At 71.3% G+C, this 57,671-nt stretch carries 45 protein-coding genes (2 of these 45 running past the window's edge); 28 read left to right on the top strand and 17 right to left on the bottom strand.

The genetic code is table 11. The features are described 5' to 3' along the window. On the top strand, positions 1 to 1,059 hold the end of the coding sequence (locus ACIPTO_RS16370; protein WP_401193622.1) for a glycosyl hydrolase family 95 catalytic domain-containing protein. The gene continues 1,281 nt to the left of window position 1, outside the view; 1,059 of the gene's 2,340 nt are visible here — the last part of the coding sequence; its start codon lies off the left edge, out of view; its stop codon occupies positions 1,057 to 1,059. A gap of 133 nt (positions 1,060 to 1,192) precedes the next feature. Here the strand turns inward: ACIPTO_RS16370 and ACIPTO_RS16365 are convergent, their stop codons facing one another. The 6 genes from ACIPTO_RS16365 to hisC all read right to left on the bottom strand — a co-directional run bounded on the left by ACIPTO_RS16365 (position 1,193) and on the right by hisC (position 8,910). Further along, complete coding sequence (locus tag ACIPTO_RS16365; RefSeq protein ID WP_401192424.1) at positions 1,193 to 2,161, bottom strand: ornithine cyclodeaminase family protein; 969 nt, start codon at positions 2,159 to 2,161, stop codon at positions 1,193 to 1,195. 5 nt (positions 2,162 to 2,166) lie between these two features. Continuing rightward, a complete protein-coding gene (locus ACIPTO_RS16360; RefSeq protein ID WP_401192421.1) occupies positions 2,167 to 3,324 on the bottom strand; it encodes an alanine racemase in 1,158 nt (385 codons plus the stop codon). Next, positions 3,321 to 4,721 carry a M20/M25/M40 family metallo-hydrolase gene (locus tag ACIPTO_RS16355; RefSeq protein WP_401192418.1) on the bottom strand — a complete coding sequence of 467 codons (1,401 nt, stop codon included), beginning with the start codon at positions 4,719 to 4,721 and terminating at the stop codon, positions 3,321 to 3,323. Before ACIPTO_RS16355 ends, ACIPTO_RS16360 begins: the two co-directional genes overlap by 4 nt. Next, complete coding sequence (locus ACIPTO_RS16350) at positions 4,709 to 5,758, bottom strand: M42 family metallopeptidase (protein WP_401192416.1); 1,050 nt, start codon at positions 5,756 to 5,758, stop codon at positions 4,709 to 4,711. The genes ACIPTO_RS16355 and ACIPTO_RS16350 overlap by 13 nt, the downstream gene beginning before the upstream one ends. After that, positions 5,751 to 7,550, bottom strand: a complete 1,800-nt coding sequence (locus ACIPTO_RS16345; protein WP_401192414.1) for a M1 family metallopeptidase — start codon at positions 7,548 to 7,550, stop codon at positions 5,751 to 5,753. The genes ACIPTO_RS16350 and ACIPTO_RS16345 overlap by 8 nt, the downstream gene beginning before the upstream one ends. Before the next feature lie 274 nt (positions 7,551 to 7,824). Continuing rightward, entirely contained in the window at positions 7,825 to 8,910 is a 1,086-nt protein-coding gene (gene hisC, locus ACIPTO_RS16340; protein WP_401192412.1) for a histidinol-phosphate transaminase, read from the bottom strand. A 106-nt stretch (positions 8,911 to 9,016) separates the two neighbouring features. Between hisC and ACIPTO_RS16335 the strand changes: the two genes are divergently transcribed. The 3 genes from ACIPTO_RS16335 to ACIPTO_RS16325 are packed head-to-tail and all read left to right on the top strand — an operon-like array spanning position 9,017 to position 11,739. Next, positions 9,017 to 9,973 carry a PDR/VanB family oxidoreductase gene (locus tag ACIPTO_RS16335; RefSeq protein WP_401192410.1) on the top strand — a complete coding sequence of 319 codons (957 nt, stop codon included), beginning with the start codon at positions 9,017 to 9,019 and terminating at the stop codon, positions 9,971 to 9,973. Positions 9,974 to 10,021: 48 nt separating this feature from the next. Beyond that, positions 10,022 to 11,215 carry a Rieske 2Fe-2S domain-containing protein gene (locus ACIPTO_RS16330; RefSeq protein WP_401192408.1) on the top strand — a complete coding sequence of 398 codons (1,194 nt, stop codon included), beginning with the start codon at positions 10,022 to 10,024 and terminating at the stop codon, positions 11,213 to 11,215. Beyond that, positions 11,212 to 11,739: a hypothetical protein gene (locus ACIPTO_RS16325; protein ID WP_401192405.1), complete on the top strand. Its 528-nt coding sequence runs from the start codon at positions 11,212 to 11,214 to the stop codon at positions 11,737 to 11,739. The genes ACIPTO_RS16330 and ACIPTO_RS16325 overlap by 4 nt, the downstream gene beginning before the upstream one ends. Here ACIPTO_RS16325 and ACIPTO_RS16320 read toward each other — a convergent pair. Further along, the gene (locus tag ACIPTO_RS16320; RefSeq protein WP_366318257.1) at positions 11,699 to 12,400 is read right to left on the bottom strand and encodes an FCD domain-containing protein; all 702 of its coding nucleotides are present in this window, start codon (positions 12,398 to 12,400) and stop codon (positions 11,699 to 11,701) included. The genes ACIPTO_RS16325 and ACIPTO_RS16320 overlap by 41 nt on opposite strands. A 191-nt stretch (positions 12,401 to 12,591) precedes the next feature. Here ACIPTO_RS16320 and ACIPTO_RS16315 point away from each other — a divergent pair, with 191 nt between their 5' ends. The 10 genes from ACIPTO_RS16315 (at position 12,592) to hpaD (ending at position 26,236) form a co-directional block, all read left to right on the top strand. Further along, positions 12,592 to 14,265, top strand: coding sequence for a thiamine pyrophosphate-dependent enzyme (locus ACIPTO_RS16315; RefSeq protein WP_401192402.1), 1,674 nt, complete (start codon positions 12,592 to 12,594; stop codon positions 14,263 to 14,265). After that, complete coding sequence (locus ACIPTO_RS16310) at positions 14,265 to 15,704, top strand: aldehyde dehydrogenase family protein (protein WP_401192400.1); 1,440 nt, start codon at positions 14,265 to 14,267, stop codon at positions 15,702 to 15,704. Before ACIPTO_RS16315 ends, ACIPTO_RS16310 begins: the two co-directional genes overlap by 1 nt. 178 nt (positions 15,705 to 15,882) lie before the next feature. After that, positions 15,883 to 17,466 (top strand): ABC transporter substrate-binding protein, encoded by a 1,584-nt coding sequence (locus ACIPTO_RS16305; protein ID WP_401192397.1) that lies wholly within the window; start codon positions 15,883 to 15,885, stop codon positions 17,464 to 17,466. A gap of 38 nt (positions 17,467 to 17,504) precedes the next feature. Beyond that, positions 17,505 to 18,554, top strand: a complete 1,050-nt coding sequence (locus tag ACIPTO_RS16300) for an ABC transporter permease (RefSeq protein WP_401192394.1) — start codon at positions 17,505 to 17,507, stop codon at positions 18,552 to 18,554. 2 nt (positions 18,555 to 18,556) lie between these two features. Then, positions 18,557 to 20,458, top strand: coding sequence for a dipeptide/oligopeptide/nickel ABC transporter permease/ATP-binding protein (locus tag ACIPTO_RS16295; RefSeq protein ID WP_401192392.1), 1,902 nt, complete (start codon positions 18,557 to 18,559; stop codon positions 20,456 to 20,458). Further along, positions 20,455 to 21,225 (top strand): ABC transporter ATP-binding protein, encoded by a 771-nt coding sequence (locus ACIPTO_RS16290; RefSeq protein ID WP_401192390.1) that lies wholly within the window; start codon positions 20,455 to 20,457, stop codon positions 21,223 to 21,225. The genes ACIPTO_RS16295 and ACIPTO_RS16290 overlap by 4 nt, the downstream gene beginning before the upstream one ends. Positions 21,226 to 21,326: 101 nt before the next feature. Further along, positions 21,327 to 22,790 carry a fumarylacetoacetate hydrolase family protein gene (locus tag ACIPTO_RS16285; protein WP_401192388.1) on the top strand — a complete coding sequence of 488 codons (1,464 nt, stop codon included), beginning with the start codon at positions 21,327 to 21,329 and terminating at the stop codon, positions 22,788 to 22,790. Continuing rightward, on the top strand, positions 22,787 to 23,707 hold the full coding sequence (dapA, locus tag ACIPTO_RS16280; RefSeq protein WP_401192385.1) for a 4-hydroxy-tetrahydrodipicolinate synthase: 921 nt from the start codon (positions 22,787 to 22,789) through the stop codon (positions 23,705 to 23,707). Before ACIPTO_RS16285 ends, dapA begins: the two co-directional genes overlap by 4 nt. A 25-nt stretch (positions 23,708 to 23,732) precedes the next feature. Further along, positions 23,733 to 25,226 (top strand): 5-carboxymethyl-2-hydroxymuconate semialdehyde dehydrogenase, encoded by a 1,494-nt coding sequence (hpaE, locus tag ACIPTO_RS16275; protein ID WP_401192383.1) that lies wholly within the window; start codon positions 23,733 to 23,735, stop codon positions 25,224 to 25,226. Further along, the gene (gene hpaD, locus ACIPTO_RS16270; RefSeq protein WP_401192381.1) at positions 25,223 to 26,236 is read left to right on the top strand and encodes a 3,4-dihydroxyphenylacetate 2,3-dioxygenase; all 1,014 of its coding nucleotides are present in this window, start codon (positions 25,223 to 25,225) and stop codon (positions 26,234 to 26,236) included. The genes hpaE and hpaD overlap by 4 nt, the downstream gene beginning before the upstream one ends. A gap of 55 nt (positions 26,237 to 26,291) precedes the next feature. On the opposite strand, the gene ACIPTO_RS16265 is transcribed toward hpaD, so the two are convergent. Beyond that, the gene (locus ACIPTO_RS16265; protein WP_401192378.1) at positions 26,292 to 27,179 is read right to left on the bottom strand and encodes a helix-turn-helix transcriptional regulator; all 888 of its coding nucleotides are present in this window, start codon (positions 27,177 to 27,179) and stop codon (positions 26,292 to 26,294) included. A gap of 225 nt (positions 27,180 to 27,404) precedes the next feature. On the opposite strand from ACIPTO_RS16265, the gene ACIPTO_RS16260 reads away from it, so the two are divergent. The 3 genes from ACIPTO_RS16260 to ACIPTO_RS16250 all read left to right on the top strand — a co-directional run bounded on the left by ACIPTO_RS16260 (position 27,405) and on the right by ACIPTO_RS16250 (position 29,094). After that, the gene (locus tag ACIPTO_RS16260; protein ID WP_401192375.1) at positions 27,405 to 27,725 is read left to right on the top strand and encodes a carboxymuconolactone decarboxylase family protein; all 321 of its coding nucleotides are present in this window, start codon (positions 27,405 to 27,407) and stop codon (positions 27,723 to 27,725) included. 80 nt (positions 27,726 to 27,805) lie between these two features. Beyond that, on the top strand, positions 27,806 to 28,240 hold the full coding sequence (locus ACIPTO_RS16255) for a cupin domain-containing protein (protein ID WP_401192372.1): 435 nt from the start codon (positions 27,806 to 27,808) through the stop codon (positions 28,238 to 28,240). After that, positions 28,237 to 29,094 carry an aldo/keto reductase gene (locus tag ACIPTO_RS16250; RefSeq protein WP_401192369.1) on the top strand — a complete coding sequence of 286 codons (858 nt, stop codon included), beginning with the start codon at positions 28,237 to 28,239 and terminating at the stop codon, positions 29,092 to 29,094. The genes ACIPTO_RS16255 and ACIPTO_RS16250 overlap by 4 nt, the downstream gene beginning before the upstream one ends. A gap of 45 nt (positions 29,095 to 29,139) precedes the next feature. Here ACIPTO_RS16250 and ACIPTO_RS16245 read toward each other — a convergent pair whose 3' ends face one another. Then, positions 29,140 to 29,529, bottom strand: coding sequence for an ArsR/SmtB family transcription factor (locus ACIPTO_RS16245; RefSeq protein WP_401192367.1), 390 nt, complete (start codon positions 29,527 to 29,529; stop codon positions 29,140 to 29,142). A gap of 94 nt (positions 29,530 to 29,623) precedes the next feature. Between ACIPTO_RS16245 and ACIPTO_RS16240 the strand changes: the two genes are divergently transcribed. Both ACIPTO_RS16240 and ACIPTO_RS16235 read left to right on the top strand, forming a co-directional pair. Beyond that, a complete protein-coding gene (locus ACIPTO_RS16240; RefSeq protein WP_401192365.1) occupies positions 29,624 to 31,600 on the top strand; it encodes a heavy metal translocating P-type ATPase in 1,977 nt (658 codons plus the stop codon). A gap of 348 nt (positions 31,601 to 31,948) precedes the next feature. Beyond that, the gene (locus tag ACIPTO_RS16235) at positions 31,949 to 33,217 is read left to right on the top strand and encodes an FAD-dependent oxidoreductase (protein WP_401192362.1); all 1,269 of its coding nucleotides are present in this window, start codon (positions 31,949 to 31,951) and stop codon (positions 33,215 to 33,217) included. A 137-nt stretch (positions 33,218 to 33,354) separates the two neighbouring features. On the opposite strand, the gene ACIPTO_RS16230 is transcribed toward ACIPTO_RS16235, so the two are convergent. After that, positions 33,355 to 33,969 carry a PASTA domain-containing protein gene (locus tag ACIPTO_RS16230; RefSeq protein ID WP_401192359.1) on the bottom strand — a complete coding sequence of 205 codons (615 nt, stop codon included), beginning with the start codon at positions 33,967 to 33,969 and terminating at the stop codon, positions 33,355 to 33,357. 814 nt (positions 33,970 to 34,783) lie between these two features. Between ACIPTO_RS16230 and ACIPTO_RS16225 the strand changes: the two genes are divergently transcribed. From ACIPTO_RS16225 to ACIPTO_RS16210, 4 genes are all read left to right on the top strand, one after another. Continuing rightward, positions 34,784 to 37,171 carry an RICIN domain-containing protein gene (locus tag ACIPTO_RS16225; protein ID WP_401192356.1) on the top strand — a complete coding sequence of 796 codons (2,388 nt, stop codon included), beginning with the start codon at positions 34,784 to 34,786 and terminating at the stop codon, positions 37,169 to 37,171. Between the two features lie 159 nt (positions 37,172 to 37,330). Next, positions 37,331 to 39,208: an arabinofuranosidase catalytic domain-containing protein gene (locus ACIPTO_RS16220; RefSeq protein ID WP_401192353.1), complete on the top strand. Its 1,878-nt coding sequence runs from the start codon at positions 37,331 to 37,333 to the stop codon at positions 39,206 to 39,208. Positions 39,209 to 39,445: 237 nt separating this feature from the next. Further along, a complete protein-coding gene (locus ACIPTO_RS16215; protein WP_401192351.1) occupies positions 39,446 to 41,314 on the top strand; it encodes a hypothetical protein in 1,869 nt (622 codons plus the stop codon). Positions 41,315 to 41,557: 243 nt separating this feature from the next. Then, positions 41,558 to 43,204, top strand: coding sequence for a beta-1,3-glucanase family protein (locus ACIPTO_RS16210; protein WP_366326886.1), 1,647 nt, complete (start codon positions 41,558 to 41,560; stop codon positions 43,202 to 43,204). 39 nt (positions 43,205 to 43,243) lie between these two features. Here the strand turns inward: ACIPTO_RS16210 and secD are convergent, their stop codons facing one another. The 4 genes from secD to ACIPTO_RS16190 all read right to left on the bottom strand — a co-directional run bounded on the left by secD (position 43,244) and on the right by ACIPTO_RS16190 (position 47,651). Next, positions 43,244 to 45,457, bottom strand: a complete 2,214-nt coding sequence (gene secD, locus ACIPTO_RS16205) for a protein translocase subunit SecD (RefSeq protein ID WP_401192347.1) — start codon at positions 45,455 to 45,457, stop codon at positions 43,244 to 43,246. A gap of 45 nt (positions 45,458 to 45,502) precedes the next feature. Beyond that, positions 45,503 to 45,931: a hypothetical protein gene (locus ACIPTO_RS16200; protein ID WP_401192345.1), complete on the bottom strand. Its 429-nt coding sequence runs from the start codon at positions 45,929 to 45,931 to the stop codon at positions 45,503 to 45,505. A gap of 104 nt (positions 45,932 to 46,035) precedes the next feature. Further along, the gene (locus ACIPTO_RS16195; protein ID WP_401192342.1) at positions 46,036 to 46,701 is read right to left on the bottom strand and encodes a response regulator; all 666 of its coding nucleotides are present in this window, start codon (positions 46,699 to 46,701) and stop codon (positions 46,036 to 46,038) included. Continuing rightward, on the bottom strand, positions 46,698 to 47,651 hold the full coding sequence (locus ACIPTO_RS16190) for a HAMP domain-containing sensor histidine kinase (protein WP_401192340.1): 954 nt from the start codon (positions 47,649 to 47,651) through the stop codon (positions 46,698 to 46,700). Before ACIPTO_RS16190 ends, ACIPTO_RS16195 begins: the two co-directional genes overlap by 4 nt. Positions 47,652 to 47,983: 332 nt before the next feature. Here ACIPTO_RS16190 and ACIPTO_RS16185 point away from each other — a divergent pair, with 332 nt between their 5' ends. The 5 genes from ACIPTO_RS16185 (at position 47,984) to ACIPTO_RS16165 (ending at position 53,591) form a co-directional block, all read left to right on the top strand. Next, entirely contained in the window at positions 47,984 to 48,310 is a 327-nt protein-coding gene (locus ACIPTO_RS16185) for a TraR/DksA C4-type zinc finger protein (RefSeq protein WP_401192337.1), read from the top strand. A gap of 46 nt (positions 48,311 to 48,356) precedes the next feature. Next, complete coding sequence (locus tag ACIPTO_RS16180) at positions 48,357 to 48,731, top strand: TraR/DksA family transcriptional regulator (protein ID WP_401192335.1); 375 nt, start codon at positions 48,357 to 48,359, stop codon at positions 48,729 to 48,731. After that, complete coding sequence (locus ACIPTO_RS16175) at positions 48,728 to 49,561, top strand: rod shape-determining protein (RefSeq protein ID WP_401192333.1); 834 nt, start codon at positions 48,728 to 48,730, stop codon at positions 49,559 to 49,561. Before ACIPTO_RS16180 ends, ACIPTO_RS16175 begins: the two co-directional genes overlap by 4 nt. 198 nt (positions 49,562 to 49,759) lie before the next feature. Continuing rightward, positions 49,760 to 50,383, top strand: coding sequence for a hypothetical protein (locus ACIPTO_RS16170; RefSeq protein WP_401192330.1), 624 nt, complete (start codon positions 49,760 to 49,762; stop codon positions 50,381 to 50,383). A gap of 484 nt (positions 50,384 to 50,867) precedes the next feature. Continuing rightward, complete coding sequence (locus ACIPTO_RS16165; RefSeq protein ID WP_401192327.1) at positions 50,868 to 53,591, top strand: LuxR C-terminal-related transcriptional regulator; 2,724 nt, start codon at positions 50,868 to 50,870, stop codon at positions 53,589 to 53,591. A 12-nt stretch (positions 53,592 to 53,603) separates the two neighbouring features. On the opposite strand, the gene lanKC is transcribed toward ACIPTO_RS16165, so the two are convergent. The 3 genes from lanKC to ACIPTO_RS16150 form a co-directional block, all read right to left on the bottom strand. Further along, the gene (gene lanKC / locus ACIPTO_RS16160) at positions 53,604 to 56,171 is read right to left on the bottom strand and encodes a class III lanthionine synthetase LanKC (RefSeq protein WP_401192325.1); all 2,568 of its coding nucleotides are present in this window, start codon (positions 56,169 to 56,171) and stop codon (positions 53,604 to 53,606) included. Between the two features lie 64 nt (positions 56,172 to 56,235). Further along, complete coding sequence (locus tag ACIPTO_RS16155) at positions 56,236 to 56,391, bottom strand: hypothetical protein (protein WP_366326908.1); 156 nt, start codon at positions 56,389 to 56,391, stop codon at positions 56,236 to 56,238. A 114-nt stretch (positions 56,392 to 56,505) separates the two neighbouring features. Then, positions 56,506 to 57,671, bottom strand: partial view of an ATP-binding protein gene (locus ACIPTO_RS16150; protein WP_401192322.1) — the 3' end only. The gene runs 1,774 nt beyond the window's last position; the window shows 1,166 of its 2,940 coding nt (coding positions 1,775–2,940); the start codon falls outside the window, past its right edge; its stop codon occupies positions 56,506 to 56,508.

Here is a 57,671-nt window from a genome sequence, read left to right as displayed (position 1 = left end):
ACCTGGGCGCTGCACAACGTGTGGCTGTCCTACCGGCACAGCATGGACAAGGCGCTGCTGCGCGACACGATCTTCCCGGTGCTGCGCCGGGCCATCAACTACTACCTGCACTTCCTCACCCCGGGCAGCGACGGCAGGCTGCACCTGCCGAGCACGCTCTCGCCCGAATACCCCGTCGTGCCGCCACAGGACACCAACTACGACCTGGCCCTCATTCGCTGGGGCTGCCAGACCCTCATCGAGTCCGCCCAACTGCTCGATATCGACGACGAGTTGATCCCGCGCTGGCAGGAGGTGCTGGCCAGGCTCGCGCCCTACCCGGTCGACGACGACGGCTTCATGATCGGTGCCGACACCCCGTACGCGCAGTCCCACCGGCACTACTCGCACCTGCTGATGGTGTACCCGCTGTACCTCGTCAACTGGGACCAGCCCGGCAGCCGGGACCTGATCGCGAAGTCGGTGGCCCACTGGCACTCGCTGACCGGTGCCCACCGCGGCTACAGCTACACCGGCGCCGCCTCCATGTACGCGATGACCGGCGACGGCGACACCGCGATCACGTACCTGAGGAAGTTCTTCGACCCCACGACCCGCTACCCGTGCCGGGCCAACACGCACTACACCGAGGCCGGTCCGGTCATCGAGACGCCCCTGTCCGCCTCGCAGTCGCTGCACGACATGTTCTGCCAGAGCTGGGGCGGTGTGATCCGCGTCTTCCCGGCCGTCCCGTCCTCCTGGGCGGACGTCACCCTGCACGACTTCCGCACCCAGGGGGCCTTCCTGGTCAGCGCCGTCCGCACGGCGGGGACGACCCGGTTCATCCGGATCAGGAGCCTGGCGGGTGAGCCGCTCAGGCTCCGGCACGGTCTCACCGGGACCCTCACCGTGCTGCTGGACGACGGCACTCCGGCCCGCACCCACGACCTGGGCGACGGCACCCTCGCCGTCGAACTGCCCCGGGGCCGCGAGGTGCTCGTCCACTCCGGCCCGCGGCCCGACCTCGTCATCGCGCCCGTCGCCGTCACCGAGCCGGGGGCGGCCTGGGGTCTGCCGTAGCGGATTCGAGGGAGCGAGCCTGTCGTCGGCTTCGCTCGCCGAGCATCGGGCTGCCGCCCCTGCTGCGCCCGGGCGCGACGAACGGGTCTCTCCCGTACGGCTTCTCCGATCCGGTCACTCCCACTTGGCCGGGTTACTTGCCGACGGGGGCCGCCGGTGTCGAGTCGTCCGGGTCCGTGACCCGTGCCCGGGCCAGTAGCGCCTCGGCCACGTACAGGTCCTGGAGGGCGATGCCGGAGCTGTCGAACACGGTGATCCGGTCCGCGGCCGTGCGCCCCGGGGCTCTTCGGGCCAGGACGGAGCCGATCGCCGTCACCTGCTCGGGCTCTCCGCCGAAGTGCTGGAACTCGCCGATCCGCAGTGACTGGGACGGCAGGTCGCAGAACAGGGCGGCCCGGTCGCACAACGCGGGGGGAAGTTCCTGTTTGCCGGGGGAGTCGCAGCCCATCGCGGAGACGTGGGTTCCCGGGCCGACCCAGTCGGCCTCGAAGAGCGGGGCGCGGGCGGTCGTGACGGTCACGATGACGTCGGCCGACGCACAGCCTGTCTCGGGGTCGGTCGCTCGTGTCTCCACACCGTCGAGGTGTTCGTCCAGTCGCCTCCGGAGGGCGTCCGCCCGGGTCTTGTCGCGTCCGACGACGTTGATGCGGGTGATCGGACGGATCCGGGCGACGGCCAGGCATTCGTACAGGGCCTGATGGCCGGTGCCGAAGACGGTCAGGACCGACGACTCGGCACGTGCCAGCGCGTGCGTGGCGACGGCGTCGGCGGCGGCCGTGCGGTAGGCGTTGACCTGTGACGCCTCGACGGCGGCACCGATCCGGCCGCTCTCCTGGTCGAACAGGAGGATGGTCGTGCCGTGCCGCGGCAGTCCTCTCGCGTCGTTCGACGGGAAGTAGGTGCCGATCTTCACGCCGGCGAACCGGCCGCTCGCCCCGGACTTCAGGGTGAACTGATCGTCCGGGTCGGATCCGTGGCCGATCACGACCGGGAACAGCGCGGCCCCGGGGGTGGCCGCCGCCACGAAGGCCTCGGTCACGGCGCGGAAGGCCAGCTCGTGGTCGATCAGCGCCGACGACCGGTCTTCCGTCACGACGTACATGGGGGTCACCACCCGCCGACGCGATGCAGCACGGTGGGGCGGCCGTCGGGCCGCCCCTCGTCCAGGAGGAGCCGGCTGTACTGCCCGGCCGTGGCGCAGGCGTGATTCGGCAGCACCCGGACCCTGGTACCGATCGGCAGCGCGGGCAGGGTCTCCGCGCTCCCCTCACGCAGGGAGAGGATGCCGTGCTCCTGGTTCGCGCTCGTCATGATCAGGTCCGGGTAGGGGCGGCCCCGCGCGTCGAGCACGATGCCGTAGCCCTGGTCGGTGTCCTGTTCGGCGGTGCCGCGGTCCTGCGACATGGCTGTCCAGCCGCCGTCGGTGATCAGCCGGCCGCGTTCGGACTGGTGGCCGATGACCGTCACGACCACGGAGAGCGCGATGTCGGTGAGGGCGCAGACGCCGATCCCCGCCATGACGAGGTCGAAGAAGAGGTAGTTCCCGGCGCGGATCTCGGTGACACCTTCGGTGTCGCGGATGAAGTGCGCCGTCGGCGTCGAACCGATGCTGACCACGTCCACGCGGTGTCCGGCGGCGCGCAGCGTCTGCGCGGCCCGGACGGTGACGGCCCGTTCGTTCTCGGCCGCGGCGACCAGCTCGGCCTCGGTGCGGCAGTAGTACGACTCGCCGGCGTGGGCCAGGACGCCGCGCAGTTCCGCGCCGCGCAGCGCGTCGGCGACCCGCAGCAGTTCGGGGTCCTCGGGGCGCAGGCCGCCGCGGTGTCCGTCGCAGTCGATCTCGATGAGGGCGGGGACACGGTGGCCGAAGGCGGCGGACGCTTCTGACACGGCCTCGGCCTGCCGCACGCTGTCCAGGAGTACGACCAGGTCGACGCCTCCCGAGCGGATCTCGTGCACACGCCGGAGCTTGTCGGGCGTGATGCCGACGGCGTACACGATGTCGTCGAAGCCGTCGGCGGCGAACGCCTCGGCCTCCGCGAGCGTCGACACCGTGACGGGGCCGGTGCCGCCCGCCCAGATCTCCCGTGTGAGCGCGGGCGACTTGGCGGTCTTGACGTGCGGGCGGAGCCGTACGGCGAAGGGTTCGAGGCGTGTGTTGAGCCGCTGGATGTTGCGGGTGACCCGAGCCGCGTCCACGAGCGCGTACGGCGTCGAAGCGCCGTCGGCGGGCGTGTCCGCGAGGGTGTGAGGCGAACGGTTCATATGAGCTGTGACCTCTGAGGCGGAATGGTCGAGTTCGGCGGTACGGTCGGCAGGTCACGCAGGAACATGGCCTCCGCGGTGATCGCGGCCCGGAGATCGCTCAACAGGACGCTCTCGTCGGCCGCGTGGATGTTGCTGCCGGGCTCGGAGATCCCGAGCAGCAGGATCTCGGCGTCGGGGACTGCGGCCCGGAGCGTGCCGCAGAGCGGGATGGATCCTCCGCTTCCGACATTGACCGCGGCCCGGCCGTACGCGTCGGACAGGGTCCGGGCGAGGACCTGGTGGGCTGCGCCGTCGGTGGTGGAGACGAACGGATCGCTGACGACGAGGTGCTCGATCTCGATGTCCGCCTGCCAGGGGTTGTGGCGCAGCACGTGCGCCGCGAGCAGCTCGGCCGCGGCCTGTGCCGGGACGCCCGGCGGCACCCGGAGGTTCACCAGCGCGCGGGCCACCGGCTGCACGGCCGGCACGGCCTGGCTCAGCGCCGGGATGTCCGTCGCCATCACCGTGAGCGCGGGGCGCGCCCACAGCTGCGTCGCGACGTCCGCCGTCCCCAGGACCCGGCCGCTCTCGGGCAGGCCCGTGTGCGCCCGGAAGTCGCTCTCGGGGTAGCCGCCGGTGTGTACGGGAGAGGTGTTCGGCAGGCCGTCGACGACGGTGTCGCCGTTGTCGTCGCGGAGCCCGGCGAGCAGGCGCATCAGTGCCATGACGGCGTCCGGTGCCGCCCCGCCGAAGGTGCCCGAGTGCAGTACCCGGGAACCCGTGCGCACCGACACCCGCGAAACGACCACGCCACGCAGGGACGTGACGATGGCGGGTCGTCCGGGTCCGGGGTTGGACGCGTCGAGGATGAGCGCCGCGTCGATGTCGTCGAACTCCTCGGGGTGGGCGCGGATGTAGTCGTCGAGGCCCCGGCCGCCCTGCTCCTCGGAGCCCTCGCAGACGAAGCGGACGCCGGCCGCGCAGTGGTCGCCCAGCGCTCGCAGAGCCGCCAGGTGTGCGACGACGCTGCCCTTGCAGTCGGCCGTGCCGCGCCCGTAGAGGCGCTCGCCGACCCGGGTGACGTCGAAGGGCGGGTACCTCCAGTCGGCCGGGTCGCCCTCGGGCTGCACGTCGTAGTGGCTGTACAGCATGACGGTCGGCGCGCCGGGGCGTCCGGGCCGGTGGGCCAGTACCGTGACGGACCCGTCGGACGTCTCCTGCAGCCGGGGCTCGGGGAATCCGAGGAATTTCAGCTGTGCCGCGATGGCGTGGGCCGTGTCGGCGCAGGCGGCGAGCCGCTCGGGGGTCGCGCCGAACACGGAGGGCAGCCGGACGAGTTCGCCCAGCAGTTCCACGGCGTCCGGCAGCAGCGCGGACACGGTGTCGCGCAGTTCCTGGTCGGTCAGCGGGTGCATGCGGCCACCAGCAGGTCGAGGGCGGCCGACACGTCGTCCAGATGCACGGTCTCGTAGGGACTGTGGGTGTAGCGGGTGGGCACCGTCAGCAGGGCCGTCGGGATGCCCTGCATGGTCAGCTGGGCGCCGTCCGTGCCGAAGGACGCGAACGTGGCGTGCTGGACCGGGATACCTTCCCGGCCGGCCAGTTCGAGGAGCGCCCGGGTGAGGCCGGGGTCGTAGTGGGTGGCGGTGTCGGAGTGGACGACGACCGGGCCGTGGCCGAGGGCGATCTCGCGGGCGTCCGCCGGCATGCCGGGGAAGTCCCCGGCCGGGCCCACCTCCAGGGCGATGGCCTCCTGGAACGAACCGAGGTCGTGCCGCAGCGAGGCGGCGCCGACCGCCCCGTTCTCCTCCTGGACGGTGGCGACGAGCACGATCTCGCGGGTCGGGCTCGTCCCGGCCAGTCGCTCGGCCAGCGCGGTCATCAGGGCGAGCCCGAGGCGGTCGTCGAAGGCCTTGCCGATGAGGTGGTCGCCCATGAGGCGGGTCTCGGCCCGGTAGATGACCGGGCTGCCTATGTGCACACCCTTGTCGAGAACGGATCTGCGATCCGGCAGCGCGAGGTCGACGAAGACCTCGTCGAAGGAGGTGATGCCGCCGTCGAGGCGGCCCCCGGCAGCGCTGCGCAGATGCCCGGTCGCCCGTGCGAAGACGCCTTCGACCGGTCCGTCCGCGGTGAGGATGTGGGCGGTGCGGTTGACGGCCTCGGGCAGGATGCCGACACCCGGCCCGCGCACGCCGGGGCCCAGATGCACGAAGCCGTCCTCCGTGATGGTGCGGACGGTCAGGCTCATCTCGTCCATGTGCGCCTGGACCATCAGCCGCGGCCCGTCGCCGGGGATCCTGCCCACCACGTTCCCGATCGGTGTGGTGCTCACCTCGGCCCCCGCCTCCGCCCAGCGTGCGCGGAGGAAGGCGGCGACCGCCTGCTCGTGACCGCAGGGGCCGGGCAGCTCCGTGAGCCGCTTGATCAGTACGTGCATCGGCTCACGCATCGGCGGCCTCCGCTTCGCCCAGGTAGTCCCGCGCCGGGATGCCGAGGTGGTCGAAGCGCGATTCGACGACGTTGCGTGCGATGGGGTGGTAGGAGCCGCGGTTGGCGCGGTAGGTGCGCAGCGCGAGCGGCAGCGTCCCGGGGTTCTCGGCCAGGCCGTCGTACAGCGGCTTCAGGTACTTCATCCGGCCGACCTCGCCCAGGAGCCGGACCGCCGCGTCGACGGCCGGCCGGTACCCGGAGCGGATTCCCAGGATCAGCCAGGTGACCCGGAGCTCCAGGTTGGCGTGCCCGGTCAGTCCGTGGGCGCGGTCCAGGGCTTCGAGGAAGTCCTCGCTCTTCGGTGCGGTGAGCCGGCCCAGATAGGCCTTCCAGTGCTCGACGTTCCAGTGCTCCTGCGCGGCGCCGGGCAGGCCCTGGCCGACGGCGGCGGTCTCGGCGAGGAAGCGGGAGGTGATCTCGGGTGTCCCGGCCGGCAGCCAGTCGCCGTAGAGCCATTCCTTGTAGTCGACGGCTTCCGGGAAGAAGCCGTCGACGTAGGTGAGGAACTCCTCGGTCGTCAGGCTCTTGAACGCGAAGTCGGCGAAGAACCGCTTGAAGAACGGGTCGAAGCGGTCGCGGCCGACGGCTTCCTCCAGCGCCCGCAGGAAGAGTCCGCCCTTCTCGTGCGCGACCCAGGAGGACGTGGTGTCGGGGTCCTGGCCCGTCAGGTCCTTGCGCAGCCGGGTGAGTTCCGGGGTCTCGGCGAGATACGCGAAGTCCGCGCGCAGTTCGTCGACGGCGAGGGCGGTGTGCAGGTCGGCGACGTCGACGCCGGCGGTGGCCTCGGTGATCCTGCGCTCGGCGTACGTGGTGAAGCCCTCGTTGACCCAGAAGTGGTTCATGGAGTGGCCGGTCACCAGGTCGCCGCTCCAGTGGTGGGCGATCTCGTGGCTGAGCACGCCGACCTCGGACCTGTCGCCGGAGACCAGGGTGGGGCTGAGGAAGGTGAGGCCCGGGTTCTCCAGTCCGCCGTAGGGGTAGCTCGGCGGCATGACGATGAGGTCGAGGTCGCCCCAGGGGTAGGGCCCGTAGAGGTCCTCGGCGGCGGTGAGGAGCGATTCGACCTCGGAGAACTCCTCCGCGGCGGCGGTCAGGTCGCCGGGTTCCGCCCAGATCAGGCTGCGGGGGCCGATGCGCCGTGCGGACACGTGACCGACGACGAGGACGATCAGGTACGGCGGCCGGGGCTGGGGGGCGTCGAACGTGAACACCCGGGTTCCGTCCTCGGCCGTGCCGGCGTCGCTGAGCGACTTCGCGGACATCAGCGCGGTGTAGCCGTCCGGCACGGTGATCCTCGCCCGGAAGCCCACCTTCGCCGACATGCTGTCGTGCAGGGGGATCATGGAGCGGGCGTGGATGGTCTGGCACTGGCTGAAGAGGAAGTTGTGCGTGCCGGCCGATGTCTGCTCGGGGTTCAGCCACTGGAGAGCGGTCGATCCCTCGGTCGTCTCGTAGTCCACGCGTACCGTGTCCTCGCCCGTCGGCAGGACGAACTCCAACGGTTCACCAAGGACCGGGTCGCTCTCCCCGAGGGTGTGGGGGAGGGGTTCGCCGTTCGGCAGGGTCATGCCGAGGATGTCGAGTCGCCGGGTGTCCAGGACCACCCTGCCGCCGGTGGCCCGGTCGAAGGTGAGGGTCACCGAGCAGCGCAGTCGCTCCCGCTCGAAGTCGACGGTGGCGTCCCAGTCGATGTGCCGCGTCCGCGGCATGTCGGGGCGCAGCCAGGAATGCGGGTCGAACTCGGCTTGCATGCACTGCTCCTTGTCGCTGTCCTGCCGGCTTCCGTCTCGCTCCGGTACGGGTGCCGCGAGTCGCCGCCCGCGGGCCGGAGCCGGACGGCGGGTGAACCGGCGCCTGTGCGCGAGCCGTATGCGGCATCGTCGCTGCCGGCCTGATCGGCGGGCTGCCGTGACGTGAGCGGCCGAGGTTTCCGAGGCTCGGCCGCCACTCGAAGAGTCGATTGACTATAATCATTTCTGCTGGAATGGGTCAACCGGTGCGGGTCCCGCCCCGGAGCCGGGCCCGTCAGCCGTGGAGACCGGCCTCGCGGATGCTCCGCGCGGCCTCGACGACGGCGTCGTTCGCCTCCGGCTCCGCGATCGTGACGCGGAAGCCCTCGCGGTCGAAGGGCCTGACCAGCAGGCCGTGGGCCTCGAACACGGCCGCCGCCGCCATCGTGTGCTCGCCCAGCGGGAACCACAGGAAGTTCGCCTCGGACCGGGGAAGGGTCCACCCCTCCTCGGCGAGGGCTCGCGTCACCCTCATACGCTCGCCGACGAGGTGGTCGACGCGTTCCGCGAGTTCGTCCTCCGCCCGCAGGGAGGCGACGGCGGCTGCCTGGGCGAGGGCGGTCACACCGAAGGGGAGCGCGACCTTGCGCATGGCGGCGGCCAGTTGGGCCGGGGCGAGCGCGTAGCCGACACGCAGCCCGGCCAGTCCGTAGGCCTTGGAGAAGGTGTGGGCCACGGCCACGTTCGGGTGGCGGCGGAAGTGGTCGATGCCTCGCGGGCTGTCGGGATCGCGGTTGAACTCGACGTACGCCTCGTCGATCACGACGGTGACGTCCTCCGGCACCTCGGCCAGGAACCGGTCCAGGTCCCGGCGGGCGACGGTCGTGCCGGTCGGGTTGTTGGGGTTGCAGACCAGGATCAGGCGGGTCCGGTCGGTGACGGCGGCGAGCATCGCGTCCAGGTCGTGGCGGTGGTCCGCGGTGAGCGGCACCGGCACGGGCGTGGCGCCCGCGGCCAGCGTGAGCATGGGGTAGGCCTCGAAGGACCGCCAGGCGAAGACCACCTCGTCGCCCTCGCCGGCGGTCGCCCTGATCAGCTGGGAGACGACCTCCACCGAGCCGCTGCCCAGGACCAGGCGGTCGGGGCCCACGTCGTGCCGTGCGCACAGCTCCCGGGTGAGCTCGCGCGCGGCGGTCTCCGGATAGCGGTTGACGAGCGCGGACGTGCCGTGGAGCGCCTCGGCCACGGACGGCAGCGGCGGGTACGGGTTCTCGTTGGACGACAGCTTGAAGGGGGCCGGTCCGTCCGGGGACGGCGGAGCCGCCTTCCCCGGCCTGTAGTCCGGTATGCCGGAGAGATCGCGCAGACGGAGGGTCGACACCGGGGTTCCTCCCTGAGGACGGCTGAAGGATTGACAAGGACTCTATTGACTATAACCATTTATGTCGTTGTAGTGAATGTCGACGCCGAACGGATCGGAGGCCCCCATGGGCGCTGAGGCAGGGGAGACACATCGTGTGCGGGTCACCGCGCTGCGCTGGGAGGCCGAAGGCGTCTGTTCCCTTGAGCTGCGCCCGGTCGGCCAGAAGGAACTGCCTGCCTGGCGGGCCGGCGCCCATGTCACCTTCCGCCTGGGGAACGGGACCGAGCGGTCCTACTCGCTGTGCTCCGATCCCGCCGAAGCGGCGGTGTGGCGGGTGGCCGTACTGCGGCAGCCGGCCGGGCGCGGAGGATCCCGCTGGATCCACGAACGTCTCCGCCCCGGTGACGTCCTGACCGCCACGGTCCCGCGCAACAACTTCCCGTTCGTTCCCGGCCGGAGGCGGGCGCTGTTCATCGCGGGAGGCATCGGCATCACACCCCTGCTGCCCATGATCCGGGCGGCCCGCGTCGCGGGCCTGCCCTGGCGCCTGCTCTACCTCGGCCGCTCGCTCGACCACATGGCCTTCCGCGACGACCCGCTGCTGGACGGTCCGGTCGACATCGTGCCGGAGGACCGTGACGGGCGGGCCGATCTCGGCGCCTGGCTGGGACCGGTCACCGCATCGACGGCGGTGTACGCCTGCGGCCCCGCCGAACTGCTCGACGCCCTGGACGCGATGAGCGCCCGATGGCCCGCCGGCACGCTCCACGTGGAACGGTTCCAGCCCCGCGCACCGGACGGGCCGGTGTCCACGGACGCCTTCGAGGTCGCGTGCGAACGCTCGGGCGTCACGGTCTCCGTCGCCCCGGACACCACCATCCTCGCCGCACTGGAAGAAGCCGGTGTGCGGGTGCCCCGCTCCTGTCTCGAGGGAATCTGCGGCACCTGCGAGACGCCGGTCCTCTCGGGCGAGCCCGAACACCGTGACTCCGTGCTGAGCCCCGAGGAGCGGGCCGCGGGCGACACCGTCCTCGTCTGCGTCTCCCGCGCGCGTACACCGCGTCTCGTGCTCGACGTCTGAGCCGCCACACGTCCCCGAACGCCGACACACAACGAACGGAGCTGTCCGATGGACACCGGAACGGCCTACGGCCTGACCCTGCGCGAACCCAACCTCGACCTCGCCCAGGTCGGCCCGGGAACGCCGTACGGCGAAGTGCTGCGCTGCTACTGGCAGCCGGTCGCGCGGTCGGACGAGGCGACCACCACGCCCAGAGCCCTGCGGATCCTGGGCGAGGACCTCGTCCTGTTCCGCACCCGCCGCGGAGACGTGGGACTGCTGCATCCCCGGTGCGCCCACCGGGGAGCCTCGCTCTACTACGGCGGAGTCGAGGAGGACGGCATCCGCTGCTGCTACCACGGCTGGGTGTTCGACACGCGGGGCCACTGCCTGGAGCAGCCCTGTGAGCCCGAACTCGGCCTGCACCGCGAGCGCATCCGCCAGCCGTGGTATCCCGTCCAGGAGCGCTACGGCCTGGTGTGGGCCTACCTGGGCGAACCGGCCCGGAAGCCGCTGCTGCCCCGCTACGACACCCTGGAGAACCTCGGACCCGGGGAACACCTCATCGTCGACGACACCGGCGTCGGGGGAGGGGGACCCGCGCTGCTCGACTTCAACTGGCTCCAGCACTGGGAGAACGTGCTGGACCCGTTCCACGTGCCGATCCTGCACGCCCGCTTCAGCGGCTTCCAGTTCACACCCGAGATGGCCCTGATGCCCGAGGTCGCCTTCGAGTACACCGACCGCGGGGTGCGCTCGGTGCAGCTGCGCGAGCTGAGCGACGGCCGACGGCTGCGCCGGGTCACGGAAGTCATGTTCCCGAACCTGCGGGTGGTGGCCAGCCCCCGGCTGTCGGCCGGCCAGACCAACATCATCGGCTGGGTCGTGCCCCTGGACGACACCCACTTCAAGATCTTCACCCTGGCCCGCGACACGGACCCGGACTTCCTGCGCAAGCTGCGCTCCACGCACGACGGCCGACCGTGGGCCGAACTCGACGAGGCCGAACACCAGTCGATGCCCGGCGACTACGAGGCGCAGCGCAGCCAGGGCCCCGTCTCCCTGCACCACGAGGACCATCTGACGATCACGGACCAGGGCGTGGCCATGCTCCGCCGGATGATGGCCCGGCAGATCCGCGCCGTCGCCCAGGGGGAGAGCCCCGCGGGAGCCGTCTTCGACGAGGCCCGCGCGGTGATCCGGGTCGAGGGCGGAAACTACTTCGAGGGCGAGTCGGACACGGCTCCGGTGCCGGGCCCGTGAGCGGGTACACGGCGCGACTCCCGCCGGGGGAGAAGCCGTTGCTGATGCTCGGCGTCAGTGGCGTGATCGCGCTGGAGGATCCGGTGGTGCCGGTCAGGACCGTACGGCTGACGGCCTGGGGGAGATGGGCGCGTGAGGTGGCGGTGCCCGAGGTCGCGCCGGACCGGCTGGCCGCGCTGGCCGAGCTGTTCCAGGTCGTGTGGGTGTCGGAGTGGGGCCATGTGGCGCACGAGGCGTTCCGCGAGGTGCTGCGGCTGCCGCGGACGCCGTGGCCCTTCCTGCCCGCGCAGTTCGACAAACTCCCCGTGATCCGCGTCTACGCGGGCGGGCGGCCGTGGGCCTGGGTCGACGAGCCCGTCACGGACCTGGCGGGCGCCACTCCGTCCCCCGCCCCCGGAGTGGTCGTACGGGTCGACCCGGGAGCGGGGATCAGCGAGGTCGATCCGTCCGGACTGGTCCGCGAGGTCCTGGGACCTCCAGGGGTCAGCGGCCGAGGGTCCGGTGCCGCAGGACGGCGTTCCTGACGTCGTCCTGATCGCCGGAACGGATCGCCTCGACGATGGCCCGGTGCATGTCGAGGCGGTCCTCCGACTCGGCCTTGAAACCGGGCACCTCCATGGAGGCGGCCTCGACGGCGGACAGTTCGCTCTCGATGTAGTCCACCAGGTTCAGGTAGAAGGCCCGGAGCACCGGGTTCGGGGAGATCTCGGCGATACGCCGGTGCAGCCGCCAGTTGGCGTGCAGACCTTCCGCCGGCAGGTGCCAGACGGCGGTCACCTCGGTCATGAGGGCGTCCAGGTCCCTGAGGTCGTCCTCGCTCCGGTACCGGGCCGCGTCACTGATCACGGCCTCGTCCAGCGCGTCGAGCACGGCGACGACCTCGTTGACGGTGGCCCCGTGCTCGCGCAGCTGCATCACGCTGTGCGCCAGCCGCAGGAGAGGGGAGCGTTCGGTGACGAACAGACCGCCACCCGGGCCGGGCCGCGCCTCGATGACGCCCTTGCCGCGCAGCACGCGCAGGGCCTCGCCCAGGGTCGCGGGGGCGATGCCGAACTGCTCGCAGAGGTCCTGCTTGGTGCCGAAGCGGTAGCCGGCCGGCAGTTTCCGCTCGGTGATGATCCGCTCGACCTGCTCGACGACCGAGTCGACGACGGAGCCCGTGCTGCGCGCACGGTCGAAGGTCACCGAGCCGCCTTGCCGCGTCGGTCGGACTGCCTTCTCTGGCGCTGCCATGTCACTCCTCACCCCTGCCCGGGGCCGCCTCGGCATCGGGCTTGTCCGTCCGATCCTACGGAGCGCGAGGGCCTTGACGTGAATCGACGTTTCGATAATATCAACTATAACGAATCTATTCGTTTGAATGTGAGGACGTTCCGTTGAACCCTTCCAACCCGCCGACCGGCGGCGACCTGCTGGCCGAATCCCTCGCGGCCCAAGGGGTGTCGAGGGTCTTCGGCATCCCGGGCGTACAACTCGACCCGGCGGCCGACGCCCTCTACCGGCGAGCCGACCGGATCGCCTTCACCTGCGCCCGCAACGAGCAGGCCACGACGTACATGGCCGACGGCTACGCCCGCAGCACCGGTGACGTCGGCGTGGCCATGGTCGTACCGGGCCCGGGTGTCCTCAACGCGCTGTCCGGGCTGGCCACGGCCTACTCCGCCAACTCGCCCGTCCTCCTCCTGGCGGGCCAGATCGACTCCCAGGCCATCGGCAAGGGCCTCGGGGCCCTGCACGAGATACCCGACCAGACGGGCATCCTGGAACGCCTCACCAAGTGGACGGGCACGGCCCGCTCGGCCGAGCAGATCCCCGCACTGGTCCAGGAGGCGTTCCGCCAGCTGCGCGGCGGGCGGCCGAGGCCCGTCGCCCTGGAGGTGCCGCCCGACGTCCTGGCGGCATCGGCCCGGGCCGCGATCCCGGAACGCGTCGAGGGCGCCCTCGTGCAGCCCGACCCGCGTCTCCTGGCGCGGGCCGCCGAACTGCTGCGCAAGGCCCGCAGGCCCTTGATCTACGTGGGCGGCGGCGCGATCGCCTCCGGAGCGTCCGAGGCCCTGGTCGCCCTGGCCGAAGCGCTCGAAGCGCCGGTCCTCGTCAGTGAGAACGGCCGCGGCGCGATCGACGCCCGCCACCGCCTCGCCTTCGACGCCCTCGCCCTGCGCGCCTTCCGCCCCGAGGCCGACGTCGTCCTGGCGGTCGGAACCCGCTTCGTGTCCACCTTCGGCACACAGATCGACACCGCCGGCGCCACGGTGATCCTCCTCAACGCGGAGGAGGACGATCTGCACGGACCGCGCCAGGCCGAGGTGCGGCTGCACGCGGACGCCCGTCTCGGCCTGCTCGGCCTCGCCGACGAGGTCGGCACCACCCCGCGCACGAAGCGCGACAGCGAGTTCACCGCGGTGCGGGAGTGGCTCGACGGGCAGTTCGCCGACATCGCGCCCCAGCGCGAGTACCTCGCGGCCATCAGGCAGGCGCTTCCCGACGACGGTGTCCTCGTCAGCGAGTTCACCCAGGTCGGATACGCGGCGAGCGCCTGCTTCCCGGCCTACGGGCCGCGCACGTACATCGGCCCCGGATACCAGGGCACCCTCGGCTACGGCTTCGCCACCGCGCTCGGCGCCAAGACCGCCGACCCCGACCGCGCGGTCGTGTCCATCAACGGAGACGGCGGCTTCGCCTGGACGCTCCAGGAACTGTCCACCGCCCGCAAGTACGGGATCGGTCTGGTCACCGTCGTCTTCCACGACGGCTTCTACGGCAATGTCCGCCGCATCCAGAAGAACCGTTACGGCGCCCGGTACTTCGCGACCGACCTGGCCAACCCCGACTACCCGCAGCTCGCGGCGGCCTTCGGCATCGGCTCCGCAAGGGCCCGCACCCCCAAGGAACTCCAGGGCGTGCTGGCCGAGGCGGTGGCCGCCGACGAACCCGTCCTCATCGACGTGCCGGTCGGGGAGTTCCCCTCCCCCTGGCACCTCATCCACGAAGGGATCCCGCGGCCCGCCCCGCTCGCTCCCGACGCCCACCTGGTGACGGAGGAATCCTGATGCGCCAACCCGTACCGCACTACATCGACGGGGCCTGGACCCGGCCAGGACCCGACCCCGCCGTGATCGACGTGATCGATCCCGCCACCCTCGACACCGTCGCCGGCACCCTCGCCGGTACGGCCGCCGACGTGGACCGGGCCGTGCTCGCCGCCCGCCGGGCGTTCCCCGTGTGGTCGGAGGTGCCGATGGGGGAGCGCGTCGACGCCGTGAAGGCACTCGCCACGGCGCTCGACACCCACCGCGACCGCCTCGCCGAGACACTCTCCCGCGAGATGGGGGCACCCCTGTCGTTCGCCCGGCAGGCCCAGGTGGGTGTGGCCGTCGCCGATCTGCACGCGCTGATCGGCGCGGCGGAGAACCTGTCCGGGCCGACACCGGTCTCCCAGTCGCTGGTCGTCACCGAGCCCGTCGGCGTCGTCGCCGCCATCACGCCCTGGAACTTCCCGCTGCACCAGATCGTGCTCAAGGCCGGTGCCGCGCTGCTGGCCGGCTGCACCGTGGTGCTCAAGCCCAGCGAGGTGGCTCCCCTCAACGCGGCACTGCTCGCCGAATTCGTCGACGAACTCGGGCTGCCCGACGGCGTGTTCAACGTCGTCTTCGGCGACGGCGCCCAGGTCGGGGAGGCGCTCTGCGCTCACCCGGACGTCGACATGGTCACCTTCACCGGATCGCGCGCGGTCGGCGAGCGCGTCGCGCGGATCGCGGCCGGCACCATCAAGAAGGTCGCCCTCGAACTCGGCGGCAAGTCCGCGGCCGTCGTCCTGGAGGACGCGGACATCACGAGCGCCGCCGCCCAGGTGGCCCGCTCGTGCTTCGCGAACAGCGGCCAGACCTGTGCGGCGCTGACCCGGCTGCTGGTTCCGCGCGATCTGCTGCCGGCCTGGCGGACGGCCGCGGTGGCGGCGACCGCCGACTGGCAGCCCGGCGAGCCGCGGCTGGAGACCACCTCGATGGGGCCGCTCGCCTCACTCGTCCAACGGGAACGGGTGCGGCGGCACATCGACCGGGCCGTCGCCGAAGGAGCCCACCTGCTCGCGGGCGGCAGCGGCTCCCCGGCCGGGCTGTCCGGCGGCGCGTACATCGCACCGACCGTCCTCGGAGACGTCGAACCCGGCATGAGCGTCTTCCGCGAGGAGGTCTTCGGCCCGGTCCTCACGCTCACCGGCTACGACCACGAGGACCACGCCGTGGAACTCGCCAACGACAGCGTCTACGGCCTCTCCGGCGGCGTCTGGTCGGCTGACCCGCTGCGCGCCCTGGGCGTCGCCCGGCGCCTGCGCACCGGGACCGTGGGCATCAACGGCGCGGGGCTGGACGTAGGAGCGCCCTTCGGCGGCTACAAGCAGTCCGGTGTCGGGCGTGAGTGCGGGGCGGCGGGGCTGGAGGAGTTCCTGGAGACCAAGACCGTGATGGGCGCCCGCGACCTTCTCGACTGACCGGCGCCCGCGTCTCGCTCGGATCGAGATCTGTTCGCAACACACATAGAACGCGTAAATGAATATATTGATTACATTCGCTGCGAAGAGCTAGATACGCGGCACACCTCGCGAAATGGATGCAGGGGGTGGAGCGCTCCGGCGCCCGGACTGCGTCTCGCAAGCAAAGGACACACACATGCGGCACAGAGGTTTCACCACCATGGCGTGCGCAGGTCTGCTGCTCACCGCCTGCACATCACAGGCGGCCTCCGGCGGGAGCGCCACCGGATACGTCACCGACGGCACCGCCACCATCGCGGTCGACGCCGACCCGGGAGCGCTCAACCCGCTGACCAACACCACGACCGCGGGCACCGCGATCAGTTCACTCGCCTACGACCACCTCGTCTCCCGCACCCTCGGGGACAAGAGCTTCCGAGGCGAGCTGGCCAGCGCCTGGACAGTCACCCCCACCCGCGCCACCTTCACCCTCCGCAAGGACGCCACCTGCAGCGACGGATCGGCCATCACGCCCACCGTGGTCGCCAGGACCTTCGACTGGGTCCTGAACACCAAGAACGCCAGCCCGTGGCTCGGCGCCTACATACCGGAAGGCTCCAAGGTCACCGCCGACGACGCGGCCGGCACCCTCACGGTCACCGCGCCCGCCTCCGGCAGCTTCCTGCTGGAGAACCTCAGCTACATGCCGATCCTGTGCGGCGCGGGAGCCGACGACCCGGCGAAACTCACCGAGAAGACCTCCGGATCCGGCATGTACCAGCTGGCCTCGGCCGACCCCGGACAGACCTACACCTTCACCCTGCGCAAGGACTACACGTGGGGTGCCGACGGCGCCAGTGCGAAGGACAAGGGCGTACCGGCCAAGGTCGTCGTGAAGGTCGTCCCGAACGAAGCCACCCGCGCCAACCTGCTGACGGCCGGCACGGTCAACCTGGCCACCGTGGGCGGCGCCGACCGCGACCGGCTGGACCGGGGGAACTTCACCAAGGCCGACGTCAAGGCGGACCCGGCCCTGCTGTTCTACAACCAGGCCGCAGGCCGGGCCACGGCCGACAGCACCGTACGCACCGCACTGGCCCAGGCCCTCGACCTCCGCGCCCTCGGATCAGTCGCCACCGGCGGGCGCGGCACCGCCCTCAAGACCATCGTCACCGGCGAGCCCGCCGTCTGCTCCTACGACGCCGTCACCGGAAACCTGCCCACCGGAGGCCTCAAGGCCGCCGCCGCGGCCCTCGACGCGGCCGGCTGGAAGACCGGCGGAGGCGCGATCCGCACCAAGAACGGCAAGCAGCTCGGCATCAACGTGCTGTACCCCAGCAACCGCGGCTCCGACCTGGTCTCGGCCGTGGAACTGCTCCAGACCCAGTGGTCCAAGCTCGGGGTCAAGGTCAGGCTCACGGGCTCCGACAGCTACGCCACCACGCTCTTCACCGGTGGCGACTGGGACGTGGTCTGGGCGCCGTTCAGCACCGAGGACCCCAGCGTGTGGAAGATCCTCGTGGCCGGCCAGGCACCCCCCAAGGGCCGCAACTTCGCGAGCGTCGACAACACCACCTACCAGGCCGAGACCGCCGAGGCGGAGAAGATCGCCGGCTCCTCCTCGTGCCCCCTGTGGAAGAACGCCGAGGCCGCGCTCGTCAAGGACGCCGACCTCACCCCCATCGAGGCCAACTCGAAGACGATCTACGGCTCCCACGTCACGTTCGAGGTCGGCCAGCTCGGAACCGTCAAGGGCTCCAGCATCCGGCTGACGAAGTAAGCGACCAGGCACCGCCCCGTCCGGAAAGAAGGCAGCGCATGTCCGTCATGCAGCACTGGCACAGGGAGACGGACTCCCCGCAGACCGGTGCCGCGAGCAGCGAGGAGTCCAAGGACACCAGCGCCGCGCGCGAGCATCCGGCCACGGTCTGGTGGGGCTTCGCGCTCCGCCGGGCGGGGCGCACCGTCGGCTCGTTGTTCGTGATCGTGTCCGTGGCCTTCGTGGTCGTCCGGCTCTCCGCGGGCGACCCCGTCCGCCAGGCGCTCGGTCCCACGGCCCCGCCGTCGCTGGTCGCGGAACGCAGGGCCCAGCTCGGTCTCGACCACTCGCTGTGGCGGCAGTACACCGACTATCTCGCCGGACTCGTCCACGGCGATCTCGGAACCTCCGTCCTCACCGGCCAGCCCGTGGCCGACGTCGTCGCGGGCCGCCTGCCCCAGTCCCTGCTGCTGGCCGCGTGCGCCGTCGTGGTCACCCTCCTCGTGGCGATCCCCGTCGGCCTCACCACGGCTGTCCTCACCAGGGAGGGCCGCAACCGAGGCCTCGAACTCGGCTTCAACGGAGCCAGCGGACTGACCACCGCGGTCCCCGAGTTCCTCCTCGCCACCGGCCTGGTCATCGTCTTCGGACTCTGGTGGCCCGTGCTGCCCGTCGCCGGATCCGACACCACCGCGTCCTACGTCCTCCCCGTCATCGCCCTGGCAGCTCCCTCCTCCGCGCTCATCGCCAGAGTCGCCCGCGTCGAAGGCCTCAAGGTCCTGGGCCGCGACTACATGCGCACCGCCCGCTCGAAGCGGCTGCCCACCACCACCCTCTATTTGCGACACGCGCTGCCCAACATGCTGACCGCGGTGCTCACCCTGGCCGGGACCGTGGCCGCTGGCATGGTGGCCGCCACCGCACTGGTCGAGCAGGTCTTCAACTGGCCAGGACTCGGCTACGCGCTCATCCAGGCCATCACCGGCCGCGACTACAACATCGTCGGCGGCATCGCGCTCGTGTACGCCGCCCTGATCATCCTGATCAACCTCTTCGTCGACATCCTGCTCGCGCTCCTCGACCGGCGCACGACCCTCCTGGAGCGATGAACATGTCCAAGACACGGCTCGGGAAACTCGCAGCGACGCCCACCCGCTCGCTGGCCACGGTCCTGGTCCTCGCGCTCGTGGTCCTCGCCGTCGTCGGCCCCTGGTTCTGGGGAGACGCGGCACGCACCGCCGACCCCGCCCACCTCAACGAAGCACCGTCCGCCGCCCACCTGCTGGGCACCGACAACCTCGGGCGGGACGTCCTGGCCCGCGTCCTCGCCGCGACCAGGCCCTCCCTGCTCATGGCCGTCGGCGCCACACTGATCGCCGTCGTCCTCGGCGCCGTCGTCGGAGCCCTCCCCACCATCCTCGGCCGCCGCTTCCAGCGCGTCTTCGCCTCCGTCCTGACGACCTGGATGGCCTTCCCCGTCCTGCTCGTGGCCCTGTTCACCACCATCCTCCTGGGACCGGGGGCCACCACGGCCGTCCTCGCGATGGGGCTCACCATGACCCCCGTCTTCGGCCGGCTGATGCAGACCCTCACCGCTGGCATCGAGAGCAGCGACTACCTCGTCGCCGCCCGCATGCTCGGCATCTCCCGCACCCGCCAGTTCACCCGCTACGTCCTGCCGAACATCGCCGAACCGGTCCTCGTCTACATCACCCTCAACATCGGCGGAGCCCTCCTCGCCCTGTCCAGCCTCAGCTTCCTCGGACTCGGTGTGCAGGCTCCCGACTTCGACTGGGGGCGCATGCTGGGCGACGCCCTGCCCGCCGTCTACACCAGCCCCTGGACCACCATCGCCCCAGGGGCGGCCATCGTCGTCGCCGGTGTCGCGTTCGGGCTGGCCGGGGAAGTCCTCGCCGGTATCGCCCGCAACCAGGACTCTCCCGTCCACACCGCGCGAACACCGGCCCCCGCCGACGACCTCGGACCCGCCGCGCCCGTCCGGCCGGGAGACGCCGACAGCACGCTGCTGGCCGTGGAGAACCTGAGGGTCGAGTTCCCCACCGCCGACGGCTGGACCACGCCGGTGCGGGACGTGTCCCTGCGCCTGTACCCGGGCGAGATCGTCGGCGTGGTGGGGGAGTCCGGCTCGGGCAAGTCCGTCACTGCCATGGCCGTCGCCCGCCTCACGTCCTCCACGGGCAGCGTCCGCGCCCGCCGCCTCGACTTCGACGGCGTCGACCTCACCACCCTCACCGACAAGGACCTGCGCACCCGGATCGGCAGCCGTCTCGCCGTCGTCTTCCAGGACCCCGGCACCTGTCTCAACCCGGCACTGCGCATCGGCACACAGCTGACGGAAGGCCTGGTGCACGAAGGACGCACCACTCCTGAGGCGAGCCGCAGGAAGGCCGTCCACCTGCTGGAGCGCCTGCGCATCACCAGGCCCGCCGCACGGCTCGCGCAGTACCCCGACGAACTCTCCGGCGGCATGCGCCAGCGCGTCCTGATCGCCATGGCCCAGATGGCGGAGGCCGACCTGATCATCGCCGACGAGCCCACCACGGCACTCGACATGACCGTCCAGCACCATGTGCTGCGCACCCTCCACGAGCGCTGCCGACAGGACCGCAGCGCGGCCCTCGTCGTCTCCCACGACATCGGCGTCCTCACCTCGCTGTGCAGCCGCATCGTCGTCATGTACGCCGGCCGCGTCGTCGAGGAACTCTCCGTCGACACCCTCCTCAAAGGCCCGGCCCACCCCTACACGCGAGCCCTGCTCGCCTCGCTGCCCACGCTCGAAACGGACGTGGACCAGCCTTTGGACACGATCCCCGGCCACCCGCCGCACCCCGACGAACAGATCTCCGGCTGCGCCTTCGCCCCCCGGTGCCCGCGTGCCGAGGACCGCTGCCGCAGCGAACTGCCCGTCCTCGCGGCCGACTCCCAGGACGGCGCCGTGGCCTGCTGGATACCCCTGTCGACGCTGACCGTCCCGTCGGGGAGCGCATCGTGAGCGCCTTGGTGGTCGAGTCCGCGACCGTGACGTTCGGCAGGAAGGACACCGCCGTCACCGCGGTCGACGACGTGTCCCTGTCGGTGCCTTCCGGCACCGTCCTCGGGCTGGTCGGCGAGTCGGGTTCGGGCAAGTCGACCCTGGCCCGCGCCGTCGCGGGGCTCCAGCCCTTGACGAGCGGACGCATCCTGGCCGACGGAACGGACATCGGGGACCGTGCCCACCGCCGCGCCCGCGCCGTGCAGATGGTGTTCCAGGACCCCTACACGTCGCTCAACCCTCGTATGACGGTCGGCCGGAGCATCGCGGAGGTCCTGCGGGCCAACGACTCTGCGGGCACCGTCGGAGTCGACAAGCGGGTGGCGGAACTCCTGGACAGCGTCCGGCTGCCCACCGCCGCGAGCGCCAGGTACCCCGGACAACTCTCCGGCGGGATGCGTCAACGCGTGGCCGTGGCCCGAGCCCTGGCGGCCCGCCCCAGGATCCTCATCGCCGACGAGATCACCTCCGCCCTCGACGCGTCGGTGCAGTCCGCCGTCCTGAACCTGGTCCGTGACATCCACCGGGACCTCGGCCTGACGATCCTCTTCATCTCGCACAACCTCGCCGTCGTCCGGTACATCGCGGACGCCACCGCGGTCATGTACCGCGGGAAGATCGTCGAACAGGGACCGAGCCATGACGTGATCAACAGCCCGCGGCACGGCTACACCCGTCAGCTCATCGCGTCCCTGCCCACTCCGCAGGAGTTCAGCGCCCCGAGCTGACACCACGCCGCCGTCCCCATGCCGCCGTTCCCACGCCTCTGTTCCCCTGCCGTCGGTGCCCTCTTCGCCCCCGTCGGCGCCCGTCAAGGAGCCGTTCCACCATGCCCCATCCCCTCGGCACCAAGCCGTCGAAGATCATCGCCGTCCACCTCAACTACCCGAGCCGGGCGGCCGAGCGCGGACGCACGGTCCCGTACGCCTCGTACTTCCTCAAGCCCGCCTCCTCACTCTCGGGCAGCGGCGACCCGCTGATCCGGCCCGAAGGCTGCGACCTCATGGGCTTCGAGGGCGAGATCGCCCTGGTGATGGGTCGTCACGCACGCAACGTCGGCGTCGAACAGGCCTGGGAGTACGTCGACTTCGTCACCGCCGCCAACGACGCCGGCGTCCACGACCTGCGCCACGCCGACCGCGGCTCCAACCTCCGCTCCAAGGGCGCCGACGGATTCACCCCGCTGGGCCCCCGCCTCCTGGACGCCCGCACGGTCGACCCGTCCCGGCTCACCCTGCGCACCTGGGTCAACGGCGAACCGGTCCAGCACGACACCAGTGACACCCTCCTTTTCCCCTTCGCGTATCTGGTCGCCGACCTGTCACGGCTGATGACCCTGGAACCGGGAGACGTCATCCTCACCGGCACCCCGGCCGGCGCCTCCGTCGTCGGCCCCGGCGACACCGTGGAAGTGGAGGTCACCACGGCCGACGCCACCACCGGACGCCTCACCAACACCGTCGTCGCGGGGCCTCCGTTGGCCGCCCCCGGCGCGATGCCCCGCTCCGGCGCGGCGGACGCCGCAGCCGCCTGGGGATCCGCGTACACGCCACCGCCCCTGCTCGACGCGGAACTGGAGAAGGACCTGCTGTCCGTGGCCGTGGCCACCCTCAGCTCCCAACTGCGCAAGCGCGGGCTCCCGCACATGTCGATCGACGGAGTCCGCCCCACGCGCCCCGACCTGAAGATGGTGGGCGTCGCCCACACCCTGCGCTACCTGCCGCTGCGCGAGGACCTCTTCGCCCGCCACGCCAGCGGCATGAACGCCCAGAAACGTGCCGTCGAGGAACTGCGCCCCGGCCACGTCCTGGTCATGGACGCCCGCCGGGACGCCACCGCGGGCACGATCGGCGACATCCTCGCCCTGCGGGCCCTGAAGAAGGGCGCCGCCGGAGTGGTCACCGACGGAGCCCTGCGCGACGCCGCCGCGGTCACGGGACTCGACCTGCCCGTCTACCACGCGGGGGCCCACCCGTCGGTCCTCGGACGCCGGCACGTGCCCTGGGACACCGGGCTGCCGGTGGCGTGCGGCGGAACCCTCGTCCACCCCGGTGACCTGCTGGTCGGCGACACCGACGGTGTGGTCGTCGTCCCCCCGCACCTGGCCCGGGAACTCGTCGCCGACTGCCGCGAACAGGAGCGGCAGGAGCGCTTCATCACCGAACAGGTCCGCCAGGGAGCCGGAATCGACGGGCTCTACCCGCTCACCGGCGCCTGGACCACCCGATACGAGCAGTGGCTCGCCCACCAGCCGGCAACCGCCGCCGGGCCCTGCGAAGGAGACAACGCATGAAGTTCCGCAGCGACCCCGCCGTGATCCGCGGCTCCATCGCCCCCGTGATCACCCCGTTCACCGATTCCGGGGACGTCGACCTCGACGGCCTGCGCGGCCTGATCCGCTTCCAGCTGGAGGCCGGATCGCACGGCGTCTCGCTCGGTGGCTCCACGGGTGAGCCCAGCGCCCAGACCACCCAGGAGCGCATCGACGCCATCAGCGCCGCCGCCGACGAGATAGCCGACCGCGTGCCCTTCCTGCCCGGCACCGGCTCGCACAAGCTGGCCGAGACCCTGGAGATCACCGCCGCGGCCCAGGACGCCGGAGCCGACGCCGCCCTCGTCATCACCCCGTACTACGCGCGCCCCACCCAGGAGGCGCTGTACACCTGGTACGCCACGGTCTGCCGGGAGTTCCCCGACCTGCCGATCGTGGCCTACAACGTGCCCTCCCGCACCGCCGTCGACATCGCGCCCCCCACCGTGGGCCGGCTCTTCCGCGACTTCGACAACTTCGTCGGCATCAAGGAGACCACCAAGGACTTCGAGCACTTCTCCCGCGTCCTCCACGAATGCGGCCGCTCCCTCCTGGTCTGGTCCGGGATCGAGCTGCTGTGCCTGCCCCTGCTCGCGCTCGGCGGTGCCGGTTTCGTCAGCGCCGTCGCCAACATCGCGCCCCAGGCCGTGGCCCGCATGTACGAGGCATGGGAAGCGGGCGACTTCGAGACCGCCCGTGACCTGCACTACCGACTGCACCCGCTGGTCGACCTGCTCTTCGTCGAGACCAACCCGGCACCCGCCAAGTGGGTGCTGCACCAGCAGGGCCGCATCGCCTCCGCCCACGTGCGCGCCCCGCTGATCACGCCGACGGACGCCTCCCTGCCGCGCATCCGCCACCTGCTCCGGCAGGGCGGGGACCTCACCCAGCAGCTCTGACCGCCGACCTTCCTAAGGACCCCGCATGACCACCTCACCCCGCCCCGAAGCGCTGCCCGAGACCATCCACCACTGGATAGGAGGCGAGCGGGTCCCCAGCGCCGACGGACGCACCTTCGACGTGCTGGACCCGGTCTCTAATCAGCCCTACGCGCAGGCCGCCCGCGGCAGCGCGGACGACATCGCCCGCGCGGTCACCGCCGCGAAGAACGCCTTCGGCGTCTGGTCCGCGTACGACAACCGGCGACGTGCCCAGGTCCTCAACAAGATCGCCGACGCGATCGAGGCCCGCCACGACCGCCTCGCGCGGTTCGAGTCCTTCGACTCCGGCCTGCCCATCACCCAGGCCCGCGGCCAGGCCCGGCGCGCCGCCGAGAACTTCCGCTACTTCGCCGACGTGATCGTCGGTCTCGGCGAGGAGGCCTTCCGGCAGGGCACCGAACAGATCAGCTACGTGGTCCGCACCCCTGTCGGCGTGGCCGGCCTGATCACGCCGTGGAACACCCCATTCATGCTGGAGAGCTGGAAGCTCGCGCCCGCGCTGGCCTCCGGCTGCACCCTGGTCCTCAAGCCCGCCGAGTGGACCCCGCTCTCGGCCTCCCTGTGGCCCGAGATCTTCGCCGAGGCCGGCCTGCCCGCGGGCGCGGCCAACATCGTCCACGGCATCGGCGAGGAAGCCGGACAGGCACTCGTCGACCACCCCGACGTCCCCCTCCTCTCCTTCACCGGCTCCACGGACACCGGCCGGCACATCCTGCGCTCCTCGGCCCCCGACCTGAAGACCGTGTCGATGGAACTCGGCGGGAAGTCCCCGGCCGTCGTCTTCGCCGACGCCGACCTCGACGCCGCCCTGGACTCGATCGTCTTCGGCGTCTTCTCCCTCAACGGCGAACGCTGCACCGCGGGCTCGCGCGTCCTCGTCGAGCGCGGCGTCTACGACGACTTCACCACCCGCCTCGCCGAACGCGCCGCCCACGTCCGCGTCGGAGACCCCGCCGACCCGGACACCCAGGTCGGCGCCCTGGTCCATCCGGAGCACTACGACCGGGTCATGAACTACGTGAAGATCGGACGCGAGGAGGGACGCCTGCTGGCCGGCGGTGCCCGCCCCGACCACCTCGACCGGGGCAACTACCTCCAGCCCACGGTCTTCGCGGACGTGTCCCGCGACGCCCGCATCTTCCAGGAGGAGATCTTCGGTCCCGTCGTGGCCGTCGCTCCCTTCGACACCGAGGACGAAGCCGTCGAACTGGCCAACGCCACACCGTTCGGGCTCGCCGCCTACATCTGGACGTCCGACCTCAAGCGCGGCCACCGCCTCGCGCACGCCGTCGAGTCCGGCATGGTGTGGATCAACTCCCACAACGTCCGCGACCTGCGCACCCCGTTCGGAGGCGTCAAGGCGTCCGGCGTCGGACGGGAGGGCGGCGCGCACAGCATCGACTTCTACTCGGACAGCAAGATCGTCCACGTCGCCCTCGGTGACGTCCACGTCCCCCGCTTCGGAGCCGCACGATGACCGCCTCCGCCGCACCCGCCGCTCCGGATGTCATCCGGTCCGCCTACGCCCAGCTCGTCGTCACCGATCTGTCCAAGGCCCGCTGGTTCTGGGCGGACATGCTCGGCTTCCACGTCCAGCACGAGGACAGCGACGCCCTCTACCTGCGCGGCAGCGACGAACTCACCCACCACAGCCTCGTCCTGCGCGAGGGACCCGAGGCCGCGCTGGACCACATCGCCTACCGGGTGCGCACCCCGGAGGACGTGGACAAGGCGGAGGAGTTCTTCACCCGCCTCGGCCGCCCCGTCCGGCGAGTGCCCGCCGGCCGGGGCGCGAAGGGCATCGGCGACGCCGTCCGCGTCGTCGACCCGCTCGGCTTCCCCGTCGAGTTCTTCCACGAGACCGAACGCGTCGAACGCCTCATCCAGCGCTACGACCTGCGCCACGGCGCCGAGGTCGCGCGCCTGGACCACTTCAACATCTGCACCCCGGACATCCCGGCCGCCTACGCCCACTACAAGTCGCTCGGCTTCGGCTGCTCGGAAACCATCGAGGGCGACGAGCACGAGCTCTACGCGGCCTGGATGTACCGCAAGCAGACCGTCCACGACGTCGCCTTCACCGGCGGCGCGGGCCCCCGCCTGCACCACCTCGGCATCGCCACCCACGAATCGCACCAGGTCCTGCGCTGCGCGGATCTGTTCGGCGCGATCCGGAAGGAGCACCACATCGAGCGCGGCCCCGGCCGCCACGGCGTCTCGAACGCCTTCTACCTGTACCTGCGGGACCCCGACGGCCACCGCGTGGAGATCTACACCTCCGACTACTACACGGGAGACCCGGACCACGAGACGTATCGCTGGAACGTCCACGACGACCGGCGCCGCGACTTCTGGGGCAACGCCGTGGTCGAGTCCTGGTACAAGGAGGCGACACCCGTCCTGGATCTGCGGGGCAACGCGCAGGCGGTCGCGGACTCGCTGCTCGACGAGTCGGCCGTGCGCGTCGGGGCCGACGGGCTGGGCTGAGGACGGTGATTCCGCCGCGGCCCGGCGCTGTAGCCGTGGTGCGGGCCGGCGCGGGTCAGGAGCGGGTGGGGTCCTCGCGGCGGGCCCGGTCGTCGTGGGTGGCGGCCCAGGAGGCGAGCAGGCGCAGGGCGTCGTCGTCGGGTGTGCCGGGCTCGGTGCTGTAGGCGGTCAGGGTGAGCCCGGGGTGTGCGGGCAGCACCATGGCGTCGAAGTCGAGGGTGATCTCACCGATGGCCGGGTGGCGGAAGGACTTGCGGCCGGTGTGGTGCAGGCGCACGTTGTGCTTGGCCCAGGCGGCGCGGAACTCCTCACTGAGGGTGGCGAGTTCGCCCACCAGCCCGGTCAGCTCGGGGTCGCCCGGGGCCCGGCCGGCTTCGGTGCGCAGCAGGGCGACGGTGGTGTCGACGGACGTGTTCCAGTCGGGGAAGAAGTCGCGACTGGTGGGGTCGAGGAACTGGAAGCGCGCGATGTTCACCGGGCGGGTCGAGCCACCGAACAAGGGGGAGTAGAGGGCGCGCCCGAGCGGGTTGACGGCCAGGATGTCGAGGCGTCCGTTGCGGATGAAGGCCGGAGTGTCGGTCATGGCGTCCAGGACGCGTGTGAGGCTGGCCGGGACGGGCGTCTTCGGCTTCCGGGCGGCGCGGCGCGGTGGGTGGCGGCGCTGGGCGGCGGCCAGGTCGTGCAGGTGGGCGCGTTCCGCCTCGTCGAGCCGCAGGGCCCGGCAGACGGCGTCGAGGACTTCTTCGGAGGCGCCGGCGAGCTGGCCGCGTTCCAGACGGACGTAGTAGTCGACGCTGACGCCGGCCAGCAGGGCGACCTCCTCGCGGCGCAGTCCGGGCACCCTGCGGTTGCCGCTCCCGAAGGCGGGCAGGCCGGCCTCTCGCGGAGTGATCTTGGCGCGGCGGGTGGCGAGGAACTCGCGGATCTCGTGGGCGGTGTCCATGTTTGCCAGGCTAAGCGCGGTGGAGCGGAGCTGGGGGGTTCTGCCGGTACCTGTAACGGCAGTGCCTTCCGCACGGCTGTGAGCTGCGGTTTCCTCGGTGGTGGCAGGGGATGCGGCCGAGCCCGCAGGCGGTGGGAACCCGCCTGCGGATGCCGTCCGGCCCTGTGGGCCCGACGGTATGAAGGGCCGCGTCCTCACGTTCGAACCGTCGCAGGGAGGAACCGTATGGCGAAGCAGTCCGCACCGCGGGAACTGGTCGGCATCGCGCCGAAGCTGGTCGAGGTCACCGATGAGGTGTTGTTCGCGGACGTGTGGGAGCGGCCCGGACTGTCGCCGCGGGATCGCAGCCTGGTCACCGTGAGCGTGCTCGCTGCGCTGTACCGCGGTGAGCAGCTGCCGTATCACCTGGGCGTGGCGCTGGACAACGGACTCACGGTGGAGGAGCTGTCCGAGGCGATCACGCAGCTGGCCTTCTACGCCGGATGGCCCAACGCCATGACGGCGATCACCCTGCTGAAGAAGATCGCGGACGAACGCTCCGCCTGATCACGGCGCATGCAGTGGGTACAGCGCAACGACGCCCCGCGCGCGGTCAGCGGGACGCATCGACAGAAGGAAAGAACGACATGGCTGTCAGCGACTTCGACCAGATCTTCCCTCTGGGGGAGAGGAACGACGCCTTCGCGCCGTACTTCACCGGCCAGAGCTATCTGGCCCCGCTCGCCTCGGGGAGCGTGCCCGTCAGCAACGTCTCCTTCGAGCCGGGATGCCGCAACAACTGGCACATCCACCACGGCACGGCCGGCGGCGGTGACCAGATCCTGCTGTGCACGGCGGGCAGCGGCTGGTACCAGGCCGAAGGCGAGGATCCCGTCAGCATGGAGCCGGGAACGGTGGTGCGCGTGCCGGTGGGCACGAAGCACTGGCACGGAGCGAAGGCCGACTCGTGGTTCTCGCACGTCGCCTTCATCACGCCGGGCGAGGACGTCAGCAACGAATGGCTGGAGCCCGTCACCGATGAGGTGTACGGCGCACTGCCGAGGAACGGAGCGAGTGCATGACCATCCTGGACGAGACATACCCCCTGGCAGGCGGCGTCGAGATCCCCAAGCTGGGCCTCGGCACCTGGTTCATCGACGACGACGAGGCCGCCGACGCGGTCCGCGCGGCAGTGGAGATCGGCTACCGCAACATCGACACCGCCCAGGCGTACGGCAACGAACGCGGCGTGGGCGAGGGGGTACGCACCTCGGCGGTGCCCCGTGAGGAGCTGTTCGTCTCGACCAAGCTCGCCGCGGAGATCAAGGACTACCACCAGGCGACGACCGCGATCGACGGTTCCCTTGAGGCGCTGGGCCTGGACCACGTCGACCTGATGCTGATCCACAGCCCGCAGCCGTGGGCCGACTTCCGAGGCGGCGACTACGCCGAGGGCAACCGCGCGGCCTGGCGGGCGCTTGAGGAGGCGCACCAGGCAGGCAAGATCCGCTCGATCGGTGTCTCCAACTTCCAGCAGCGGGATCTGGAGAACCTCGTCCAGGGCGCGAGTGTCCTGCCGCAGGTGAACCAGCTGCTCGTCCACGCAGGGAACACCCCTTCGGAGCTGCTGGGCTACTGCGCGGCCAACCAGATCCTCGTCGAGGCGTACTCGCCGATCGCCCACGGCGCGATCCTGAACAACGCCGAAGTCCGGGAAATGGCACGGGCGTACGACGTGTCCGTCCCCCAGCTGTGTGTCCGCTACACGCTCCAGCTGGGCACCGTGTCGCTGCCCAAGACGGCGAACCCCCACCACATGCGGTCCAACGCGGCGGTCGACTTCGAGATCTCCGACCAGGACATGGACGCGCTGCGGGGCCTGCGGGCCGTGGAGTACGGCGAGCACAGCGCCTTCCCCGTCTACAGCGGCAAGTGAGACGGGACGAGCGAGACGAGGAACCCTGGCAGGACTGATCCGCCGCTACTGTCCGGCGGCGGCCGGTTCCGTCGCGTCGGCCGGGGTGTCGCGGACACCGAGTCGCAGGTGCTCGACGTGGTAGAGCGCCTGGTCGAGTAGTTCGGCGACGTGGTTGTCGTACAGGGCGTAGACGATCGACCGGCCGTGGCGTTCGCCCGTGACCAGGCCGAGGTTGCGCAGCAGGCGCAGTTGGTGGGAGCAGGCAGAGGCTTCCATGCCGACGGCATCGGCGAGGTCGCTCACCGAGCAGGGGCCTTCCTGGAGGCGGGCCAGGATGTGCAGTCGGGACGGCGTGGCGAGGGCCTGGAGGGTGGCGGCGACCTCGGCGGTGCCCACGGCGTCGAGGCGCTCGCGCGTGGTGGTCTTGCTGGTGGCGCCGGTTCCGTGACCCATGGGGCCATCATACCGACGACACCTGAAGACCTGTTCAGGCGTTCCTGTATGGTGAGCGTGTCACCTCGGTTCGCCCTTGAAGGGTTGTTTTGTCATGTCTTCATTTGTGGATGAGCGGATCGCGCCGTCCACCGCCGCGTCGCATCCGGCGGCGCCGCGGCGCCGAACGCGCCTGCTGGCACTCCCGGAAACCCGGTGGGCGCTGACGTCCCTGTCGTTCTTCCTCCTCGCGCTGCCCGTGTACCTGCTCGACGGGCCGGCGTGGCTGTGGGGCACGCTCTTCGCCATCAGCGGCATCGCGGGCGGCTGGGAGCCGGGACGGGAGGGCTGCAAGGCCCTCAAGGACAAGACCCTGGACGTGGACCTGCTGATGGTGGTGGCCGCGCTCGGCGCGGCGGCGATCGGCCAGGTCCTCGACGGCGCGCTGCTGATCGTCATCTTCGCCACCTCCGGCGCCCTGGAAGCCGTCGCCACCGCTCGCACCGCGGACTCCGTACGCGGTCTGCTCGACCTCGCTCCCACCACCGCGACCCGGCTGCTGCCCGACGGCACCGAGCAGAGCGTCGACACCGAGCACCTCGCGGTCGGCGACATCATCGTGGTCCGCCCCGGCGAACGGGTCGGTGCCGACGGCCAGGTCCTCGACGGCACGAGCGATGTCGACCAGGCCACCATCACCGGCGAGCCCCTCCCGGTGGCCAAGCGGACGGGCGACGAGGTGTACGCCGGCACGCTGAACGGCACCGGCTCCCTGCGGGTGCGCGTCGAACGCGACCCTTCGGACTCGGTGATCGCCCGGATCGTGAAGATGGTCGAGGAAGCCTCAGAGACCAAGGCCCCCACCCAGCTGTTCATCGAGAAGGTCGAACAGCGCTACTCGGTCGGCATGGTCCTCGCGACCCTCGCCGTCTTCGCCGTCCCCCTCGCCTTCGGCGGCGAACTCCGGTCCGCGCTGCTGCGAGCCATGACGTTCATGATCGTGGCCTCGCCGTGTGCGGTCGTGCTCTCCACCATGCCGCCGCTGCTGTCCGCTATCGCCAACGCCGGACGCCGGGGCGTCCTGACCAAGTCCGCCGTCGTCATGGAACGCCTCGGCCAGGTCGACACCGTCGCCTTCGACAAGACCGGCACCCTCACCGAAGGCACCCCGCGTGTCACCGACATCCACCCCTTGCCCGGCACCGACCTGGACGAGACGGCGCTGCTGGCCCTGGCCGCCAGTGCCGAGCACCCCAGTGAACATCCCCTCGCACGGGCCGTCGTGGACGCCGCCCGCGAGCGCGGCCTGCCCCTGCGTGAAGCCGTGGGATTCTCCTCCGTCCCCGGCGAGGGCGTCACCGCGACGGTTCAGGGCCGCACCGTCCAAGTCGGCTCCCCCTCACGGCTGTTGAGCGCCCCCGCCCAGGAGCCGCACCACGCAACGGTGACCGAGCTGGAGGACGCCGGGCGCACCGCGGTGGCCGTGCTCCGGGACGGCGTCGTCGTAGGGGTGCTGGGGATCGCGGACCGGCTGAGGCCCGACGCGCGGGCGACCGTCGCCGCGCTCACCGAACTGACCGGCCGCACCCCCGTCCTCCTCACCGGCGACAACGAGCGCGCCGCCCGCCGCCTGGCCGCCGAGGTCGGCATCACCGACGTCCGCGCCGGACTGCTGCCCCAGGACAAGGTGGCAGCGGTGAAGGAGTGGGAGTCCGAAGGGCGCAGGGTGCTGGTCGTCGGCGACGGCGTCAACGACGCGCCCGCGCTGGCCGCGGCCCACTCCGGGATCGCGATGGGCAAGGCGGGCTCCGACCTCGCGCTGGAGACCGCCGACGCCGTCGTCGTCCGCGACGAACTCGCCACCATTCCCGCCGTCGTCCAGCTCTCCCGCACCGCCCGCCGACTCGTGGTCCAGAACCTGTTCATCGCGGGGACGTTCCTCACCGCCCTGGTCCTCTGGGACCTGATCGGCACCCTCCCCCTGCCGCTCGGCGTCGCCGCACATGAGGGGTCCACCGTCGTCGTCGGCCTCAACGGCCTCCGCCTGCTGCGCGAGGCGGCCTGGCCGCGCATCACCAAGGACGTCTCGTGAGCCGACGAACCCGCCGCACCGCCCAGGCGCGGTGGCGGCGCGACCCACAGCCGCCGTCCGGCACGGTTGCCGCGGCGGGGACTCTGCGCTGCCGGGCCTCGAACCTGCCTCCCGGCCAAGGGAGTTGAACACAGCGCTCGACACTCGACGCGACCGCTCGGCGGGGAAAGCCCGGCCCACGGTTGGGTCCTATTTCAGTCAACGTATGACGATATCGTCGGCCGATACCGGCCGATACGTCACACTGTCCTGCGGAGGGGGGACGAGTGCGCCGGGCTTGTGACGGTGCGCCATCCCGCAGTGTCGCGCCGCCTTGGGGAAGGCGGCGAGCGGAGTGGTGGGGGATGTATGAGGCAGTCGCTTCCGGGGCAACGCCCTGCGCAGAAGCGGGCGTTCACGGGGCGGGGCGGGCTTCCGGTCGTCGTGATCGGCGCCGGGCCGTACGGGTTGTCGGTGGCCGCGCATCTGCGGACCGCGGGGATACCGGTGCGCATCTTCGGTGATGTGCTGGGCAGTTGGCGGCACGCGATGGCGACGGGGATGTTCCTCAAGTCGACGCCGGCCGCCACCGATCTGTCCGCACCTGAACCCGGCGGCCGGCTGGCGGACTTCCGCGAGGCGCACGGCGAGCCGGAGTTGACCGAGCTGACCCCCATCCCGTGCGACGTGTTCGTGCGGTACGGGCAGTGGTTCCAGAAGCGATACGTCGGCGAGGTCGAGCCCGCCCGGGTCGTGTCCCTCGACCGCGACGGGGACGCCTTCACCGTCCGGCTGGACGACGGGCAGCACCTCTCCGCCGCGGCCGTCGTCGTGGCCACGGGTCTGAACGGACTGTCCTACATCCCTCAGGACCTGCGCCGTCTCGCGCCCGGTGCGGCAGGGCCCGATGCCCTGGTGTCGCACACCAGCCACCACACCGACCTGTCGCGCTTCGCCGGCCGCCGGGTCGCGGTGATCGGGGGAGGCCAGTCAGCACTGGAGAGCGCCGCGCTGCTGCACGAGGCCGACGCCCAGGCGCAGGTACTGGTCAGGGAGCGGCGCGTGCTGTGGGGCACGACGCCGGACCTGGTCCGCCCCTGGACCCAGCGGCTGGTCAAGCCCGCGTCCCCGCTGGGCACGGGCTGGATCCTGGCTGCGGTCTGCAAAGCACCGGGAGGGGTACGGCAGTTACCCGCGTCCGCCCGACTCCTGCTGTTCACAAGGGCGTTGGGGCCGTCGGGGGGATGGTGGCTGCGGGAGAGGGTCGAGGGCGTCGTACCAGTCCGCACGTCGTGCCGGGTCATCGGCGCGGTGGCGGACGCCGACGCTGTACGGCTGGAACTCGCCGGGCCGACGGGCGGTCCGGAGATCCTCGTCGTCGATCATGTCCTGGCGGCCACCGGCTACCGCCTCGACCTGGACGTCCTGCCCTTCCTGAGCGACGTCGTGCGTAAGGCGGTGGTGCGCGTGCGGGACTCGAAGGCCCCGCACCTGAATGGCGGGTTCGAGTCCTCGGTACCCGGTCTCTACTTCACCGGATCGCTCGCCGCGCCGATGTTCGGGCCGATGATGCGCTTCGTGGCCGGCACGCAGTACGCCGCCACCCGGATCACCCGACACGTCGTCACCGCGCCCTGACCACACCCGGATTCGTCTCTCGGCATCCGCTCGCTCAGCACCGTGGAATGCGCCCACCACGGCTACGGCAACGGCCGTACGTGCCGGGGCCGCTGGGTGCGGTCCCGGCACGTGGGCAGGCCTGGTGCGGGGCAGGATCACGGGCACTGGGCGGGTGGTGTGGGCTTCCTGCCGAGTGTGATGGATACCGAGGAATGCGGGAGCAGGACGGTGCCCGCGCTCGGGTTCTGCGAGGTCACCCGGTTGATGTTGTTGCAGTCGACGACCGTGCCGACCCCGCCCAGGACGTAGCCGGCGGCCGAGAGCGCCGCACTGGCCTGAGCCTGCGTGTCACCCAGCAGGTTGGGGACGGTCGTCACACCGGTGACCGAAGCCGAGGTCGAGGCCAGTGCGCGGCTGTATCCGGTGTCCGACGAGGTGTCGACGACGGTCACGCCCCAAGTGAGGGTCCCGGGCTGGGAGATGAACACCGACTGCGAGCCGCCGCCGACGGGGAAGACCGCGGTGGACGGAGTGAGGCCCGGGCCGCTGAGCACGAGTACGTCCTCCGGGGTGTTGCTCACGCAGTCCGCGCTCCACTGCAACAGGGCGTTCTGGCCGTAGACGACGGGGTTGGGTGTCACCGTGATCGAGGCGGTCGCGGTGACCGCGCAGTTCAGTCCGGGATCGTCCGCGTAGGCGGGTGTCACCGCGAACGCGGTGGCCACCAACGCCGCCACGACGAGCACCACGGCCTTGGGGGAGCGGGCCAACCTGGGCGCCCACCTCCGCAGCCCAGCCATCACCTTGACGAGCACCCTGTGATGCGCCGGTTTCGATGTCTCTCTCATGACTCCCCCTGGACGGTTGCTCTGTAGGTCGGGTGACCCGCGGCCGTTCGTCGACCGCTGGCCAGAGTGATGCACCGTCATGGGGCTGTCACTCACGGATCCGCTCAGCGGAACACGCGGAAACGCGCGAGGTGCCAGGGCCCGGGCTACGCACCGCGAAGGACGTCGTGGCGTCGCGCTTCCGCAGATCGACGAGTGGACCGCGGAAGCGGTGCCGGCCGACTTCGCCGACGAGTTGCGGGTGGGTGTCCCGACGGCTGCTCCGCACACGGTTTTGTCATGTTCCTGGCCGTGGGTCGGAAGTCGTGCTCTGATGTCAACTGCCGCTCCTTGCAACGTTGTAAAGAGCGGGTGCGATGAGCCGCCACCCTTCCTGAGTCGAGGAGGATTCGTGAGTAGGAAGTCCCTCGGTCGACGCTCCCCTCCGTTCCCTTCCGCTGGATGCGCGCCGGGCCCTGACGTGAAGGCGAACGCCGACGATCCGGCCGAGGTTGAGTCGGTCGGTGAACTCGCCTCCAAGACCGAAGACAACGTTGTCAGCAGTGTGTGAGGCATCAATGAGAAGCCGACCGACAACCCCTGAGTCTCCGATCGCTCCGATCCCTCCGATGGCGCCTATGTGAGCTTGCAAGACGTCGTCCGCCACTCCCGCCACTCCAGCGACGGGCGACCGGCACGCCGCCGGTGCCCGGTAGCCAGACCTCCCCCCACCCGCACCCCCCACAGGAGAAGCCGTATGCCGCTCGCCCGACGCCACTTCCTGCAGACCGGAGGACTCGCTGTCGGTTCCCTGGCCTTGGGTGTCGCACTGCCGTCAGTACCGGCTGCCGCGGCCGGCGGCCTCGCCGCCGATACCTTTGCTCGGCTGCGGCCCGGAAGCATCACCCCCCGAGGCTGGCTCGCCGGCCAACTGCGCCTGCAACTGGCGGGCTTGTGCGGCCAGTACGCCGCGCGCTCCCACTTCCTCGACCTCACGACCAGCGGTTGGGCACACCCCGACCGCGACGGTTGGGAGGAACTCCCTTACTGGCTGCGGGGATACGTCCCCCTCGCCATCGCGGCCGGTGACGCCGCCGCTCTCGATCAGGCCCGGCGCTGGTTCGACGCGGTCCTCGCCACGCAGCAGGCCGACGGCTTCTTCGGTCCGCGGTCACTGCGGACCTCCCTGAACGGAGGCCCCGACTTCTGGCCGTTCCTGCCACTGCTCCAAGCGCTGCGTACGTACGAGGAGTTCACGGGTGACCAGCGGATCGTGCCCTTCCTCGTGCGGTTCCTTCGCTTCATGAACGCCCAGGGGCGGGGCGCGTTCGACTCCAGCTGGGTCTCGCTGCGCTGGGGCGACGGAATGGACATCGCCGTGTGGCTGTACCGCCGCACGGGCGAGGCGTTCCTGCTCGACCTCGTCGACAAGATGCACGCGTGGGGCGCCGACTGGACCGGTTCCCTCCCCACGGCGCACAACGTCAACATCGCACAGGGATTCCGTGAACCGGCGCAGTACGCGCAGCGCTCCGGCTCCGCCGACCTGACCGCGACCACGTACCGTACCTACGATCAAGTCCTGGGCGGATACGGCCAGTTCGCCGGTGGCGGGATCGCCGGTGACGAGAACATCAGGCCCGGCTTCGGAGACCCGCGGCAGGGATTCGAGACCTGCGGCATCGTCGAGTTCATGGCCAGCCATGAGTTGCTGACCCGCATCACCGGCGACCCCGTATGGGCGGACCGTTGTGAGGAGTTGGCGTTCAACATGCTGCCCGCAGCCCTGGACCCCGACGGAAAGGCCGTGCACTACATCACCAGCGCCAACAGCGTGGACCTGGATAACGTTTCCAAGACCCAGGGCCAGTTCCAGAACGGCTTCGCCATGCAGTCGTATCAGCCGGGCGTCGACCAGTACCGCTGTTGCCCCCACAACTACGGAATGGGATGGCCCTACTTCAGCGAGGAGTTGTGGCTGGCCACCTCTGACGGTGGTCTCGCCGCCGCGATGTACGCGCCGAGCAGTGTCCGCGCCACGGTCGCCTCCGGCACGGAGATCACCATCACCGAGGACACGGACTACCCCTTCGACGAGACCGTCACCCTGACCCTGTCCACGCCGCAGCCGGTCTCGTTCCCGTTGCTGCTGCGGGTGCCGGGCTGGTGCGCGGGCCCTCAACTGCGCGTCAACGGGCAGTTGGTGGCGGCGCAGGACGGACCCGCGTTCGTCCGTGTGCAGCGGACCTGGAAGGACGGCGACCGGGTCACCCTCACCCTCCCGCAGCGCACCGCCGTCCGCACCTGGTCCGCCAACCACGGCGCCGTGAGCGTGACCCGCGGACCGCTGGTCTACGGGCTGCGCATCGGCGAGCAGTACATCCGCTACGCGGGCGACGACACCTTCCCCGAGTACGCGGTCCACGCCACGACACCCTGGAACTACGGCCTCGTACCCGACACGGCCTTCGCGCTGAGCCGTGCCGCCGGTCCGGTCGCGGCGAATCCCTTCACCCACGACACCACCCCGCTCACGCTCACCGCCCAGGCCCGCCGCGTCCCGGAGTGGATCGCCGACGACGAGCACGTGGTCGCCCCGCTCCAGCAGAGCCCGGCGCGGGCAACCGGAGCCGTGGAGCAGGTCACGCTCGTCCCGATGGGCGCGGCCCGGCTCCGGATCACGTCCTTCCCGACGGCGTCCCCGGACGGCGACCCGTGGCTGCCGGAGCCGCCGTACCGGCGCATCCTCAACAAGAACAGTGGGAAGGTGCTGGCCGTCGACGGCATGTCAACGGCCAACAGTGCGAGGGTCGTTCAGTTCGACAACACCGGCACCGGGGACCACGCGTGGCAGCTCGTCGACAAGGGTGACGGCTGGTATCTGGTGCGCAACGGCCAGAGCGGCAAAGTCATGGGTGTCGACGGAATGTCCACCCAGAACAGCGCGCACGTCGTCCAGTACGAGGACAACGGGACCGACGACCACCTGTGGAGCCTGGTCGACAAGGGCGACGGCTGGTTCTTGGTGCGCAACCGGCACAGCGGAAAGGTTCTGGGCGTCGACGGGATGTCCACGCAGAACAGCGCGCAGGTGGTGCAGTTCGACGACAACGGGACCGACGACCACCTGTGGCGGCTCGCGTGAGCCGGTGACCAACCACCTTCCCGGGGCGTCCCGGAGCTGCTGGTCACGGTGATGCGCCGGGTGCGGCGACCGATGCTCGACGTCGGCGCGACGAGAACCACCACACGGGAATCAAATCAGCTAAGGAGTTCGCAGGTCATGAAACCAAGGTTGACGCCTATGAATCGCCTCAGTCGGCTGGGATCGAGGCGAGGTCCGCTCATCATCCCGAGGGCGGCAAGATGCCTGGCCACCGTGGCCGCCACTCTCGGGCTCGTCCTCGCGTTCGTCGTCGGCCTTCCCACGACGTCGCAGGCGGCGGGCTCACTGCCGTGCGACATCTACGGAGCCGCCGGCACCCCGTGCGTCGCCGCGCACAGCACCACACGCGCCCTGCTGTCGTCGTACAACGGCCCGCTCTACCAGGTCACCCGGGCCTCGGACGGAGGCACGGCGGACATCGGCCTGCTGGCCCAGGGCGGCTACGCCGACGCCGGCCGGCAGGACACCTTCTGCCAGAACACGACCTGCCGCATCTCGAAGGTCTACGACCAGACGGCACGGCACAACGACCTCACCCCCGGCCCGGCAGGCACCGCGGGCGGCGTGGACCGTGGCGCCGACGCCGGAGAGATCGCGGTGACCGCGGGCGGCCACAAGGTGTACGGCATCTGGATCTCACCGGGTGTGGGCTACCGCTACACCGGCGTTGCCTCCGGCGTCGCGGTCAACGGCCAGGCCGAGGGCGCCTACATGGTGGCCAGTGGCACGCACGTGGGCTCCGACTGCTGCTTCGACTACGGAAACGCGGAGAGCACGCCGGCCGACACCGGCAACGGCCACATGGACGCCGTGAGCATCGCGACGACGTGCTACTTCGCGCCGTGCACCGGCTCGGGACCCTGGGTCGAGGCCGACATGGAGAACGGCATGTTCCAGGGGAACAACGGCTCCAACACCGCCAACCTGGGTAACAACAGCACGTATGTGACAGCCTTGTTGAAGAACAACGGCCAGACCAGATACGCGCTCAAGGGCGGCAACTCGCAGTCCGGCGCGCTGTCGACCTGGTGGGACGGAGCCCTGCCCACCCGTGGCGGCTACCAGCCCATGCAGCAGGAGGGCGGCATCATCCTGGGCACCGGCGGCGACAACAGCAACCGCAACCGCGGCACCTTCTTCGAGGGCGTCATGGTCGCCGGCTATCCGACGGACGCCGCCGACAACGCCGTGCAGGCCAACATCGTCTCCGTCGGCTACTCCGGTGAGACCGACGTGCCCAACGGCCCGCAGGGCACGATCACCGGACCCGGTGGCAAGTGCGTCGACGCCGCGGCGGACGACACCGGTGGCAACGGCACCGCCGTACAGCTCTGGGACTGCCAGACCTACGCCGAGGACCAGCACTGGCAGCACAACGCGGACGGCTCGCTCAGCACCATCGGGAAGTGTCTGGACATCGTGGGCAATGGGACGGCTGCCGGGGCGAAGGTCGAGTTGTGGGACTGCAATGGTGTGGGTGGTCAGAAGTGGGTTCAGCAGGCTGATGGTTCGTTGCTGAATCCGCAGTCGGGTCGGTGTCTCGATTCGCCGAGTGGCGCGACGGCCAACGGGACGCGGTTGCAGATCTGGGACTGCAACGGCGCCGCAGCCCAGAAGTTCGCGGTGAACGGGGGCGCCCCGGCGGTCGGACCCGGCGGCAAATGCCTTGATGTCGCCGCCGACGACACCGGCGGTGACGGCGCGGCCGTACAGCTCTGGGACTGCCAGTCCTGGGCGATCGACCAGCACTGGTACCACGGCTCCGACACCTCGCTGTCGACGCTCGGCAGGTGCCTGGACATCGTCGGCAACGGGACGGCCGCCGGGACGAAGGTCGAGTTGTGGGACTGCAATGGTGTGGGTGGTCAGAAGTGGGTTCAGCAGGCTGATGGTTCGTTGCTGAATCCGCAGTCGGGTCGGTGTCTCGATTCGCCGAGCGGTGCGACGGCCAACGGGACGCGGTTGCAGATCTGGGACTGCAACGGCGCCGCCGCCCAGAAGTTCACACTGGGCTGAGCACACGCGCGAACCTGCCGGAAGCGGAGGAGCCTCCGAAGGTCCCGCAGTCGATCAGAGGGTCATGACCCCGGCGATCTGCGGGGCCTTCGGGCCGGAACGGAGTCGGTGGCCGGCGACCCGTTGGAAAGGGATCGCCGCAGGAGGGGGCTGATTCCGGTGTCCTGGTTGTCGATGAGTTGCCGGCGTCGGGATGGAGCTGAGGGGTTGTCAGAGGCGGATTGTAGGGTCCCGCGTATGACTTCGATCATCGCCGGCGGAACCCCGGACGAACGTGTGACGACCTACTCCCTCATGCTCGCGAAGGCGAAGCCGGCTCAGGCTCGCAAGGCGGTACGAGAGCTGGTGCAGATCACCGACGACGGCACCGCGCTGCGGCTGGCGGCGCGTTTCGCGCCGGTCGCGGACCTCGCCGTGGAGACGCTGGTGCGGCTGTGGCCGACGGCAGGCGATCCGGACGGCTTCGCCGCGGCCCTCCTGGCGCCGGCCTTCCTCCGGGAGGGACGTACGGAGCTGACGTTGAAGCGCGTGACCTCGCTGTCGGGCCTTCGCCACCTCACCATGCTGCGCACGCTCACGGTGGATCGCTGCAAGGAGATAACCGACCTCGCGGAGATCGGCGAGCTCACCGAGTTGCGTCACCTCGATCTGAACGGCTGTGCGGGAGTCGAGGACCTCGGCCCGCTCAGCGGCCTTTCCGAGCTCACCTGGCTGAGCCTGCACCGCTGCCGTCCGGTGTCCGATGTCGAGCCACTGCTGTCCCTGAGCCGGTTGCGTCACCTCGACCTGAGCATGACCCGGGTCAGCGCGGTGGCCGACTTCGCCGCCGCCTTCCCCCTTCTTGAGCACCTGAACCTGCGCGGCTGCCGGTCCTTCAGGTCCCCGGCGCAGCTGTCCGGCCTCACCCGCCTGACCCACCTGGATCTCGGGTGGACGGCCATCCGTGACCTGACCGGTCTGACGAACGTGCCCGCGCTGGACGTGCTCCGCCTGGTCAGCTGCAAGCAGCTGCGTGACCTGACCGGCGTCGCCGCGGCCGGGAACCTCTCCGAACTGGTCGTCGAGGACTGCCCCCGTTTCGAGTCCGTCCGCGGCTTCGGCCACCACCCCCGTCTGACGACGCTGGCGATAACGGGCTGTCCGGACCTCTCCGACCTGCTCGGACTCTCGGCGCTCACGCACACGACGGAGGTGCGCATCGAGGGCAGCGAACGGCTGGTCTCCCTCGCCGGAGTCGGGGCGATGCCCTCCCTGGAAAGGATCACCTTCGAGAACTGTTCAGCGCTTGCGGACTTCGCTCATCTGGCCCACCTCACCGGCCCGTTCCGGCTTTACCTCGACGGGCTGGGCCTGATCCGGGACCTCACCCCGTTCGCGTCCCTCGGCGCCCTCCGCGGACTCGCTCTCGACAACTGTCCCGGCCTGCTGGACCTCACCGGCCTCGGCTCCCCTCACCCACTGGAGGAACTGTCCGTCAGCCACACCGGCAGCCTGCGCAGCCCCGGTGACCCGGGCCGCCTGCCGGCTCTGCGGGAACTGGAGTTCAGCGGCCTTCCCTCACTCTCCGACCTCGGTCGCCTCGACGGCCTGACCGCGCTCACCAAGGTCGTTGTGCGGGACTGCCGTGCGCTCACGGACATCAGGGGGCTGGCCGGCACTCCGGTCGCCGACCTGACCCTCGAAAGGGCCACGAGGCTCGACTCGCTCGACATCCTGGAGACCTGCCCGGAACTGCGCGCACTGAGCGTGGAACAGGCCCCGCGGCTGATCGACTTCCCCGCTCTTCCCGCCCTGACCCGGCTCTACCTCTCCCGCCTGGACTGGAGGGACCTCTCGCCTCTGGCCGGCCTCACGTCGCTCCAGTCCCTGCGCATGGGTTACCTGGACGACGTGGCGGACATCAGCACGCTGGCCGATCTGCCCGACCTCTCCGAACTCCTCTTCGGCGGCCATCACTCCCTCACCGAGCTGGGACCGCTGCTCGACATGAAGTCGTTGCGACGGCTCAACAAGTCACTGCAGATGAACGGAGAGATACTCCGGGGCCGACGCGACCCCGTCCTGACCGAACTCGCGGCCCGCGGCGTCGCGATCGACCAACGCTGACCGTCATCGACACCGGCAACGACTGACGGGCCGACACCCGGCAGGGAGGGGCCTCCCGGCGTAGGTGTTGGCGATCGAGTCGGCTTTCTGAAACCAGGTGCGGATCGCGCGGAATCCAGGGCTCCAGAACCCTTGACCGTATTGGTCCAGTCCAATAACGTCACCCCCGCACAGAACTCCACACGACCCAACACCCCACTACCGTCGCACTGCTGACGGACGGTCATGTCCCTGGGAGGACCTGTGGTATCCCGACGCTCCCTGCTGACCGCGGCCGGTGCCGCCACCGCCGCGGCTGTGCTCAGCCCGTTCTCGTCCACCGCCACGGCGGCGGCGGTGTCCCTCCCCGTGAAACTGGCCAACAACTCCGGCCACGACACCGTCTACGCCTACATCTCCGGCTCCGACAGCAGCGGCTGGCCCGTGTTCGTCTCGGCGAACGGCGCCCTGAACAGGCTGCCCAACCCGTCGTCCCCCGTGACCCCCATCGCCGACTACTCCATCCCGCTCGGCGCCTCCGGTTCGGCCGGGACCACGGTCAACCTGAACGACTACGTCATCGGCGGACGGGTCTGGTTCTCGGTCGGCCAGAAACTCCAGTTCTTCGTCAACCCCGGCACGGTACCCGGCCTGGTACAGCCCGCCCTGGTCAGCTCCGACCCCAACTGGGCCACCAACTGGACGTTCTGCGAGTTCACCTTCAACAGCGCCAACCTCTACGCCAACATCTCCTACGTCGACATGGTCGCGCTGCCGGTCTCCATGGCCAGCACCGGAAGCGGTGGCAGCCAGTCCGTCAGCCCGCTGCCCGCCGGAGCCCTCGCCTCCATCGCCTCCGGCCTCCAGGCCCAGCACGCCTCCGACGGAGCACCCTGGGACAGGCTGGTGGTCACCGACTCCTCGGGCGCCGTCCTGCGCGTCATGGCTCCCTCGCACTCGCCGGTCGACTTCGGCGGCTACTGGGACGACTACCTCAACCGGGTCTGGAGCCGCTACGCCTCCACCCCGCTGACCGTCAACGGACAGGGCAGCATCGGCTCCTACACCGGAACCGTCTCCGGCGGCGCCATCGTCTTCTCCGGCCTCAACACCAACGGCGTGCCGTTCACCAAGCCCAGCGCGGTCGACATCTTCGGCTGCGCGTCCGGCCCGCTCTACAACTCCGGCTCGGACGCCCGCGGCGCGGTCGCCGCGCGCCTCGCCGCCGCCCTCAACCGAAGCTCCCTGCTGGTCTCCGGCGGGAACAACCAGCCGGACGGCGTGACACCGTCCCAGTACTACCAGGACGCGATCACCAACCACTACGCACGCCTCGTCCACCAGTACGCCAGCATCGGCTACGCCTTCCCCTACGACGACGTCGGCGCCACCGGCTCGGCCCCCGTGGACGGACACATCCAGGACGGTGCGCCCACCTCGTGGACCATCACCCTGGGAGCCGGTTCCGGCAGCGGACCGGGGAGTCCTGGCTCGGGCACCGTCAGCGCGTACGGCACCATCCAGGCCGAGTCCTGGTCGGCGCAGAGCGGGACCACCACGGAGAGCTGCTCCGACACCGGCGGCGGCAGCGACGTGGGGTACATCTCGAACGGCGACTGGCTCAAGTTCTCGTCCGTGGACTTCGGTTCGACCTCCCCGGGCCAGTTCAAGGCCCGGCTGGCGTCGGGCGCCGCCGCCGGGATCAGCGGTGCGGTCCAGGTACGTCTGGACAGCACCGGCGGCACGAAGATCGCCGAGATCGACTTCGCCAACAACGGCGGCTGGCAGAACTGGCAGACGGTGCCCGCGAACGTCGTCGCCTCCGCCACCGGCGTCCACGACGTCTACCTGGTCTTCGCGGGCAGCACCTCCGACTTCACCAACATCAACTGGTTCACCTTCACCAGCTGATCCCAGGCCTCCCGCGTACCAGGAACCGCGGGTGAACTCCTATGCGCGGCTGCGCAGTTCCACGGCCAGCGGCGTGGCGGTGAACATGGAGGAGTACGTGCCGACCGCGAGACCGACGAGGAGAGCGAGGGCGAAGTCCGTCAGGGAGTCGCCGCCGAGGACGGCCAGTGCGGTGAGGATGAACGCGGCGCCCATGCCCGTGTTGACGGTCCGCGGCAGGGTCTGGACCAGCGCCCGGTCGGCGATACGGCCGAAGGGCGCCGCGCGGTCGCGGCGGCCGAGTTCCCTGATCCGGTCGAAGAGGACGACGGAGTCGTTGACGGAGTACCCGATGACGGTCAGGAGCGCGGCGAGGAAGACCCCGTCGACGGGTTTGCCGAGCCAGGCGAAGACGCCGACGAGGATCACGACGTCGTGGACGAGGGCGGCCACCGCGGAGGTTCCCAGGAGCCAGCGGAAACGCGCCGCGAGATAGCCGAGCTGCGCGACGAGGGCGACGGCCAGGGCGATGAGCGCGCCCTGGCGCAGTTCCTTGCCGAGGCTCGGGCCGATGGTCTCGTCACGGACCAGGTCGGCGCTGCCGGTCAGGGCGGTGACGGTTTCGGTGAGTGAGGCTGTCTCGGCCTTGCTGAGGTGGTGGGTGCGGACGGTGAGCCGGTTCTCGCCGGAGGTCTGCACGACGGCGCGGGCGAACCCGGCGTCGGCGAGGGCGCTCCGGGTCCGGTCGGCGTCGACCGGCGCGGCCATGTCGTATTCGACGAGGCGTCCTCCGGTGAACTCCACCCCGAAGTCGAGACCGCGCACGGCGATGCCGGAGCCGGCCAGGACGAGGGCCGCGGCGGAGACGGCCAGCCACCGGCGCGGATGGCGCATCAGGTGCGGATCCGCGCGGGTGATCCGGTCGCGGACGGCGCCGGTGTGCGCGATGCCGGTGATCCGGGGGCGGCACCGCACACCGCGACGGTCCACGGCGTACTCGGCGAGGACACGGGTGATGACCAGGGCGCTGAGCATGGAGGCGAGCACACCGATGCCCAGCGTCACACCGAACCCGCGCACGGGACCGGAGGCGAGGAAGAACAGCAGTCCGGCCGCGATGAGGGTGGTGACGTTGGAGTCGGCGATCGCGCTGAACGCCCCGCGGAACCCCGCTGTCAGGGACGCCCGCGGACTGGGGCGGGAGCGGGCGGCGTACTCCTCCCGAGCACGTTCGAAGACGAGCACGTTGGCGTCGACCGCCATGCCGATCGCGAGGACGAACCCGGCCAGGCCGGGCAGGGTGAGCGTGGCGCCGAGGGCCGCGAGGGCGGCGTAGGAGACGAGGCCGTAGCAGGCCAGTGCCACGGTCGCCAGGACGCCCACGAGCCGGTACACGGCGATGATGAACAGCGAGGTCAGGGCGGTGCCGACGGCGGCGGCCCAGGCGCTGGCCCTGATCGCCTCCGCGCCGAGCGTGGGACCGACGGTGCGCTGCTCGATGGTCTCGACCGGGACGGGCAGGGCGCCGCCGTTGATGAGCAGTGCCAGCTCTCGTGCCTCGCCGTCGTCGAAGGTTCCGTTGATCTGGGTGGAGCCGCCGCCGATGCCGGAGCCGCAGGCGACGGACGGGTCGACCTGCGGCGACGAGATGATCTTGTCGTCGAGGACGATGGCGACCCGGCGGGACGGGCTCCCGGCCTGGTGGCAGGCGGCCTCACCGGTCAGGCGGGCCCACCGGTCCTTGCCCGCTCCCTTGAAGTCGACGGTGACATGCCACCCGGCGCCGCCCTGCTGGTCGAAGCGGGCGGCGGCCTTGTCGACGGCGTCGCCGGTCAGGGAGGCGGCCCCCAGGCGCAGGGACTGCCCCGACTCGTCGGCCAGCACGAGCTGCTGCTGTCCGGGCGTGGCGCCGGCATCGGACGCCGTGCCGAGCACCTGGTGGAAGGTGAGCTGCGCGGTGCGGCCGAGGACGTCCGCCGCCTTCCGCGGGTCCTGTACGCCCGGAAGCTCGACGACGATCCGATCGTCGCCGGAGCGCGTGATCGTGGGTTCGGCGACGCCGAGCGCGTCGACACGGCCGCGCAGCACCTCGATGATGCGCTCGGTGGCATCGCTCTCGCGGTCGGCGGCGGTCGTCGGCCGGGTCTCCAGCACGAATTGGGTGCCGCCCCGGAGGTCGAGTCCGAGGTGGACGGGCACGGTGAGCGCGACGTACAGGGACAGTGCGACGGCAGCGAGGGCGATCAGCGCTCTGGTGCGGCGGGATCGTTTCACGGCGGGCCTCCGGCGGACATGCCGCGGCCGGCACTGCGACCGCGGTCAGGGGAAGTTCGGGAAGTAGGGGAGAAGTTCGGGTGCCGGAGAACGAGGAGGCGCGCGGGTCCTGTGCCGGTTCGTCGGCCCGTCGGAGGGTGCCGGGTGCGGCACGGTCGGCCCGGTCCGCGAGGACGGGAGCAGGTGCGCGGCCGTGACGTGCGACGCCACGGGAACGGGAAGCGGCGGTGAAGGACGCTCACCGGTCGACTCGCCCCGACTTCTGGCCGCGGTGGTGGACACGGCGGAGTCCGCGTCGTCCGTGTGCGGGCGGCTGTCGGCCGACACGGACGCGACGGCGGCACGCATCGTGCCGTCGAGGGGATGAGGGAACGGAGCGGCGAGCAGAGCGGTGAGGACGGCGAGCAGGACGACCCGCACCACCGCCCGGAACGGGCCCCCGGAGCACGGCGCGGTGGGCGTGCAGCGTGCCATGCCCCGTCCCTTTCGCATGTCGGTGGCGGTCGGCCGGGAGAGCTCGGAGGCCTCAAGGCACCGGCCGGGGAGTGGGCGGCCAGTGCCTTGAGGCGGTCAGGAGGTCAGGCCTCGATGAGGCCGACACGGATGGCGTACCGGGTGAGCTCCAGCCGGTCACGCAGCCCGAGCTTGGACAGCAGGTTGGCCCGGTGCCGGTGGACGGTCTTGATGCTGATGAAGAGCATCTCCGCGATCTCCTTGGACGAGTGGCCCTCGGCCACCAGCTTGAGGACCTCCTCCTCGCGCGCGGTCAGCAGCTGGTCGGGCACTTCCTCGCCGTGGCGGACCCGGTCGAGATAGTGGCGGATCAGGGCGGTGACCGCGCCCGGATACAGGAAGGGCTCGTCACGCATGGCGGCCCGGCAGGCGGCCACCAGGTCGCGGTCGGCCACGGACTTCAGCACATATCCGCTGGCCCCCGCCTTCAACGCCTGGAAGAAGTACTGCTCGTTGTCGTGCATCGTCAGCATCAGCACCCGCACCCCGGGCTTCAGGGCGACGAGTTCGCGGGCGGCCTGCAGACCCGTCATCCGCGGCATCGCGATGTCCAGTACCGCGAGGTCCACCTCGTGGCTGCGGGCCAGCTCGATGGCCTCCGCGCCGTCGCCGGCCTCGGCGACCACCTCAAGGTCCGGTTCCCGGTCGAGGATGAGGCGCACTCCACGACGTACCAGCGCGTGGTCGTCGGCGAGGAGAACGCGGATCACGGGGGTGTGGGGCGTGGTCATGGCTGCTTCCTGGGTACGGGCACGGTCAGCCGGACCCGCGTACCGGTCCGGGGCTGGGAGGAGACGTCCAGCGTGGCCCCGATCAGCAGGGCCCGCTCCCGCATGCCGCGGATGCCCGCGCCTTCGCGGGCCACGCCGGTGCCGCGGCCGTCGTCGACGACGGTGAGCACCACCGTCCCGTCGGTGTGCCGGAGGCTCACCTCGACCTGGTCGGCCTCGGCGTGGCGGGCCGCGTTCGTCAGGGCCTCCTGGGCGACGCGGTACAGGACGAGTTCCGTCTGCTGATCCAGCGCGGGGAGACCGGAACAGAAACCGCGGACGACGCGCAGTCCCGCGTGGGTGGAGAACTCCGTGGTCAGCGAGGTCAGCGCACTGACCAGGCCGAGGTCCTCCAGCACCCCCGGCCGCAGCCGGCGGGCCAGCCGGCGCACCTCGTCCAGGCCGCCCCGGGTGATCTCCTGCACGTGCCGCAGTTCGCCTTGGAGGGGCTCCTCGGCCTCGGCCGCCACCCGCTCCAGGGACAGCAGGACCGCGGTCATCGTCTGACCGACCTCGTCGTGCAGCTCCTGGGCGATACGACGGCGCTCGGCCTCCTGCGCGGTCAGGACACGGGCGTTGCTGGTGGCCCGTTCGCGCTCCAGCCGTTCGAGCATCGCGTTGAAACCACGGATCAGCTCGGCCGTCGCGCCGTGCCCCTGGGCCGGCAGCCGCTGTCCCGGGCGCAGCAGATCCACCGTGGTCATCAGCCGGGTGAGCCGGTCGAGCGGAGCCAGACCGATCCGCAGCATCGCCGCGTTCGCGACCAGCATGACGACCAGGCCGATCACGAGGATCACCGCCTCGGTCAGGACCACCGGCACGGACACCGTCACCGGAGCCCACAGCAGCAGCGCGGTGGCGCTGCCGAGCACTACCGCGTTGAGGGCGAAGATCCGCCAGAACAGGGACACCGGGATGACGCCTCTCTCGTTGACACGGCGTTGTCTCCAGTGTCGGTCACCGCGCACCCCGAGCCGGACGCGCCTCCAAGGGCCCTGACCGGCCCGCTTCCCAATCTGCCCGCTGCCGTACGCCACGTCGATGGGGTCCAGTACCCATTTGGCGACCCTGGCCTGCCCATGCCGTGATGGGCCCTGGGCCGGCCCGTAGATGGTCATCGCGCCCGATGGGTTTCCCGCCTGCCACCGACCACGCTGGAGGCACCGGAGCACACACGGTGCCTTCCGGCCCTCGACCCCACCGTCCAGCGGCGCGCCGCGCCCCGTCGGAAGAAGGCCCCGCCATGTCGCTCGACACACCCCGGACCGAGACCCGCCCCGAGCGGCTGACCGCCCATGAGGCTCGCCGGCGCCTGGAACACGAACGCGCCTCCAGGCTCACACAGTTGCAGGCCGTCGACGAGGCGGGGCCCGACGCGGGAGAACAGCTGATGTCCGCGCAGAAGGACACCATCCGGCGGGTCCTCGCCGAGATCGAGGCCGCGTTCGCGCGCGTCCAGGACGGAACCTACGGCAGCTGCCGAGGCTGCTCCCGGGCGATCCCCGTCGAGCGCCTGGAGATCCTGCCGTACACGAGCCACTGCGTTCCCTGCCAGCGGCACGCCGGCTGACGACCGCCCCTCCGCCGCACGTCTCCCGCCCTGCCCTGGGGGTGAAATGGTGAACCAGCAGACCACTGACGACCACGACAGGAACCTCTCCGCCGAGGACCTGGCCGCACTGCGCGAGAACCTGCACGAGCAACGCCTGTTCCGCCAGGAGCAGTTGGAGCAGCTCTCGGCATCCGCCACGACCCGGGCCGCCGCGTCCCCCGAGCGCCGGTCCGCGTCCCAGACCGAGGTCCGTGTCACGCTCACCGCCACCGCCCGGATGGTCCTCGCCGAAGTCGAGGCCGCCCTGGCGCGGATGGACCAGGACACCTACGGAACCTGCCGGCTCTGCCGCGGACCCGTCGCCCTCGCGCGGCTCATGATCGTGCCGCAGGCCCGCCACTGCGCCCACTGCCAACAAGCCCTGGAGGCCGGACGATGACCACTCCGTCGGGCCCCCGCCCCACGTCCGCCCGGCACCGTCCGTGGCCCTGGTGCCGGCACTGCTGCGGCATCGCCCTCGACCTGGGCAGCGCCCGTACCCGCGTCTGGCTGTCCGGACGGCGGACCATCATCGACATGCCCACGGTGACCTTCCCGGGCGTCGGCTCCGTCTGCCCCATCCAGCGCGGCTGCATCGTCGACACCCCCGGCACGGCACGCATGCTCAACCGGATGCTCGGCCACCGCCTGCCCCGCTTCGGCCGCCCGGTGGTCATCCTGACCACGCCCGTACTGGGCGCGGTCGCCTACCGGACCGAGGCCCGCGCCGCGGTCGAGATCCTGCGCCCGCGCACGGTACTGACCGTATCCACCGCGCGCGCCGTGGCCGTCGCCGTGGACGCCGACCTGACCCGCCCCCTGCTCGTCGTGGACCTCGGTGCCCATCTCACCGAGGTCGCGCTCCTGGCCGACGGAGCGGTCGTCGACGCCCGCCACACCGCGCTGGGCACCAGCGACCTGGACCGCCTCACCCCGCCCACGCGGATCGCCGACGCGGTCGTCGCGATGGTGACCACGATGCTGGAGGAGGACCCCGGCTCACAGGCGCTCGACGCGCTGCGGCGGGGCGCGCTGCTGGTCGGCGGGGGAGCCCTGCGCCCCGAGATCACGTACCGGCTCGCCCGCAGACTGGACACCCCCGTCCAGCCGGTGCCCGCCCCGCAGACCGCGGCGGTCCGAGGCGCCGCGAAGCTCCTCCAGGCCGCCCACACTCACCCGTCCACCACCGGCGTCAGCGACGTCACGCGCGTGCTGCCGCGGTCTGTCTGACGGGGCGCCGCCGTCCACCGGGGGCGGATCGCGCGGATCAGGTGTGCCCGGGCGGCCCGGTCCCGCCGTCCACGCCGAACGCCGAGCGCCGAATGCCGAGCGCCGAGCGATGCAAGCACCGTCGTCCGGGCCGTACGGAATGCGCCTGGCTCGTGCGGCTCGTCTGACTCGTACGGCTCGTATGGAAGGAGAAGCACCGTGGCCCGCGCGGTACTCCCGGCGGAACCGCCCCACGAAGAACTTCCCCGTGTCCTGCTGTGGCGATGGCGGCGCAACCCCCTGCGCCGCCGCACCGACCTCGTGCAAGCATGGATCGCGGCCGGCCTGTTCCTGATCGTCCTGGCCGGCATCCCCGCCGCGATGTTCCTGGCCGGTGACACCGCGTACCGCCACTACGAGAAGTCGGCCCGCCACCAGATCGCGACCCGGTACCCCCTCCCCGCCGTACTCGTCCGGGACGCCCCGCGCCACCCCGAACCCGGCTCGGACGAGGCGAAGAAGGCCCGCTATTCGGTCACCGTCCGCTTCACCGACGACCATGGCCGGTCCCGCACCGCACAGGCGAACGTCCGTCCCGCTCTTCCGGCCGGGAGCACCGTCCAGGTCTGGGTGACCGCCGAGGGAAAGGTCACCGGCCCGCCCCTCACCCCGGAGCAGATCCGCAACCACTCCATGGGCTGGGCGCTCGTCGCCGCCCTGACCGTCCCGCTGATCGGCGCCGCCGTCTATGGCCTGGCCGACCGCCGGCTGGAGCGGCACAACCTCGCCCGGTGGGACACGGCCTGGGCCGAGACCGCCCCACGCTGGACCACCTTCCCCTGACACGGCACCGCGACCCGCGATGCGTCACGGCGTGCTCACGGCGTCCTCGCGGCGTCCTCCGGGAGGACGGAGCCGGGCGTGAGGAGGGGACGGGGGCGCACGGCCGACGGTTCTACGATCGCTGCTCTCCCGAACATGGCGACGGCGGTACGCGCGAGCCCACCGCGCCCGAGCGCCGGGAGGCTTGAGACAGGGCGCCTGATTGCCTCAACTCGGGGCGCCTGCGGGCGAGTTGTTCGAGTCCGGCCGGGGAGAAGCTAAAAACTTGCTAATGAGCTGCCGGTGGGGAGCGGTTCCGGAGCGGTCGCCGGCGCGCGTGATTCCGGTGTGAACCGGGGCAACTCGGCTGTGTGGTCGGTTCATTTGTGCGGGTTCGTCATCGGGGCGGGACGGGATCGGCCTCATCGATTTGATGGGTATTGGTCACGTAGAGTCCTCAGGAAGCGCGTGTCAGTCATGGCGGGGGCCTGGGGCCGGGGGGCGGATGACGGTTCTGCCGGGCAAGGGAGTCGCCGGGGTTCGGCGGATCGTGGGACGCGAGGCCGAAGTCACCGCTCTGGCAGGGGCGTTGGACCAGCTGACGTCGGGGGTCGGGCGGGCGATCGCACTCGTCGGCGAGCCCGGCATCGGGAAGAGTGTCCTGTTGGGGGCCGCCGTCTCGCGGGCCCGCGCGGGCGGGTTCCGCGTGCTCGACGCGCGAGGGCCGGGCATGCCGCCGTCGGCCGACGTACGGGAACAGCAGGATGTGCGGGCGCACAGCGCGCAGAGTCCGCCCCTGGTCGTCGCGGTCGACGATCTGCACCATCTCGACGGCGGCCGGATCCCGGACGTCGAGCGGCTGATCGACGCCGCCGCAGGTCCCGTGCTGTGTCTCCTGGCCTACCGGCAGCGGCAGTTGTCGCCCGCGCTGGCGGCGGTGCTCGCGCGCGCGGCAGCGGCCGACCTGCTGGAGGTCTGGCACGTCGGTCCCCTCTCCCCGGAGCAGGCGCGGGAGTTACTGGGGGACCGGCCGAACGCCGAGGAGATCCAGCGAGAGGCCCTGGGCAACCCGCAGTACCTCAAAGTGCTCGCCGCGTACGGGAAGGGCCGTGGAACCGAGAGTGGTGACGCGGTGGGGACGGACGCCGAGACGGCGATCCTCGGTGAGCTGGCCGGTCTCGACCCCACCGCGCTGGCCGTCGTCCAGGCGGCGGCCGTGCTCGGGGAGCCGTTCCACCCGGAACTGCTGGCGGAGGTGGCGGACCTCGATGCGGTCCGTGCGATGCGGGCGCTGGACACGCTCACCCGGCTCGACCTGGTCCGGCCGGCCGGCTCCGCGGCCCAACTGGCCCTGCGCCACCGGGCGGTGGCGGAGATCGTCTACCGGCGTCTCGAACCGAGCCGCCGGACCGCCCTGCACCTGACCATCGAGACCGCGCTGACCAAGCGGGCCGCCCCGATCGTACGGCGTGCCCACCACGCGGCGCGGGCCGCCGATCCGGGCCGGCCCGAGCACGCCACGACGCTGATCGCCGCCGCACGCGAGGCGCTGTACACCGACCCGGCGCTCGCGGCCGACCATCTGCGGGCCGCGCTGTCGCTGCTCCAGGACGGCGACCCGCTCCGGTACCAGGCCCAAGTCCTGCTGGCGCGAACGCAGTTGCTCAGCGGCGAGGCGACGGAGAGCCGCGCGCTGCTGGACGCCCTGCGGTCGGCTATACCCGGCCGTTCGGTCCCGGACCCCGGCACGCTCGCCGACGCGAGCCGCATCGAACGGCGGCTGGGCCGGGTCACGGAGGCCGGCGCGATAGCCCGCTCCGCACTCGCCACCCTGAGCGACACCGCGACCGCCGCCGCCCTGCACACCGAACTCGCCGACCACGCCTACGACATGCAGGACTACGACACCTCACGGCAGCATGCCGAGACGGCCGCCGTGATCGCGCACAGGCACGGCGACGCCATAGGGGAGGCGAAGGCGCTGGCGCAGGCGGCGCTCGCGCGGTTGTACTCCGCGGACCAGGCCACCGCGCTGACCACGGCGGCGAGAGCGGCCGATCTCGTCGACGCGGCCTCCGACGCCACCTTGCTGACGAACCTGGAGGCGGTCCACCAACTGGGCATGACCGAAGGGATTCTGGGCCGCTTCGCCGACGCCGAGCGCCATCTCGCGCGCGGTGCGGATCTGTCCCGGCGCACAGGACAGACGTACATGCAGCGGGACGTCCTGACGTCACTGGCCAACGCGCGGTTACGGTCGGGGCACCTCACCGGTGCGCTGAGCACCCTCGACGAGACCGCCCGGCACATGGAGAGCCACGGTGGGCCGGCCACCCAGGGGGTCATCGGGATGCTCCGCGCGGAGATCCTGTACTGGCTCGGCCGCCCCGGCGACCTGGACGAGGCCGCCGCCTCAGCCGAGCGGGCCGTCGCGATCGCCGGCGGATCACCGTACGCCTGGGCGCTCACGGTGCGCTGCTATCACGCCGAGTTCGTCCTGCTCAACGGTGAGGCGGCGCGCGCCACTCGGCTCCTGCTGGACGCCACGGGCGGCCTCGAACTCCCGAAGCTCACGATCTGGCGCAAGCCCCGCTGCTGCGACACCCTGGCCCAGGCGGCGCTCACCACGGGCGACCGGGCCTCGGTCGAGCACTGGGCCCGGCTCGCCGAGAGCTGTGTCGAACAGCTGCCCTCCAGCGGGCGGTTGGGCTTCGCCCTGCGCGCCCGGATGCGCGCCCACGCGGCGGCCGGCGACATCGAGCGGGCGGTGCGCAGCGCACGGGAGGCGTTCGCCGACTTCTCCACCGGCGGCGAGCGCATCGAGGCCGGCCGCACCCTGTTCCAGGCCGCCTCGCTCTGTCTGGACGCGGGGCGGACCGAAGGCGTGGACGGATGGCTGGAGAGTGCCGCCGACCTGGCCCGGCAGTGCGGTTCGAGCCGAATGGCGCAGGAGGTGGCTCTTCAGCGGGCGCGGCTCGCCGCTCCCGGCGACGCGCCCGCGACCCTGTCCGTCCTCACCGCCCGTGAACGGGAGATCGCCGACCTCGCCAGTACGGGGATCACCAGCGCCGAGATCGCCGAAGCGCTCTTCCTGAGCGTCCGGACCGTCGAGAGCCACTTGGGCCGGATCTACCGCAAACTCGACGTGCCCAACCGCGCCAGTCTCACCCGCGCCGTGCTGAAGCACGGGTCGCCCGCGCCCGGAGCCCAACGCCCCCTCTCCGATTAAGAGTTGGTGCCGCTAGGCGGTGAACGCGAGCAGCGAGCCGAGTCGCCCCCGGCCCTCGAACGCGGTGTGGAGGGCGAGCAGGACGCCGGCCGAGCCGGTGGCGAGGTCAGTAGAGAGGCGGCGCAGACCCCTGCCGGGGAAACGGAGACTGCCGTCCGTGTGGATTGCGTGCCAGGAGAGTCTGCGGATCGAGCCGAGGGCCTCCGGCCCGGGCTGGGCGTCCCGGTCCGGTGGTTCGAGCAGGCTCAGCACCGCGATATGGCCGGCCCGTCCCCGGAACAGCCCCGGTTCGCGGACGAAGTCGGAGGCGCAGACCGGGCGGACGGTCGCCGTGAAAGCGGCCAGGTCGGGATCGTCGGCGCGGGCCAGGTACTCCCGCGCGACCAGGGCCATTCCGCCGCTGCCCGCCTCCAGATAGGCCAGGTGACGGTGGCCGTATCGGGCCTGGACCGTCCCGTCCGGCATCGTGACACAGTGCCTCAGGTCGAGGGCGAGGGCGGCCCGGGCCGCGGTCAGATACCGCCGGTCCCCGGTGACGGAGTGCAGCCGCAGCTGGAGGAGGGCGGAGCCGCTGAAACCGTCCAGCACTCCGCCCGTGACGGGGAGGAGGACACCGTCCGCCGCTCCGTCCCGCCCCAGCGTGTCGAGCCGTCGCGCGATCCGGTCAGCGTCGTCCAACAGCGACCTGTCACCGGTGAGTTCGGCGAAATGGCAGAGCGCGAGACCGACCCCGGCCTGTCCGCCGTACACCCCGCACCGCGCCGGGAGGCCGGCCGTCCGGGCGGCGGCAAGGATCTCCGACGCCGCATCCGCGCGGCCGAGTTCGGCCAAGGTCGCGGCGGCGCCGTACGGTCCGTCGTACAGACCGTGCCCCGCCCCGGGACCGGCGAGACGCGCCGCGCGTACGAGCCAGTCGGTGTACGACGCGGGGACGGCGGTGCCCACGCGGTGCAGCGCGAGCAGGACTCCGGCCGCGCCGTGGGCGAGGGTGTGGCCGCCGCTGTCGAAGACGGACCAGTGGGCCGGGAACAGCCGGTCGGCCCGCTCCGGGGTCGCGTCCGCGAGGATTCCGGCGACCAGCGCGTCACGTACGGCGGGCCAGTCGAACGGCTCGCGGCCGAAGAGATCCTCGGCCTCGGGGGCCGGGGGAGGGGTGGCGCGCGGCGCGTTCCTCCGGCCGATCTCCGGCCGACGGGGGCCGTCGGTGGGCGACAGCCCGAAGCGGGCGCGTGCGACCACCTCCAGCTGAGCGGCCTTCCCGGGATCGAGATCGATCAGTTCCGGCATCGCCATCAGCGTGAACAGCCAGGTCGCCCACAGGCCGTACCGATCTGCCTCGGCGCCCGTCGCCCCGGCCGGAGCGGCGAAACCGGCGGCGCCGACCCGAGGCAGGTTCCGCTCGTCGAGACCGGTGGCGTACTCGAAGCCGACCAGGACCACGGAGTCGTCCGGGCGTACGACGATGTTGCGGGGCTGTACGTCCCGGAGGCAGACCCCCCGTCCGTGCAGGGCGTCCAGGGCCGAGGACAGAGCGCCGATCACCTTCGACACCCACCGCGCGTACGCGCGGAAGGCGGCCTCGGACGTGTCCCGGCCCGGGAGCGGATACCGGCCGATCACCGCCTCCAGGAGAGTCGGCCCCGCCACGTACTCCTCGACGAGGAAGTGGTGCTCCCACGCGGTGCGCAGCCCGTGCAGGCGGGGAACGCAGTCCAGTCCCTGGAGTTCCGCCAGGACGCGGTACTCGCGGTGCAGCCGTTCCACCGCGTCACTGCCGTCGTCGTCCAGGGCGCTGAACGGGCGCGCCTCCCGCAGCACCACCTGACGGCCGGTGTCCCGCTCCTCGGCGAGATAGACCCCTCCCGCGGTGGAGAAGTGCAGGGCCCCGCGGACCACGTACGGGAAGGAGTCGTCGCGTGCGGCCCGCCGGGCGGCCAGATGCGGCTCCAGGACCGGCGGCGGCGTCACCCACTCCGGCATCTGGAAGGCAGGGCTGCGGACTTCGGGCACACGAGCGCCGGACGGGTCGACCAGGGCCGGGACCGGTCTGCCGTCCTCGCCCGGACAGTGCCGCCCGCCGAACGAGCCGTAGCGGACATGGAGCGGGCCCCGGCCGATCCGCAGGTCGCCGAGGAGGTACGGACCCGGGAGCCCGTCCAGGGCGTCGAGCAGTGCGCCGAGGATCTCCGCAAGGTGCAGATCGTCGCGCGGGCGGACGGTGATGAACCGTCCGGCGTCGACGCGGGGCGCGTCGCGCCCCGACATGGTGGTCAATGCCCTTTCGCTGCGCAGGAACGCGAACGGCACACCACCGGCCAGGCAGAGCGCGGCCGTGCGATCCAGCGCCGTCGGCGCCGTACGCGGCGTCGCCGACACATGGATCTCCCAGCCCTGCCCGACCGGTGGCGCGCCCTGCGGCGTCAGGTTGACCCACAGGCCGGACTCGGAGCGCCGCCATCCCGGCGGAGCCGCCCTGTCGGCCTGCGGGTACCGCGAGGCGTCGTCGTCCAGGCGGCTCGGCGTCTCGTAGTGGAGGGGGTCGGCGACGCCGTAGAGCAGTGCCTCGCGGGCGTCCGCCACGATGATGCCTCCACTGGGAGTGTCAACCTGCTGTCGGCCGGACCGGGCGCACGGCGCCCGGGGGTCACTCCTCGTTCGCGGAACTGATGTTGCTCAGGCAGGTCCAGAAGCCGGACTGGTCCTGGGACTTGCCGAGGCCCTGGAGGTCCAGGATCGAGTGCGCCTCGACCTCCGGTGACTCCTCGAAGGGCTGCTGCAGCGGCTCGGTGCTCTGCGTCATGGCGATCTCCCTTGTGCCGATCGATGGGTGGATCCTTGCCCTGTCGACGCTAGGTGGCGCCTGCCTGCCATCGGTTGGCCGCCGGTATGGAAACGGCATGAGGGCGGGCCGACTTCACCCGGCCATCCGCCGATCGGCGGGCCGCTCCGCGAGAGCGCTGATCAGCGCCGACCGCGAACTCACGTCCAGCTTGCGGAAGATACGGGTCAGATGTGCCTCGACGGTCTTCGCCGACAGGAAGAGCGTCGAGGCGATGTCACGGTTGGACAGTCCCCGGGACACCAACTGCGAGATACGGAGCTCCTGTTCGGACAGCACGCCGTGAGCCGCGGAGTGGCCCGCAGGGCGCGAGCGGCGGGCGCCGATCTGACGCTGGGTGTTGACGGCGAGCGCGCTCAGCCGACCCGCGCCGTGCACGTCGGCGATCTGTTTGGCCCGGCCGACCGCCGCCCCGGCCTCCTCCAGCCGCCCGGCGGCTACCAGCGCCCGGGCGTGCAGGAGCCGTGCCCGGCCCTCGGCGAGAACCAGACCACCGGTGCCGAACAACTCGGCTGCCTCGGCGCAGAGTTCGGCCGCCGCGTCCGCGTCGTCGCCGTGCACGCAGGCCATGGCCAGGGCCGCGTAACCGGACTGCCCCGGAAGGGAGACGGCCGCCGCCGCCTCGGCTGCCTGCCGCGCCCGGAGCGTCGCCGCCCCGGTGTCGCCGCGCGCCATCTCGGCCTGCGCCGCCGTGCAGAACCACATGGCCCGCAGGGTGTGGGTGGTCTCGGAGCGGTCGATACCCGTGATGGTCCGGATCAGTTCGACACAGTCGCCGGGCCGCCCCTGGTCGAGCCGGACCGAGGCCAGCACGGCCGCCGACAGTTCCCACAGCCGGCCGTGGTGCTCGGCGGCACGCAGGGCGCGTTCGGCCGCGTCGGCCGCCGCCGCGGGACCGTCGCGCAGCGCGGAGGCCGCGGCGCGCAGGGTCAGGGCGTAGCCGATCAGGTCCGGCCGGTCGATCAGATGGGCCGTCTCCTCGGCGTCCGCCGCCGAGGCGATCGAGCCCGCGAGGTCGCCGGTGCCCTGCTGGGCGTAGGACCGGCCGAGCAGCAGGTACGGCATCATGTAGCTCTGCCCGGTGCGCCGGGCCACGCGGACGGCGCGAGTCATGTGCCGGACCGCGTCCGCGTGCCGCTCGCCGAGGGCCTCGGCCCAGCCCAGCTGGCCCACCTCGTCGAGGAAGGCGGCCAGTTCCTCGTCCCCCATGACGTCGATCGCCGAGGCCGCCTCGGACGCAT

The organism is Streptomyces sp. NPDC090083, from assembly GCF_044747445.1.
GTDB lineage: Bacteria > Actinomycetota > Actinomycetes > Streptomycetales > Streptomycetaceae > Streptomyces.
The sequence above is the reverse complement of the archived record's forward strand: the minus strand, read 5'-3'. Positions and strand labels throughout refer to the sequence as shown.

Bases quoted from the DNA above. Each gene is read 5' to 3' on its own strand.
- ACIPTO_RS16165 (WP_401192327.1), top strand. From the start codon at position 50,868: ATGACGGTTCTGCCGGGCAAGGGAGTCGCCGGGGTTCGGCGGATCGTG.
- ACIPTO_RS16250 (WP_401192369.1), top strand. From the start codon at position 28,237: ATGACCATCCTGGACGAGACATACCCCCTGGCAGGCGGCGTCGAGATC.
- ACIPTO_RS16240 (WP_401192365.1), top strand. From the start codon at position 29,624: ATGTCTTCATTTGTGGATGAGCGGATCGCGCCGTCCACCGCCGCGTCG.
- ACIPTO_RS16225 (WP_401192356.1), top strand. From the start codon at position 34,784: ATGCCGCTCGCCCGACGCCACTTCCTGCAGACCGGAGGACTCGCTGTC.
- ACIPTO_RS16345 (WP_401192414.1), bottom strand. From the start codon at position 7,550: ATGCAAGCCGAGTTCGACCCGCATTCCTGGCTGCGCCCCGACATGCCG.
- ACIPTO_RS16180 (WP_401192335.1), top strand. From the start codon at position 48,357: ATGGTGAACCAGCAGACCACTGACGACCACGACAGGAACCTCTCCGCC.
- ACIPTO_RS16235 (WP_401192362.1), top strand. From the start codon at position 31,949: ATGAGGCAGTCGCTTCCGGGGCAACGCCCTGCGCAGAAGCGGGCGTTC.
- ACIPTO_RS16255 (WP_401192372.1), top strand. From the start codon at position 27,806: ATGGCTGTCAGCGACTTCGACCAGATCTTCCCTCTGGGGGAGAGGAAC.
- ACIPTO_RS16215 (WP_401192351.1), top strand. From the start codon at position 39,446: ATGACTTCGATCATCGCCGGCGGAACCCCGGACGAACGTGTGACGACC.
- ACIPTO_RS16335 (WP_401192410.1), top strand. From the start codon at position 9,017: ATGGGCGCTGAGGCAGGGGAGACACATCGTGTGCGGGTCACCGCGCTG.
- ACIPTO_RS16175 (WP_401192333.1), top strand. From the start codon at position 48,728: ATGACCACTCCGTCGGGCCCCCGCCCCACGTCCGCCCGGCACCGTCCG.
- hpaE (WP_401192383.1), top strand. From the start codon at position 23,733: ATGACCACCTCACCCCGCCCCGAAGCGCTGCCCGAGACCATCCACCAC.
- ACIPTO_RS16265 (WP_401192378.1), bottom strand. From the start codon at position 27,179: ATGGACACCGCCCACGAGATCCGCGAGTTCCTCGCCACCCGCCGCGCC.
- ACIPTO_RS16300 (WP_401192394.1), top strand. From the start codon at position 17,505: ATGTCCGTCATGCAGCACTGGCACAGGGAGACGGACTCCCCGCAGACC.
- ACIPTO_RS16305 (WP_401192397.1), top strand. From the start codon at position 15,883: ATGCGGCACAGAGGTTTCACCACCATGGCGTGCGCAGGTCTGCTGCTC.
- ACIPTO_RS16365 (WP_401192424.1), bottom strand. From the start codon at position 2,161: ATGTACGTCGTGACGGAAGACCGGTCGTCGGCGCTGATCGACCACGAG.
- dapA (WP_401192385.1), top strand. From the start codon at position 22,787: ATGAAGTTCCGCAGCGACCCCGCCGTGATCCGCGGCTCCATCGCCCCC.
- ACIPTO_RS16195 (WP_401192342.1), bottom strand. From the start codon at position 46,701: ATGACCACGCCCCACACCCCCGTGATCCGCGTTCTCCTCGCCGACGAC.
- ACIPTO_RS16310 (WP_401192400.1), top strand. From the start codon at position 14,265: ATGCGCCAACCCGTACCGCACTACATCGACGGGGCCTGGACCCGGCCA.
- ACIPTO_RS16155 (WP_366326908.1), bottom strand. From the start codon at position 56,391: ATGACGCAGAGCACCGAGCCGCTGCAGCAGCCCTTCGAGGAGTCACCG.
- ACIPTO_RS16220 (WP_401192353.1), top strand. From the start codon at position 37,331: ATGAATCGCCTCAGTCGGCTGGGATCGAGGCGAGGTCCGCTCATCATC.
- ACIPTO_RS16285 (WP_401192388.1), top strand. From the start codon at position 21,327: ATGCCCCATCCCCTCGGCACCAAGCCGTCGAAGATCATCGCCGTCCAC.
- hpaD (WP_401192381.1), top strand. From the start codon at position 25,223: ATGACCGCCTCCGCCGCACCCGCCGCTCCGGATGTCATCCGGTCCGCC.
- ACIPTO_RS16185 (WP_401192337.1), top strand. From the start codon at position 47,984: ATGTCGCTCGACACACCCCGGACCGAGACCCGCCCCGAGCGGCTGACC.
- ACIPTO_RS16200 (WP_401192345.1), bottom strand. From the start codon at position 45,931: ATGGCACGCTGCACGCCCACCGCGCCGTGCTCCGGGGGCCCGTTCCGG.
- ACIPTO_RS16260 (WP_401192375.1), top strand. From the start codon at position 27,405: ATGGCGAAGCAGTCCGCACCGCGGGAACTGGTCGGCATCGCGCCGAAG.
- ACIPTO_RS16360 (WP_401192421.1), bottom strand. From the start codon at position 3,324: ATGAACCGTTCGCCTCACACCCTCGCGGACACGCCCGCCGACGGCGCT.
- ACIPTO_RS16355 (WP_401192418.1), bottom strand. From the start codon at position 4,721: ATGCACCCGCTGACCGACCAGGAACTGCGCGACACCGTGTCCGCGCTG.
- ACIPTO_RS16295 (WP_401192392.1), top strand. From the start codon at position 18,557: ATGTCCAAGACACGGCTCGGGAAACTCGCAGCGACGCCCACCCGCTCG.
- ACIPTO_RS16245 (WP_401192367.1), bottom strand. From the start codon at position 29,529: ATGGGTCACGGAACCGGCGCCACCAGCAAGACCACCACGCGCGAGCGC.
- ACIPTO_RS16350 (WP_401192416.1), bottom strand. From the start codon at position 5,758: ATGCGTGAGCCGATGCACGTACTGATCAAGCGGCTCACGGAGCTGCCC.
- ACIPTO_RS16330 (WP_401192408.1), top strand. From the start codon at position 10,022: ATGGACACCGGAACGGCCTACGGCCTGACCCTGCGCGAACCCAACCTC.